Annotated in this window: 40 protein-coding genes (1 of these 40 running past the window's edge); 20 read left to right on the top strand and 20 right to left on the bottom strand. The window is 50.4% G+C overall.

The window, feature by feature from the left end:
• From QZ311_RS04005 to QZ311_RS03985, 5 genes are all read left to right on the top strand, one after another.
• On the top strand, window positions 1-1,212 hold the final stretch of the coding sequence (locus tag QZ311_RS04005; protein ID WP_297064260.1) for a homocysteine S-methyltransferase family protein. 1,764 nt of this gene lie to the left of the window's left edge; 1,212 of the gene's 2,976 nt are visible here — the last part of the coding sequence; its start codon lies beyond the left edge, outside the window; the stop codon is at window positions 1,210-1,212.
• A gap of 75 nt (window positions 1,213-1,287) precedes the next feature.
• Window positions 1,288-2,892, top strand: a complete 1,605-nt coding sequence (locus QZ311_RS04000; protein ID WP_297064258.1) for a sodium/solute symporter — start codon at window positions 1,288-1,290, stop codon at window positions 2,890-2,892.
• Window positions 2,893-3,000: 108 nt separating this feature from the next.
• Window positions 3,001-3,939: a dihydrodipicolinate synthase family protein gene (locus QZ311_RS03995; protein WP_297064255.1), complete on the top strand. Its 939-nt coding sequence runs from the start codon at window positions 3,001-3,003 to the stop codon at window positions 3,937-3,939.
• Window positions 3,940-4,039: 100 nt separating this feature from the next.
• Window positions 4,040-5,527: a sodium:solute symporter gene (locus QZ311_RS03990; protein WP_297064251.1), complete on the top strand. Its 1,488-nt coding sequence runs from the start codon at window positions 4,040-4,042 to the stop codon at window positions 5,525-5,527.
• A 183-nt stretch (window positions 5,528-5,710) separates the two neighbouring features.
• Window positions 5,711-6,997, top strand: a complete 1,287-nt coding sequence (locus QZ311_RS03985) for a hemolysin family protein (RefSeq protein WP_297064249.1) — start codon at window positions 5,711-5,713, stop codon at window positions 6,995-6,997.
• Window positions 6,998-7,110: 113 nt separating this feature from the next.
• On the opposite strand, the gene QZ311_RS03980 is transcribed toward QZ311_RS03985, so the two are convergent.
• The 14 genes from QZ311_RS03980 to QZ311_RS03915 all read right to left on the bottom strand — a co-directional run bounded on the left by QZ311_RS03980 (window position 7,111) and on the right by QZ311_RS03915 (window position 31,461).
• Complete coding sequence (locus QZ311_RS03980) at window positions 7,111-9,300, bottom strand: TlpA disulfide reductase family protein (RefSeq protein ID WP_297064246.1); 2,190 nt, start codon at window positions 9,298-9,300, stop codon at window positions 7,111-7,113.
• A 167-nt stretch (window positions 9,301-9,467) separates the two neighbouring features.
• Window positions 9,468-10,754: a pectinesterase family protein gene (locus QZ311_RS03975; RefSeq protein ID WP_297064243.1), complete on the bottom strand. Its 1,287-nt coding sequence runs from the start codon at window positions 10,752-10,754 to the stop codon at window positions 9,468-9,470.
• 60 nt (window positions 10,755-10,814) lie between these two features.
• Window positions 10,815-12,185 (bottom strand): TlpA disulfide reductase family protein, encoded by a 1,371-nt coding sequence (locus QZ311_RS03970; RefSeq protein WP_297064241.1) that lies wholly within the window; start codon window positions 12,183-12,185, stop codon window positions 10,815-10,817.
• On the bottom strand, window positions 12,182-13,666 hold the full coding sequence (locus tag QZ311_RS03965; RefSeq protein WP_297064238.1) for a RagB/SusD family nutrient uptake outer membrane protein: 1,485 nt from the start codon (window positions 13,664-13,666) through the stop codon (window positions 12,182-12,184). The genes QZ311_RS03970 and QZ311_RS03965 overlap by 4 nt, the downstream gene beginning before the upstream one ends.
• A gap of 34 nt (window positions 13,667-13,700) precedes the next feature.
• Window positions 13,701-16,970 carry a SusC/RagA family TonB-linked outer membrane protein gene (locus QZ311_RS03960; protein ID WP_297064236.1) on the bottom strand — a complete coding sequence of 1,090 codons (3,270 nt, stop codon included), beginning with the start codon at window positions 16,968-16,970 and terminating at the stop codon, window positions 13,701-13,703.
• A gap of 55 nt (window positions 16,971-17,025) precedes the next feature.
• The gene (locus tag QZ311_RS03955; protein WP_297064233.1) at window positions 17,026-19,509 is read right to left on the bottom strand and encodes a C10 family peptidase; all 2,484 of its coding nucleotides are present in this window, start codon (window positions 19,507-19,509) and stop codon (window positions 17,026-17,028) included.
• Between the two features lie 178 nt (window positions 19,510-19,687).
• A complete protein-coding gene (locus QZ311_RS03950; protein WP_297064230.1) occupies window positions 19,688-21,046 on the bottom strand; it encodes a hypothetical protein in 1,359 nt (452 codons plus the stop codon).
• A 136-nt stretch (window positions 21,047-21,182) separates the two neighbouring features.
• Window positions 21,183-21,626 (bottom strand): DUF1573 domain-containing protein, encoded by a 444-nt coding sequence (locus tag QZ311_RS03945; protein WP_297064227.1) that lies wholly within the window; start codon window positions 21,624-21,626, stop codon window positions 21,183-21,185.
• Between the two features lie 32 nt (window positions 21,627-21,658).
• On the bottom strand, window positions 21,659-22,591 hold the full coding sequence (locus QZ311_RS03940; RefSeq protein ID WP_297064224.1) for an RluA family pseudouridine synthase: 933 nt from the start codon (window positions 22,589-22,591) through the stop codon (window positions 21,659-21,661).
• Window positions 22,592-22,633: 42 nt separating this feature from the next.
• A complete protein-coding gene (gene topA, locus QZ311_RS03935; protein WP_297064221.1) occupies window positions 22,634-24,973 on the bottom strand; it encodes a type I DNA topoisomerase in 2,340 nt (779 codons plus the stop codon).
• A gap of 138 nt (window positions 24,974-25,111) precedes the next feature.
• On the bottom strand, window positions 25,112-25,810 hold the full coding sequence (locus tag QZ311_RS03930) for an NAD-dependent deacylase (RefSeq protein ID WP_297064218.1): 699 nt from the start codon (window positions 25,808-25,810) through the stop codon (window positions 25,112-25,114).
• A 166-nt stretch (window positions 25,811-25,976) separates the two neighbouring features.
• Window positions 25,977-26,426, bottom strand: a complete 450-nt coding sequence (locus QZ311_RS03925) for a nucleoside deaminase (protein WP_297064424.1) — start codon at window positions 26,424-26,426, stop codon at window positions 25,977-25,979.
• A gap of 162 nt (window positions 26,427-26,588) precedes the next feature.
• Window positions 26,589-28,208 carry a RagB/SusD family nutrient uptake outer membrane protein gene (locus QZ311_RS03920; protein WP_297064215.1) on the bottom strand — a complete coding sequence of 540 codons (1,620 nt, stop codon included), beginning with the start codon at window positions 28,206-28,208 and terminating at the stop codon, window positions 26,589-26,591.
• A 16-nt stretch (window positions 28,209-28,224) separates the two neighbouring features.
• Complete coding sequence (locus QZ311_RS03915; RefSeq protein WP_297064211.1) at window positions 28,225-31,461, bottom strand: TonB-dependent receptor; 3,237 nt, start codon at window positions 31,459-31,461, stop codon at window positions 28,225-28,227.
• A gap of 877 nt (window positions 31,462-32,338) precedes the next feature.
• Here QZ311_RS03915 and trpB point away from each other — a divergent pair.
• From trpB to QZ311_RS03865, 10 genes are all read left to right on the top strand, one after another.
• On the top strand, window positions 32,339-33,538 hold the full coding sequence (gene trpB, locus QZ311_RS03910) for a tryptophan synthase subunit beta (RefSeq protein WP_297064208.1): 1,200 nt from the start codon (window positions 32,339-32,341) through the stop codon (window positions 33,536-33,538).
• A 2-nt stretch (window positions 33,539-33,540) separates the two neighbouring features.
• Entirely contained in the window at window positions 33,541-34,944 is a 1,404-nt protein-coding gene (locus QZ311_RS03905) for an anthranilate synthase component I family protein (RefSeq protein ID WP_297064205.1), read from the top strand.
• A 24-nt stretch (window positions 34,945-34,968) separates the two neighbouring features.
• Window positions 34,969-35,532: an aminodeoxychorismate/anthranilate synthase component II gene (locus QZ311_RS03900; RefSeq protein ID WP_297064201.1), complete on the top strand. Its 564-nt coding sequence runs from the start codon at window positions 34,969-34,971 to the stop codon at window positions 35,530-35,532.
• A 17-nt stretch (window positions 35,533-35,549) separates the two neighbouring features.
• Window positions 35,550-36,545: an anthranilate phosphoribosyltransferase gene (gene trpD / locus QZ311_RS03895; protein ID WP_297064198.1), complete on the top strand. Its 996-nt coding sequence runs from the start codon at window positions 35,550-35,552 to the stop codon at window positions 36,543-36,545.
• Window positions 36,546-36,559: 14 nt separating this feature from the next.
• Entirely contained in the window at window positions 36,560-37,333 is a 774-nt protein-coding gene (gene trpC / locus QZ311_RS03890) for an indole-3-glycerol phosphate synthase TrpC (RefSeq protein ID WP_297064195.1), read from the top strand.
• A gap of 32 nt (window positions 37,334-37,365) precedes the next feature.
• Window positions 37,366-37,995, top strand: coding sequence for a phosphoribosylanthranilate isomerase (locus tag QZ311_RS03885; RefSeq protein ID WP_297064192.1), 630 nt, complete (start codon window positions 37,366-37,368; stop codon window positions 37,993-37,995).
• Window positions 37,996-37,999: 4 nt separating this feature from the next.
• Window positions 38,000-38,779, top strand: a complete 780-nt coding sequence (trpA, locus tag QZ311_RS03880) for a tryptophan synthase subunit alpha (protein WP_297064188.1) — start codon at window positions 38,000-38,002, stop codon at window positions 38,777-38,779.
• 232 nt (window positions 38,780-39,011) lie between these two features.
• On the top strand, window positions 39,012-42,269 hold the full coding sequence (locus QZ311_RS03875) for a TonB-dependent receptor (protein ID WP_297064186.1): 3,258 nt from the start codon (window positions 39,012-39,014) through the stop codon (window positions 42,267-42,269).
• A gap of 21 nt (window positions 42,270-42,290) precedes the next feature.
• Window positions 42,291-43,907, top strand: a complete 1,617-nt coding sequence (locus QZ311_RS03870; RefSeq protein WP_297064183.1) for a RagB/SusD family nutrient uptake outer membrane protein — start codon at window positions 42,291-42,293, stop codon at window positions 43,905-43,907.
• Between the two features lie 10 nt (window positions 43,908-43,917).
• Entirely contained in the window at window positions 43,918-44,778 is an 861-nt protein-coding gene (locus QZ311_RS03865; protein ID WP_297064179.1) for a hypothetical protein, read from the top strand.
• A gap of 184 nt (window positions 44,779-44,962) precedes the next feature.
• Here QZ311_RS03865 and QZ311_RS03860 read toward each other — a convergent pair whose 3' ends face one another.
• The 4 genes from QZ311_RS03860 to fabD form a co-directional block, all read right to left on the bottom strand.
• The gene (locus QZ311_RS03860) at window positions 44,963-45,841 is read right to left on the bottom strand and encodes an EamA family transporter (RefSeq protein ID WP_297064176.1); all 879 of its coding nucleotides are present in this window, start codon (window positions 45,839-45,841) and stop codon (window positions 44,963-44,965) included.
• A complete protein-coding gene (gene metX / locus QZ311_RS03855; protein WP_297064173.1) occupies window positions 45,841-46,857 on the bottom strand; it encodes a homoserine O-acetyltransferase in 1,017 nt (338 codons plus the stop codon). Before metX ends, QZ311_RS03860 begins: the two co-directional genes overlap by 1 nt.
• 212 nt (window positions 46,858-47,069) lie before the next feature.
• Window positions 47,070-48,032, bottom strand: coding sequence for a phosphatidylglycerol lysyltransferase domain-containing protein (locus QZ311_RS03850; protein ID WP_297064170.1), 963 nt, complete (start codon window positions 48,030-48,032; stop codon window positions 47,070-47,072).
• Window positions 48,033-48,126: 94 nt separating this feature from the next.
• Window positions 48,127-49,005, bottom strand: a complete 879-nt coding sequence (fabD, locus tag QZ311_RS03845; RefSeq protein WP_297064166.1) for an ACP S-malonyltransferase — start codon at window positions 49,003-49,005, stop codon at window positions 48,127-48,129.
• A gap of 226 nt (window positions 49,006-49,231) precedes the next feature.
• Between fabD and QZ311_RS03840 the strand changes: the two genes are divergently transcribed.
• From QZ311_RS03840 to QZ311_RS03820, 5 genes are all read left to right on the top strand, one after another.
• The gene (locus tag QZ311_RS03840) at window positions 49,232-49,477 is read left to right on the top strand and encodes a twin-arginine translocase TatA/TatE family subunit (protein ID WP_297064164.1); all 246 of its coding nucleotides are present in this window, start codon (window positions 49,232-49,234) and stop codon (window positions 49,475-49,477) included.
• An 8-nt stretch (window positions 49,478-49,485) separates the two neighbouring features.
• The gene (gene tatC / locus QZ311_RS03835) at window positions 49,486-50,289 is read left to right on the top strand and encodes a twin-arginine translocase subunit TatC (protein ID WP_297064160.1); all 804 of its coding nucleotides are present in this window, start codon (window positions 49,486-49,488) and stop codon (window positions 50,287-50,289) included.
• Between the two features lie 106 nt (window positions 50,290-50,395).
• On the top strand, window positions 50,396-51,061 hold the full coding sequence (locus QZ311_RS03830; RefSeq protein WP_297064159.1) for a 5'-methylthioadenosine/adenosylhomocysteine nucleosidase: 666 nt from the start codon (window positions 50,396-50,398) through the stop codon (window positions 51,059-51,061).
• A 13-nt stretch (window positions 51,062-51,074) separates the two neighbouring features.
• Complete coding sequence (locus QZ311_RS03825) at window positions 51,075-51,557, top strand: S-ribosylhomocysteine lyase (RefSeq protein WP_297064157.1); 483 nt, start codon at window positions 51,075-51,077, stop codon at window positions 51,555-51,557.
• A 102-nt stretch (window positions 51,558-51,659) separates the two neighbouring features.
• Window positions 51,660-52,334 carry an ATP-binding protein gene (locus QZ311_RS03820; RefSeq protein WP_297064153.1) on the top strand — a complete coding sequence of 225 codons (675 nt, stop codon included), beginning with the start codon at window positions 51,660-51,662 and terminating at the stop codon, window positions 52,332-52,334.
• 206 nt (window positions 52,335-52,540) lie between these two features.
• On the opposite strand, the gene QZ311_RS03815 is transcribed toward QZ311_RS03820, so the two are convergent.
• Together QZ311_RS03815 and QZ311_RS03810 are read right to left on the bottom strand one after the other, a co-directional pair.
• On the bottom strand, window positions 52,541-54,151 hold the full coding sequence (locus QZ311_RS03815) for a RagB/SusD family nutrient uptake outer membrane protein (protein ID WP_297064150.1): 1,611 nt from the start codon (window positions 54,149-54,151) through the stop codon (window positions 52,541-52,543).
• A 17-nt stretch (window positions 54,152-54,168) separates the two neighbouring features.
• Complete coding sequence (locus tag QZ311_RS03810) at window positions 54,169-57,363, bottom strand: TonB-dependent receptor (RefSeq protein ID WP_297064148.1); 3,195 nt, start codon at window positions 57,361-57,363, stop codon at window positions 54,169-54,171.
• Window positions 57,364-57,671: the final 308 nt, after the last annotated feature.

Here is a 57,671-nt window from a genome sequence, read left to right as displayed (position 1 = left end):
AATGCCGATGCGGCTATAAAGGCAGCTGTCAGAGCCATGCGCAAGGCCGGTAAGACATTGCCGCTGATGTTAAGTTTCACTGTCAAGACTCCCGACGGATACAATATGCTTGGTCAGTCGGTCAGCGGGTTCATAGCCGGACTTAAGGATGTCCCCGTCCTCTCGGTCGGTCTGAACTGCGTGAGGGATATCCGTGAGATGATCCCATTGCTTGTGCGTCTCGGCAGCGAATGCGACTACAGGATAAGCGCCTATCCGAATGCCGGACTGCCTGATGACAACGGTAACTACGGATTGTCGCCCGAGATGCTTCAGTCTGCCATGTGGCCTTTGCTCGACGGACATGTGGTCAACATAATAGGAGGTTGCTGCGGAACTACCGACAAGCATATTGCCGCACTCGTGCGCATCACAGAACCGGTCAAGGGGCTGTGGCTTTCACCTCACTGCCCGGGTCTGAAATCGGATGTGGTAGAGGTAAAAATTGACGAAAAACCGCGTTACCGTGAGCCGGTGATTGCGCATGGTGTGAACTGCGACTGCTGTCCACCGGCCAATGTGAGTCCGGAACAGGAGGCTGTCAGCAACGATGGTGTGTTTGAAGCCATACTCGCAGGCAAGGCTGACGATGCTGCCGCGGCCACCAAAGTCATGATTGACAACGGTGTCGCTCCTCAGGATATAATCAACGGTCAGATGATACGTGCGATGGCTGAGGTCGGACAGCGTTTTCAGGACGGCAAAGCTTTCGTGCCACAGCTTCTCATGGCTGGACGCGCCATGAAGTCTGCCCTTGAGCTGCTGAAGCCGATGCTTGCAGGCGGTGCGGCCGCAACGCTTGGAAAGGTGGTCATCGGAACTGTCAAAGGCGACCTGCATGATATCGGCAAGAATCTTGTAGCCTCTATGCTTGAGGGCTGCGGCTTCGAGGTCATCAATATCGGCATCGATGTCCCTGCCGAGACATTTGTCGATGAAGTCCGTAAGAGCGCAGCTGATATATTGTGTATGAGCGCACTTCTCACCACGACAATGACTTATATGAAAGATGTCATCGTAGCTCTTGAAGAAGCCGGTCTGCGTGACAAAGTGAAGGTGATGGTGGGCGGAGCCCCGGTAAGCCAGAGCTTTGCCGACGAGATCGGAGCTGACGGCTACAGTGACAATGCAAATACAGCGGTTGCACTCGCGCGTCGACTTGTCGGCGCGTGAGTGTGACTCACTCTTTATTGTTGACTTGTCTAATTCACGTAACAGCTTTATTTACCTAAATCTAATAAAATTAAAATGAACGATTTATCAATGCGGCCTATGGACTGGGTGGTCCTCATCGCCTATTTTGTGGTGTTGTTGGCCATTGGCCTCTGGGCCAGTTCGAAAACCAAGAAAGGCGCACACAAGTTTCTTGCCGGAAATTCTCTGAAATGGCATCATATCGGATTCTCCATGTGGGGGACGAATGTCGGACCGTCGATGCTAATCGCATCGGCGAGCGCCGGATTCGCAGCCGGCATCGTGTCAGGCAACTATGCGTGGTATGCCTTCGTGTTTATAGCACTTCTTGCCTTTGTGTTTGCTCCGCGCTATCTTGGCGAGAAGATAACCACTCTTCCCGAATTCATGGGGAAACGTTTCGGCGAATCGACCCGCAACATGCTTGCGTGGTACACGATAGTCACAGTGTTGATTTCGTGGCTCGCACTGACTCTTTTTGCCGGTGGCATCATCATCCGTCAGGTATTCGGGATTCCGATGTGGTTCTCGGCCTTCATTCTGCTTGCGATTTCGGCCTTCTTTACGATTATCGGAGGTCTGAGGGCTATAGCCTATACGAATGTCTATCAGATGGTCCTGCTGATTTTTGTCTCTGCGACGCTGACGGTGGTCGGCATCTGGCATCTCGGCGGCGAGTCGGTTGTTGGCGGTATCAACACCCTTGCCGATTCAAGCGTAGTCCCGTCACACTACTGGAATCTCTTCCAGCCCAACGATCATAAGGAATTCCCTTGGCTGCCAATCCTGCTCGGCTATCCGATTTCAGGTCTGTGGTTCTGGTGTACTGACCAGTCAATGGTGCAGCCTGTGCTTGCGGCGCGAGATCTCAATGAAGGTCAGAAGGGAGCTAATTTCACCGGCTGGCTGAAGATTCTCGACGTTGCCATCTATATCATACCCGGCGTTGTCTGCTTCGCATTGTGGAAAAAAGGCTTTTTCGGCGATGCCGTTATCGAGCCTGACCATGCTTATATGACGCTTGTGTCAAACCTGTTCCCTGTCGGAATGGTAGGTCTTGTGATAGCCGTGCTGACAGCCGCTCTCATAAGCACAATCGGTTCGGCGCTGAATGCCCTCAGCACTGTGTTCACGATGGATATATATGTCAAGAATATCAACACCGGCGCTTCGCAGGCTGAGATTGTGCGTACAGGGCATATAGTGACTGTCGTCGGAGCTCTCGTCTCGATTCTTATCACCATAGCCGTTGACAATATCAAAGGCATGGACCTTTTCAATGTGTTCCAGTCAGTGTTGAGTTTCATCGCTCCTCCGATGGCGGCTGTTTTTGTAATGGGTGTGTTCTGGAAACGCTGTACGACACTTGCAGCAAACATTGTCCTGACGTTCGGTACGATTTTCAGCATCGGTTGCGGTGTCCTCTATCTGTGGGTCATCCCTAACGCCACCGAACATGTCCACTTCATGATGCTTTCGTTCATCATATTCGTAGTTCTGATTATAACGATGATTGCTGTCAGCATGATGGACAAGGCCTCTGTCGAGCGTGCGCCGATGACTGTCATAAAAGGCAGGATGTCGCTCAGCGTACAGATGGCATGGCTTGCCCTCGCAATCGTTATGATAGGGCTTTATATGTTCTTCAACGGCCATTAAAACCACAACCTATGATACAATAAGTCTGTCGGTCGCGACAATATTTGACTTATGTTTGTATCGCCCATCGGAATTTATTATTTTTGCATGTCTATAAAACCAATCCAAATGAATACAACCTTTAAATCTCCACTTAGCGGAATCATTCCTCCCCTTGTGACTCCACTTCTCGGTAACGACACTCTTGATGTCGCAAGTCTTGAAAATCTTATCGAACATCTCATTGCAGGTGGTGTCCACGGTCTCTTCATCCTCGGTACTACAGGTGAGGAACAGAGTCTGAGCTACCGTCTCCGCAAAGAGATGATCAAAGAAACCTGCCGCATAAATGCCGGACGTCTTCCGGTGTTGGTGTGTGTGACCGACACTTCTATCGTCGAAAGCGTCAATCTCGCAAAGGTTGCTGCCGACTGTGGCGCGTCGGCTGTCGTGAGCGCTGCGCCCTACTATTTCGCCACAGGCCAGCCTGAGCTTGCAGAATTCTATGAGGATATGCTCCCGCAGCTTCCGCTCCCTCTTTTCCTCTACAATATGCCCAGCCATGTGAAGGTCAACTTCTCACCGGCAACAATCCATCGTATCGCTGAAAACGAAAAGGTGGTCGGCTTCAAGGATAGCTCTGCAAATATCCCGTATTTCCAGTCGGTGATGTACACAATGAAGGACCGTCCCGACTTCGCGCTTCTCATGGGCCCGGAGGAAGTGACCGGCGAATGTGTGCTTCTCGGCGCTAACGGCGGTATCAACGGCGGTGCGAACATGTTCCCCGAACTCTATGTGGCCATGTATAACGCAGCCAAGGCCGGTGACGTGAAAGAAGTGTGGCGACTCCAGCAGATTATCATGCAAATCAGCACATCAATCTACAGTGTCGGCAAGCACGGCTCAAGCTACCTGAAGGGTCTCAAGTGTGCCTGCTCGCTCCTCGGTGTCATCAAGGATGATTTTGTGGCAGCTCCGTTCCACAAGTTCAATGAGCCCGAACGTCGCAAGATTCAGGAAGCGCTCGACCGTCTCCCGATTGAAAACGGCAAGATAATCCTTTGATTTCAATTCTATTATTGGAAAAATAGCTATATAATTACTCATTCCCCTCTCTCTCTTAAAAATATTACTCTAAAGTTACTATTCCCCTATCTCTCATATCATGAATATAATAGACCTTGTCGTATTCCTTGTTTTTACAGTCGGAACTATATTATTCGGTTATCTTTTCGGACGTAAAAAACAGAGTAGCGATGAGTTTACCCGTGGTGGAGGCAAAGTGCCCGGATGGGTTGTCGGCCTCTCGATATTTGCTTCGTTCTGTAGCTCGATTTCATTTTTAGGATACTGTTCGTCAGCGTTTACAGGAAATTGGAATGCCTTTGTGTTCACAATCTCAATTTTGCCTGCCGGCCTGCTGGCCATGCGTTACTTTGTGCCGTTTTATCGCTCTCTCGGAAGTATCAGCGCATATAGTTTCTTTGAAAAACGCTTTGGCCGCTGGGCACGTCTATATGCGTCAGTGTTTTATCTTTTCACACAGGTGTGCCGTTCGGGGGCGATATTGTTTCTGCTTGCCGTCCCGATGAATGTGCTTATGGGATGGAGCATCCCGCTTGTGGTGACTGTGACAGGTATCGGTATCATACTTTATAGTCAGAAGGGTGGTCTGAAGTCAGTGATATGGACTGAAGCCCTTCAGGGCGCTATTCTCATTGCCGGGGCTATCATCTGTCTTGTCATGCTTTTCAGAGGTATGCCCGAAGGACCGGGACAGGCTTTGGAAATCTGCATGGAGAACAATAAGTTTTCTCTCGGCAGCTTTGGCGACAGCCTTGTCGAGAGCACCTTCTGGGTGTGTCTGATCTACGGTATGTTCACCAATCTGAATAACTTCGCCATTGACCAGAGCTACACACAGCGCTATTGTGCCGCTCCCTCGCTTAGCGAGGCAAGGAAGAGCGCATTCTGGGGTTCGTTGCTCACATTGCCCGTCAATCTCATCCTGTTTCTCATCGGTTCGTGTCTGTTTGCCTTCTATCAGGTTCACCCCGGTGCGCTTCCGGAAGGTATCAAGAGTGACTATGTGTTCCCATATTTTATAATCAACGAACTTCCGGTTGGACTTATCGGTCTGCTGATTGCTTCGATTTTCTGTGCCGGAATGAGTACGGTGGCAACAAGTGTCACATCGTCCGGAACAATTGTCCTGACAGATTTCTACTCACACATGTTCCCCAATGCGAGCGACGAGCGTAAGGTCATCGTGCTCCGTCTTGCAAGTGTGGCTGTCGGTGTTCTCGGCATCGGAGTTGCGCTCTGCTTCCTTCTTGTCGACAATGCGCTTGACGCATGGTGGGCACTGAGCAGCGTATGTTCAGGCGGTGTCCTCGGCATGTTCCTTCTGGCATATCTCTGCCCGAAGGCCAAAAAGCAGCATGTAGTGCCCGGTGTGATTGTTGGTGTGGCATCCTTGATTCTTATCGCCTTGCAGACCAAGCTGACCGATTGGATGGGACTTCCGCAGTTTGTACACATTAATCTAAGCATTGTCATCAGCACTTTGCTCATATTTTTCATCGGTTTTATCCTCGTGCAGTTCATGAACAAGGAGAAAGACTCCGCCGCTACTGTCGCACAGGCTGATTAATTTCATCAAAAACGATATATGTACAGCATCCCTGACGGTAATCCGTCAGGGATGCTGTACATATATCGTTTAGATTCGTCGTGAATATCATGGCCGGTTGGAGAGCTTCAGAGCCTCAATGAAAACAAACAAAGGCTAAATATTGTTATCAAATAAACAAATTTATGTTTTTCCTGATACTGCATGGACGATCTTATAATAATTATCGCACTCATTCTTCTAAACGGCATATTCTCAATGTCGGAAGTTGCCTTGATTTCAGCGCGTAAATCAAAACTCACATCGGATGCCCGCAACGGTAACCGCAATGCGGCCACAGCCTTGCAACTTGCTGGCGAACCCGACCGCTTTCTGTCGACAGTCCAGATAGGCATAACCCTGATAGGAATCCTGACCGGTATGTTTTCAGGAGCGACCATCGCGACTCAGGTTGCCGACTGGCTTGCCGGGGCGGGAGTCGCACCGAGGCTTGCGCTGACGCTGTCGAAAATAGTGATAGTTTCAGTAGTGACCTATCTGTCGATTGTCGTGGGTGAGCTTGTCCCCAAACGCATTGGACTCGGACGTGCCGATACGATAGCGAAAATCGTGGCCGGACCGATGAAAATGCTCTCAATTATCACTTATCCCGTCGTGTGGCTGCTTTCGGTTTCTACTGCCGGGATAGTAAAACTTCTTCGTCTGGGCGAGAATTCGTCGAAAGTGACCGAGGAGGAAATCAAGTCGCTTATTCAGGAAGGCACGGAGTCGGGCGAGGTTCGCGAGGTCGAGCAGGACATCATGGAACGTGCGCTCGTGCTCGGCGATTGCAGGATTGAAGCCATAATGACAAGCCGTAAGGATGTGGCATGCCTGACGGTCGGAATGGATGAAGAAAAAATCCGCAAGGTGCTTGCCGACGAGCTTCATTCGACCTATCCGGTGTTTGACGACGACAGGGAGGAAATCTGTGGAGTGGTTTCGCTCAAACAGCTGATTCTCACGCTCGGACAGCCTGATTTCAATATAGCTCGGCAGTTATCGTCGGGACTTTCGATTCCTGAGAGTATGACAGTCTACGATGCGCTCGATACCTTCAAGAGCACACGCGAGCATCTTGCACTCGTCTATGACGAATATGGCTGTTTTCAGGGCGTTGTCACACTTGGCGACATTCTCGACGGCCTTGTGGGTTGCACTCCTGAGGGGATGGACGGTCCGGTCATCATCAAGCGGCAGGACAAGGATGAATGGCTGGTCGACGGACAATGTTCAGTTTATGATTTTCTTTCATTTTTTGACCGCGAAGATCTCTATCAGCCTGCGTCATATACCACTCTTGCGGGGCTTATTATCGAAAATCTCAAACGCGTACCCTCTGAGGGCGACATATTCGACTGGAACTGTTTCCGCTTCGAGGTTGCCGATATGGATAGGGCACGCATAGACAAAATCGCAGTCTCTTTCCTTACTAAAGAGGATGATGCTTAAGCTTCGAGCCGGCCTTATCATGATTAGGCCGTAGAATAATAAATGTATGTAAATAGCCTGAGGCATGTCGGAAAATCTATCCGGACATGCCTCAGGCTATTATTAGAAAAAATCTACATTAATGTTACACCATAATCCGAGAGTGTTTTAGATAGCGAATATAGATTGAAATTATCGTTGAGGATTTTACCGTCTCGGTCAATCAGTATGTAGCGCGGTATTCCGTTGAATTTGAACAAATCGCGCAAGCGGTTATAGTCTGACTGTGGAATACGGTGGCATGTCTCGTCTGCGAGATTTTTCTCTACGTATTTTCTGTAGGCATCCTCAGGTGACTCATCATCGCCTGTTATGAATATCATTTTGAAGTCGGGATGCTGCCGGTTACGTTCGCGTAGGGAGGCACTACGCTCTATGTTTGCTCGGCAAGGGCCACATCCGGTGCTCCAGAAATCGACAAGCAGTATTTTGCCGGAATGAGGAGCGATGAGGTTGCGCATCACTTCTCCGCGTTTGTCATCAGGCAGATAATATTGCTGTGAATTATAGGCTTCGGTATAGAAATTATTGAGTTCGGACTTTAAAAACGGTTCTGTGAACACCCCTCTGGCTACAGTTTCCTCAAGGACTTTTGTCACTTTGTCCTTTGTGTGATTTGTCGGATTGAGGCTACCGTAGCTGCAAAATGTGGCAGCCTGTGTCAACTGCCAGAGCAATGGTGTGGTTTCGGTTGAGGCAAACACCTTCATGGCCTGTGCTTGTCGGTCGGCGTTCAGTATCTTGTCATTTATTTCATAATCCTGACTATTGCCTTTCTGCAATGACTGTTGGATGTATTCGCTGTATTTTTCTTGCATCCCGCAGCGCTCTGCTATTCTGTTTGCGAGCGACAGGCGGTCATAGATTTCATCCATCTCTTTAAGATTGACCTGAAGCGTAGTGCCGATGTTTTTTTCAATCCATGTTTCTGTTTCTTCCTCTTCTTTTGTAAGTTTCGCACCTAAATTTTTTAGGAAACCGATGCCTGTGTCGGGAATGTAGACCGAATATAATGATTCAGCTCCTATCAGCCTTGGAAGTTCGCAGAAAGCCAGTCGGTTATAGAGGTTTCCTGTTGATTCCCCTGCGATAAACCATTTGTCGTTTTCAGTTAAGATTTCTTTGATGGTGTTGAAATAGTCGAGTCCGATAGGTTCTTTCAGCGATGGTGCGGTAGAATCAGTACGGGCATGATCCCTATAATACATTGCATAGTCGAGTAGATCGTAGGCAGACTTTCCTTTCTCATTTGCACTTAGCAGTTTTATGGTGACAGGATTAAGAGCTGACGATTTTATATATGCCTCGATATTGGCTCGATAGGTGGCATCGCGCTCATTCAGCCGTTTTATGAATTCTGAGGGAACAATGTCGTGCGACAACTTAAAAATGTTCAGATATTCAGGTTCAGGGCATCCTACAAGTTCACGGTTGATGTCGCCGAGTTCGCCTCCGAAATGTAGGGCTCTGTTTACGTTTTTGCCCATACGTTTGTCAAGATTGTCTTGCAACAGTAGCTCCCAGTCTATAGCCAGCTCAAGTGTGCGGCCCGGTTCGGCATATAATTGTAGCCATGATTCGCCGAGTTTCGAGATTGAAAAATAGCCGGGAGAGACGATTGGGAGAGATATTGAAAACTCACCGTCAGGCCCGATTTCAATCTGTTTGGGAGTGCTCTCGCCGGAGATCGAGTTAGTATAGTAGACCAATGCATTGTCAAAACCCAGCTGTCGGTTGTAGCCGTTGATGACACCGGTAATAGTGGCATCAGCTTTCTTGAAAAATTCTGACGGTTCGCCCGGATATGTGACATGGTGTTCGGCCTCCCATCTGTCAAAATCAATGCTCTCTGTCTTGGCGGCTTTCTTGCCGTCGAGTCGCAGGCCGAATATTTTCCATGAGCCGTCGTCGAAGTTCACTTCATCAGTCCCTTCAGGCATAGGTGGGAAATTTATGGTGAAGTCAGCCTCTCCGGTGTCAGGCATACGGAATTTCTTGCTGAGTGTGAGTCCGGTAGCGCTGACTGGAGTATAGCGGACGCCTGACTTCGTGTCAATTATGACGGCAGTGCTGTCGACTCTTATCCAGTTGTGGGGACGGAATGTGGCGTGAAAACTGATTTTGGTTGCATCTTCGGTGCGTTCGACACAGGTCGGTCTGATTACGGCCGTAGTGCGGAATGAATAATCAGGATTGACGTGTCTCTCTGCAGCTATCGGAAGTGAAGCCGCTACAGCCAGTAAGGAGAGTATGAAATTTTTCATGTAATAAAGAAGGTGTGATAATTGATTGATGAATTTAGGTTAATGAGCCGGAGTGCAAAGATAGACAATATAAATCAGAATCCGAATACCTTTTTAGTACTCGGATTCTGACATATAGCATCAAGTATGATTGGATTGGTTGATTTTCGTTATGATTTTTTGTTTTCTTACAGCACTCCAAGTTTGCCTTTAGCTCCGTAGCTGTTGACGGCACGGACTTTAAGAGCCGTGGCGATTTCGGGACGGATGAATGAAGTGGCCGTGGTCGTCGCTATGATTTCATCACCGTCGTAGACGATGTAACCGGCAGCCCCGTCGACTGGTTGCCATGAGAACTTGCCGTCAGCGTATGCCAGATTCTTCGGCGCAGGGAGTTTGACCATGATTTCGCGCGGATTCCATCCGTCGCGCGACGAAATCATGTTTTCGTAGTTATATTTTTCCGCTTCCTCTCTCGTGATTGTGGCCGGACATGAGCCACCGCCCTCGCGTTTGCGATATTTATAGTAAGTTTTTCGTTTGCTGAGGTCTATGGGATTGCCGTTGGCATCACGGCTGCCGTATTCGGCAAAGAGTGCCGGGACGGTGGCCATGTCTGACCAGCCTTCCTCGGCGATTGGGATGCGCATGGTGGTGTTGATGTAGACCGTGCGTGGACTTCCTTTCCACGGTCGTCCAAGTTTTTGCTTGCCGTCGGCCGCTTCGGCGTTGCCGTCGACGGTGCAGTTGATGAATGCGTAGCCATATTTAGGATTATCGTGGCTCGGAGCGACGATTACCGAACCGCTGCGCACGTTGTAGAACGTGCAGTTTTCAGCCAGAACATCGCCACCGCCATAGAAGTAGTCGACAGCACCCTCGATGTAGCAATCCTTGATGTAGTGTCGGCCTGAATCGCTCTTCACAGTGCGCCATGTGTCCTGAAAGGAGCGGAAACTACAGTCGTTGAAAGCTCCGCAGTCGGCGTTGCTATATATTGCAAGAGCCTGCGGACCGTTTGACGATTCCGTGCCCCAGTCGTTGATATAGGATATGCCCTCGGTGTAGAAATGTGGTGCGTTGACGAGCACCACTTCACCATCGAAACCATGTACAGGAGAGGCTGGATTATGGACCGAATGATTCCAGTAGGCGGTCTTGCCGGGTTTCTCCGTTCCGTTTGGCGCGCCGCCTACGTTGAGGTTCAGGCGGATGGCGGTGTTGTCCTTATCCTGACCGATGAGGTGGATGAATGGTTTTGATTCAGGGACAACGACATGTTCGCGGTAGTCACCTTTCTTGACGAGTATCAGCCACGGGGCTGTTCGTCCTTCAGGCGCTGCGGAAATGGCCTCATTGATAGTTTTGTAATCGCCACTGCCGTCAGCGGCCACAATGGCATTATAAGGTGATTCTTGTGCCATCATGATGCTGCATACGGCCAAAAAAGCATGTGAAATGATAATTTTTTTCATGGTTAAGTTTTTAAATAAAAATGGGGACATCGCATGCGATGTCCCTGTATTACAGTTAGTTTAGTTTTTAGCGGTGAGGCTTTCGAGCTGCTGGCGCAGTTTGGGGTCAGACGGACGTTTGGCATAGCTCTCGACTATACGGCCTTCGCGGTCGATCAGCATGATGCGCGGAACACCGTGGATATTGAGGGTCTTGAGCAGCGGAGAGTTGAATCCGTCGGGCAGATTGACGCTCAGCACTCCGGGGGCATGAGGCTTTTCGCGCATCATCTTTTCCCATTCGGCATACAGCTCGTCGCCGGTATCTACCGAAAGCGAGATGAATTTCACTCCTTTGCCGTCAAATGCCTTGGCGACTTCGTCGAAGTAGGGCATTTCCGCGCGGCAAGGCGCACAGCCTGTAAACCAGAAGTCGATTATCACATAGTCGCCTCTGAAATCAGCGAAATTGAACTCCTTGCCGTCGACATCCTTGAACATGAAATCGGGCATCGGTGTTCCGGCTGCGACATTGGCGGCGGTACGAGTCTTTTCGGCAAACTCTTTTTCGAGCTCTTTGAGCCGGGCACTTGCAGAGTCGTCGGTGATGAACTGTCTGATTTCAGGCAGCTGGCGGCTGAAATCGTTCAGATAGTTGCGTTTGAGTGTCAAGGCGAGCAGATTGACGAGGAAATGTGACCTCACTTTTTCATTGTCGATGGCCTTGGCATAGATGGTCATGTATGTGTCGTTTGACACCGGCAGCAGTCCGCGGCTTTCTTTGGTCTCGATTGCCTTGTTGACAACGTCAAACCATTTAGGGATGGTCAATATCCTCTCGTCTTTGAATCCGAGTGTGTCGAGGAAGTTATAGAAATCCTCGCTTACCTCAACCTTCTTGCCGTTAGGACGGAACACTTTTGCGAGTGCCACTCCGCCGAGCCTTTGGTTGAGGAAGGTGTAACGGTTATAGAGTTTGTGGGTTGCCGCAAATTCAGGGTTCATCCCGGCTGCATCAATCAGAGAGTCGAGGCGGACTATTTCATTCTCATTATATTTGACCCACTCCGATGAGTATGGTTTGATTGATTTTGGTGTACGGCACACGTAGGGATTGGCTGCAATGAAATTGTTTTCCTTTTCGTTGCTTCCCTTGATTGTGACACCGTCGTTACCGACAGATATTTCGGTTGATGAGCCGGGGGTGACGAATACGGGATAGAATTCACCGTTGCCACCCATCAGACGGTAGTAGGCCGGAGATTCATTGATGGTGATGAGCGTGTCGTTGGCCATTACCTCTGAATAATTCAGTGATGATTCAGGCTGGAAATAAATCTTTTGGCCGCTGCGGTTACTGATGGAGACTGTGGCCGGAGTCGCGGCACAGGCGGCTGAAGCTGAAATTATAGTGGCTATCGAAATAGTGGCCACATGTGAGGCTATTTTCATTTGCTGTTCTGTTTAAGGTCGCTCGTCTGCATGGCTTTGAGAGGGAAGGGGAAAGTGAGCAGACTTGAATTGGGTGATAATGTGTAGGTCTGGCCTTCAAACTCCTTTGTCAGAGTCTCGTTGAATTCCGCACAGAATCGGCGAAGATCGAAAAATCCGTTGCATGTCAGGAAAAGTTCGCGTTTACGCTCCTCACGGACGAATTTCAGTGCCTCTGCGGCATCAGTGGTGGTCAGACGGGTGTAGCGGCTGCTGATGTTGCGGCGAGAGCGGAGCATGTCGAGATAGTTCATCGCCTGTGCGATATCGGCAGGCGAACCCTTGCGGGCGTAGCATTCGGCAAGCATCAGGTAGACTTCCGAGAGGCGCATGCCCGACGGATTCCAGCGGATGCCCATCGAGGCGAACTCGCGGTCGCCTTCGGGTGCGGTTTCGTGCGAGCGGCGGTAGCGCAGGCAGTAGAGCATGCGGAGATCGGCCTGTTGGTCGAAAAGATTGATGACATCGGCCGTGAGATACATCGGGAAAGGATCGTTGTAGGTCGTACCGAACTGATAGAGGAGGTTTTCTGATGCATCATAATCTTTTTGCACGCCATTTTTCCAGATGCTTTCGATTGCATCGTTCAAGCCCATGAATTCGGGACGGTCGATGGCTCTGTCTGTGCCATAGGCCATCAGGAGCTGAGGGGCATAGCGGTTATATTCGTCGTTCATGTCCCACAGTTCATGCTTTCCGGCCGGTGCTTCGGCGAGAGCGTCGAGGCAGGCAGCGATACACTCGTCGATTTCGCGCTTGAACAGATGGACTTTGGCCTTGAACGCGTAGCCGAAGGTCTTGTCGGGACGGAAAGAGTTGAGGGCTATGTGTGGCAGATCGGCGATTGCATCGTCGATGTCCTGCTGAATGAAGCGGTAAGTGTAGCCTACAGACTGCTGGACACCTTTTTCCTCGATGCTTTCAAACATTTTTTCGCGGACAATGATGCCGTTTGTCTGGTCGGCAGTGGCGGGATCAAACGGTGCTGCGAATGTGTTGACAAGGAAGAAATAGTTATAGGCTCTCATGATTTTGGCCTGTGCCAATGCAAGCGCCTTGTCTGAGTCAGGGCCTTTGGCCGTGTGGATGTTGCTTACGATCACATTGTAGTTCGTGATGCGGTTGTAGCAGCTGTTGTAGAGAGAGCTGTTGATTGTGACGGCGGCGCGGTCATAGTTCTCGTCCCATAGGAAACAAGCCGAGCGCAGCGGTGTGGTATAGTTCTTGAGTTCTTCCACCTTATACCATGAAGCCTCGTTGCAGACATTGAGACTGTTGGCATGGTCATAGTTCGGCGACACTTCTTCGAGAAGCCCGAGATAGTCGTCGGTTGATTCGAGTTGTGTACGCCCCTTTGGTTCGACATCAAGATAGCTGTCGCATGACGAGAATAAGGCTGCTGTACACGCAAGAACCGTTGATATATGAAGTCTGATATTCATCGTGTAATGATTATGAGATTTGGATGGAGAGTTGTTAGAAGTTGAAATTTAGACCGAAGATGTAAGTCGGAGTCTGTGCTGCGGTTCTGAGTCCTGTGTTGGCGTCGAATGCCTCCGGGTCAATGTCGTGCTTGTTGGCCGCCCAGTGGCAAAGGTTGTCAATCTGGAATCGCAGCTGCGCGCCTTTGAACGCATGTGTCTTTTTCAGCAGTCGGGTCGGGAAGGTGTAGGCCACACCGATGTTGCGCAGTTTTATGAAAGATGCGCTGGCGGTGTTGACATCTGCATAGCGCCAATGCTCGTTGCGCTCACCGCTGTCGCCGTGAATGCCCATCACAGGGATGTCGGTGTCGGTGTTTTCAGGAGTCCAGCGGTCTACGATGTCTTCGCTGACAGCTCCGTTGAGCAGTTTGTTGGTCGAGTCGTAGAGGGTGGGGACATCGACGCGCAGAGAGTGGCCGGCATAGTAGACCACCTTGGCGAATGCCGAAAGGTCGCGCCAGCGGAAGTCGAGATTGAGTGCGCCGTTCCATTTCGGTGTCAGCTGTCCGACGCACACCACTGCATCGATGTTGCGGACAGGGTTAATCGACACGATTTCGCCTTTCTCGTTGTAGACCGAAGGATTGCCGTCGGCTGTCAGACCTGCATACTTATATGCGTAAAGCGAATTGTAGGTGTCGCCTTTCAGATAGTTTGAAGTCGGAGTGAGCATCATGTCGAGTGCGTCGGTCGGCTTATAGTCGACTTTTTCAATTGTATTCTTGTTGTAAGCGGCCGAGAATGATGTTGTGAACGAGAAGTCGCGGTTCTTTATCCAGTCATAGCTGAGATGGAGTTCGAAACCGGTGTTGCGCATTGCACCGTTGTTTGCGCGGGCCATGCCGTCGAATCCGAGCGATGGGTCGATGCTCTTGTTGACGAGAAGGTCGGAGCTGTATTTGCTGTAGAAGTCAAAGCTTCCCGACAGGCGGTTGATGAGCATGAAGTCGATACCGGCATTGAATGTCGAGGTCTTTTCCCAGCGCAGAGAGCTGTTGGGAGGAGTGAGGATGATGGTAATCGGGCTGTTGGTGTAGGGCGATGTGGCAAACGATGCGAGAAGATAGGGCGACGATGTCTGGTCGACCATACCTGTGATACCGTAAGTGGCACGAATTTTAAGCATGTTGAGCCATGTCATGTCGCGCATGAACTGTTCTTTGTCGACATTCCAGCTGCCGCCTACCGACCATAGCGGACGGTAGCGGTATTTCGGGTCGCTTCCGAAAAGGTCGGCCTGCTCGACACGCACGCTTGCGTTGAGAGAGTAGCGCGAGTCATAGACGTAGCCTGCGTTGAAGTAGGCTGACACATAGCGGTGTTTCACGTCGGCGATGTAGAGATTTTCGGCTTTCGTGCGCGATGCGGCGTAGAGCTGTCCGACGACACCGGTTTTTGAGAGTGTCATCCAGTCCACCTGTCCGTATGTGAGTCGCTGGGCGTCGAAACCGTAGCGTTCGCCGATATGCACATCGTTCTTGTCCTCGCGTGCCTCAGCTCCGAGAAGGGCTGTCACGTCGTGCTTGTCGCCGAATGTGTTGCGGTAGTTGAACTGTCCGCGCACATTGTAATTGTCATAGTTGGTGTCGCGGTAGAGCATATGGCCTCCCTGCGGGATGTTGTAGTCGAAGCCTCCGCGTGAGTTTGTCGATGCGAATTCGTTAATCATCGAGCGCATCATGTAGGAATCTGCCTCGTCATATTCCGATGCGTTTATCTTACGCTTCTCATACTGTGCCTTGAGTTCGAAGTCAAGTCCGCGACAAAGGGTGAAATTGGCCTGAAGGAAATATTTCATGTAGAGGTCATCTGCCTTATACTTGTTGTAGGCTGATTCCTCGATGGCGTTGTAGCCCATGAAGTTGAGACCTTCGGTCGAGTTGACCTCCTCTGCAAGAGCCTGATTGTAGAGATAGCGGTATGAGAGGTTGCCTTCGTTGTCATAGAGAGTGTCGTAGGGCATTGCCGCAGTCTCACCGAGTCCCGAAGCCTGTGTGTAGGAGGTCTTCTTGAGCATCACGTTCGCTCCGAGGGTCAGTTTCATCCAAGGTGCGACCTTGAGGTCGTTGCGGGTGTAGAACGACAGGCGGTCGTCGCTGTCATACTTCGTGTAGAGTCCCATTTTCTGGTAGCGGACGGCTGCATAGAAGTCATATTTTTCGCTTCCGGCGTTGAGGGTCACGTTGTAGTCCTGCGTGAGACTGTTTTTTTGAAGATGTTTGCGATACTCCTTGCGGTAGTCGTTTTTGCGCAGTGCATCGAGTGACGCGTTAAGCTCTGTCTCGCTGATTTCGTTGCGCGAAAGGCGGTAGTAGAGCATGTCGACCTGCGACATATATGCCGCATTCGTCTTGTTGGTTTTCGTGGAGAAGTAGGCCGACGGACTCTTGATATAATCTGGGTCGGTAAGCAGCATCTCGCGTTCGAGGTCGATGACCGACGATGTCGAGGCGTAGTGCTGGTAGTCGAGCGATGGGAGGGGATTCAGATAATAGCCAAGTGAAAAGTTGGCCTCGAGTTTGCGGTCAGCTCCGCGCTTGGTGGTGATGACGATGACGCCGTTTGAGGCGTAGACACCGTAGAGCGATGTTGCAGCCGCGTCTTTCAGCACCGTCACGCTTTCAATCGTGTTGGGATTTATGTCGTCGATTGTCATGCCGGTCGCAGGCTGACCGTCGACAACGAGCAGCGGGGTGCTTGAGATTGAGAACGACGAGTTGCCTCGGATGCTCACCTGATTGTTATAGATGGTCAGACCCGGAGTCACGCCTTCGAGTTTCGAACTGAGGTCGGGTGCTTGGATTTTGCCCAGTTTCTCAGCTCCGACTACTACGGCCGAGCCGGTGTTGCGTTCGCGCGAGATTGTCTGGAAGCCTGACACGATTACTTCTTCGAGCATGTCGGCGTTGGTTTCGAGCACAATGTCGAGTTTTGAGCCGGATGTGGCCTGCACCTCTTTGGTTTTCATGCCTACATAGCTGACCACAAGCGTCACTTTGCCCTGACGGTGGACGTTGATTTCGAAATTGCCGTCAATGTCTGTGCTGGTTCCGTTTTTTGTACCTTTCACAAAGATAGTCGCACCGGGGAGCGGTTCGTTTATCTCATCGGTGACTGTTCCCCTTATGGTTGTGGCGTTTGGCTGCGGAGCAGTGACGCTTGCGGGGATTTCGGAGGCTTTCATCGGGGTTGTCGGCATGACTAAAAACCCGAATGTTGCAAGCACAAGCGATTTGCAGATAATGTTGGTATGATTATACATTTATGAAAAATTACTTAGCTTCGAAATGAAAAAATTACTTGGCTTCTGATTTTTTTTAACGTGTGCGGATGTTTATTTTTCTGACTTCACGGCTTCCGTCGGCTTTGACGATGGTCAGTATGCAGATTCCGCCTGCCATGTCGTCGGTTGCGATTGATGTTTTTGTGCTGTCAATCTCCTTCGAGAGAAGCAGACGGCCTGAAGTGTCGTGGATTAGCACGCGTGAGAGCGGTGACGGTGAGATTATTGATATAGTGCCTGCAGTCACGGTCACTTCTGTGTGGCCGGCGGTGATTTCGTCGAGTGCCGAGAGCGGGGCGGTCACGAGCAGTGGGACAGAGGCGATGAGGATGTCGCGTCCGGGTGCTACGTAGAGGTTTAATATGTAGTTGCCTTTTTGGAGGTCAAGGTTTTCGCCTCTTAGGAGTGCTGTTGTCGAGCCGTTTGCCCCGACTGTTACATTTGCGCTGAAAAGTCCTTGACACACCTTTCCTGCGGCTGATATGATTTCTCCTTGGAGCATTCCTTCCCATTGAGCTGGGCCCATGTTGGTGACGGTAAGACGGAGAGGAGTATCGGCGTTGTCGGTCATGAGATAGCTTCCGTCGGCCGGTGTGACGATAATCTGTCCGATGGTCACACTGACCGGGGCTGCGAGCAGTGTTATGTCGTCGGCGGTCGGTATATGTGTGTAGCTGTAGAAAGGCACTGCCTCATATGTTCCGGCAGTGATTCCGGCTAACGTTGACTTTATGTCTACGTCGATGGTTTCGCCTGCGGGGCAGAGAACGGGTGTGGTATAGAATGCCTTGTAGCTGCCCGGAGCATCTGCAAGAGCCACACCGGCATATCCTTCCAGACGTATGTCGCCGCTGTTGGCGATTTCAAATGACCATGTGGCCGGAGAGCCTGAGAGAAGATGATTCCATTTGAGGTCTGAGGCGAGTGTTACATTTACAGTCGGCATGCTCGGACGAAGGGTGACGTTACGGCCACTGACTGTCATGTAGCATTCAGATGGCCATGTCTCAGTCGAGCAGGAAATTCGATGCCAGCTGTCGCTTTCGCTTCGGCGGTAGTAGAAACCTATGCGGTGAGTGCCGTCGGACACCGATATGTCGGAAAGCGGAAAACGCACGGTCGCATAAGTGCTGTTTTTAATATCGGTAATGGCGGTGGTGGCTATCGGTGTGATGTTTCCGTCTGTTATGATTGCTGCGCAAACTTCACCGGTGAAATCGTTGAGTCCCTTATTCAGCGAGTAGAAAAAAAGCATTGACTCATCAAGTGATGTCTGTAGTTCAGGTGTTTCGCTTGCAAGATGAAATGCTGTCGCGTCGCGGAAATATAGTTTGTCAATATTGAGCAGGTGGTCTGTCTGCGGGATTAGACCTGAAGTTCCATGCGGTGCGATATTGCAGATGATTGTCTGGCCGAGAGAATAGCCGTTTGACGAACCTCCGGTTGATTGTTCGGAAGGGTTGAGAGCCGACAGCGAGTAATAGCCATCGCTAAGGCCGCTCCATCCCCAGTTGAAATGGAAATATCCGTTTCCGTCATAGCCGTCGCAAACGAAACAGTGACCCATCGCAGGATTTTTACCGCCATAAATCACGGGGCGTCCTGCTTCAAGTTCGGAGAGGATAATGGATGTCCATTCACTGTCAGAGACTAATGACCGCTCGTAGAAGTGCATGTTGCTGTCATATCCGAAATAGTCGATGAGTGCTTTGGCTGCATCGACATAGTAGGCGATGCTTGTGTCGGAACTGTATTGCATTTTTGTCCCATGTCCTACTGCATACAGGAGTGATGCCACTGCTTCCGCGCTGCTGCCTGTCGAGCTGACTGTGTATGTGTCCGACATACTGTTCCACTCAAAAGGTGCGATTGTCGAGAAATCGAGTGTGCGTGTTACATTTTGACTTTTATCTTCATATGTAACAGTGCCTGTTGCCTGTGACGGGTAACGATGGTAGTACATTACTTGTGCAGTCGCTGTAGCCACGCATCCGGTGACACACTGCTGGCCGGTCGTGACATCGACAGGACACAGCATGTTGTATGGCAATTTCTGATCCCATCGGCTTTTCAGAAGAGGTGCGATCTGAGTGGTCTGCTTGCGGTGTGTTTCAGGATTGATGGATTTGTAGTTGCAGGACATGTCTTCCGACGGAAGCGATGAAATCTCATAGGCATATTGTTCCACCCAAGCTCTGCATGCTTCAGGCATGGTTGCGGTTTCGATAGAGCCTGTGTCGCTATAGGCAAGGATTTTCCTTGCACGGTCATCGCCGGCTATGATTACAAAACCATCGCCTTCTCCGATGTTGAAAATATGGACGGCAGAGGTTTGCGCCGCGGTCGCACTGCGGCTTATCGCTGAAAGATTTACCGGACTGAGAGTGGCTGACAAACCGCGTTCTGACAGGAATTCGGTGGCGTATTGATATGCTGCGTCATGATTAACTGTGGCTGCTGTCGCACAGACACCGGTTAACCACGAAATAAAAGCAGCAGTCACTATATGTCGTTTCATGGAATTTAACTGAAAAATTACAATGCTTTGATAAACTTGTGTGGACGGCTGAAAATGAGTTTATGGTAGGAGGTTTGGATTAATTGATACCAATTTGCGATTTTGATAGACAGGGGGATATTTGGATAATGCCCCCCTGCGGATAAGGTTGATAAGATTGTCGATGAATCAGGGGTACTTATTTCACAGAAATCTTGGCTGACTCTGAGTTGCCTTTACCATAGACAACCACTACATATACTCCTGATGCCACATCAAGGTTCATTTCAAGATTTTCTGAACCTTCGGCAGCGACAGCCGATGCGACCTTGCGTGCCATCGTGTCGTAGACGGCTACTTCAGCGCCTGATGCGAGAAGCACGCTCTCTACTCTGAGACGGCCGTTTGAGGCATTGACTTTGAGACCGTTGTTGTCGGCTGCGATTTCATCGATACCTGACACGTCGCCTTTGACTACCATGAGGTAGGGGAGATTGTCAGGTCCTTCACCGATTACACCGAATGCGTCGGACTGCACGAGAACTTTCTCGCCGGCGACGAGATCGTTGACTACGATTGTTGCATCTTCGTTGCCGACAGTTGCATCCTTGATGTCGTTCCAGTCACATTCGTAGGCATATTGGTTTTCCGGATCGGTCAATTTTATTTTGCCAATGCTGAGGATTGTACCCTTTGCGCCATGGTTGATGAAAGTGTAAGTGCCGTCTTCGGGTACAGTGAAGTAGCGGTCGACTGTATAATAGGCGTCAGGATAAGTGTTTTTTGCATCAATGGTCAGGCTCTGGCCTCTGAGGAGATTGTTACCGCAGTTGAGGGTAAGCATTGCGTTGTAGCCGATCTGGAATGTTGCAGCAGCATCGGCTGAAGCTGTGAATCCGACCACATTCTTTCCGGCTTTCACATATGGGCCCATCAGACCGCTGCCGGTGTTTGTGGCTCCGTGGCAATCAATATGGATGGCTTCGATTTTTTCAACAGCCAGAACGGGAGCCATCATGTAGTTGGTGGTTATCTGCGTTGCGTATGGAACAGTGAGTTCAAACCACTGTGTTTCGCCGGCAGCGATGGTTCTTGTCTGTCCGAACTCTTCGGAAGATACACTTATCGGATAGTATTTCTCTTTGCCTTCAAATCGTGAGGCCGGCAGTGGGTTAGCGGGGCTCATTCCAAAGAATCCGGCTACCTTAGGTGTGATTTTAACGAGATATTCCTGACCGGGCATGAGGACGTAGGCATCAGAACCTTCGTTCATCTGGAATGCCTGCTGTCCGCCTTCGCAGAGATAGACGAAAATCTGCTGGCCTGCAGGGACAGGATTTGTATAGTCGGAAGGTGCGTCACCCCAAAGAGCCGGGGTGGCCTGAGGACTGGTGATTTTGAACCATGCTTCAGAGGGTGCGTCTTCAAGATTCGGAACGAACCAACCTCCGGCGGCGGGGAAAGGCTTTGCCGTTTCAGGCGTAGTGCCGTATACCTGACCGAAAGCGGGGGCTACGCATACGCATGCAGCGATAGCGGGGAGTAAAATTTTTTTCATGCGATGAGTGTTGAAGTGAATGATTGGAAATTTGTTTGAAAAACTGTTGCAAATATATTGATTATATGCCGAATATACAATAATATCCAATATAATTTGCCGAAATTATAGCAATTTGCTTATTATTTAAGTGAATTTAATTAAAAATCAAAATCACTTTGTTTTTTTCACGTTCAACACTATTTATTTTACCTGTGATGAAGAGGCGGGTCTGTGGCGGATTTGCGTTGGTGCGCACAAGAATGCTGCGCTTGAAATCTGTTTCGTGGATGGTTGACGGATTCAGTCTACCTGTTATCATTGAGCTGTCTCCGGGCGCAATCGGATGGCGTGGATATTCGATTTTGACACAGCTGCACGAGGCATGGACATAGGTCAGCACAAGCGGCGCATTGCCTGTGTTGACAAAACGGAACTCAAATTTTTTATCGCCTTCTGACTTGTCGACAAGGCCGAAGTTGATATTGTTTTTTTCGAATGATATGACAGGATTGAAGTCATCGACGTTCTGAGGCCCGTCGGCATGTAAGGATACAATAAGCCCCAGAAAATACGTGAAGATTACAATGGCTCTTTTCATGTCGTTGCTTCGTGTGGTTGGACTCGGGGCTCTTAGCCCATCGCTACCATTTTGGCAAACGATGCAGGGACAGGAGTGGTGAAGTTCATGTCCTTGCGGGTGATGGGATGGACGAAGCGGAGTGTCTGTGCGTGAAGCGCCATGCGGTGGATCGGAGAGCTTTTTGCTCCGTAGCGGCGGTCGCCGGCGATGGGGTGGCCGAGGTCCTTCATGTGAACGCGAATCTGGTTTTTGCGTCCCGTGTCGAGCGACACTTCCATGAGCGAGTATCCGTTGCGGCTTTTCAGGGTCGTGTAGCGTGTGATGGCGAGTTGCCCTTCTTCGGGATTCTTGGTGGAGTAGACTTCAAAGCGCGAGTTTTCGGCGAGATAGCTTTTGACTGTCCCTTCGGCCGGATTGGGAGTACCCTCGACCACGGCGAGATATTTGCGCGAAATCACCATGTTGTTCCAGTTGTGTTGCAGACGGTTTTTCGCTTCTTCGCTTTTGGCAAAGACCATGAGGCCTGATGTGTCACGGTCAAGGCGGTGGACGATGAAGAGCTTGTTGCGCGGGTCTTTCCATTTCAGATATTCGCGCAGGATGCTGTAGGCTGTGCCGTCCTTGATTTTATCAGTGCCCATTGACAGAAGGCCGTAGCCCTTGTTGACAACAATGATGTCGTCATCCTCGTAGACGAGTTTCAGACGACGGTTGTAAAACACACGGAACTCGCGTGTCAGGTTGGCTTTGACTTCATCGCCCGGTTTGAGCTCTGTGTCAAACTGAGTCACGGGGATTCCGTTGACTGCAATCTGGTTGTGGCTCAGAAGGTTCTTGATGGCCGTGCGTTTACGTTCGGGCATTGCCTCTATGAGAAATTCGAGCAGGCGTGCCTCTTGCCCGACATTATAGCTTTCGATAACATCGGGTTTGAATGAATTGCGCTCTGCGCCCGGTTTTGTCGAGAACGGTTTCTTTGCCATATTATATATATCAGAGTGGGGTGTTTACGTGTTGATTGTTGATTATGATTTCTTTGTCCGGCCTGAGGCGCGTCGGGCAGGGCGTTTCGGAGCGTTGTCCTGCTCTTCGATGAGCTGGCGGACTTGCTCGATGGTGAGGTCAGCGGGATTTTCTACGGATTTGGGTATCTTGTAGTTGCTTTTCTTATAAGCGATGTAGACACCGTAGCGGCCGTTGAGAATCTGCAGTTCGGGATCTTCGTCGAAGATTTTAATCACCTTGTTGCTGTCGGCCTCACGTTTGGCCTTGATGAGTTCTTCGGCCTCTTCAATGGTGATGGAAGTGGGTGAGAGGTCCTTGGGGATGCTCACGAATTTGCCGTCGTGGCGCAGATAAGGACCGAAACGTCCCACTGCTGCGATGACCTGCTTGCCTTCGAACTCGCCGACTTCGCGGGGGAGTTCGAACAGTTTGAGGGCATCCTCGAGCTGTATGTCAAACACGCTCTGGTCTTTGCGCAGTGAGGCAAAGCGCGGTTTGTCTTTTGACTCTGTTGACCCTATCTGCACGATCGGGCCGAAACGGCCGATTTTGACGGATACAGGTTCACCGGTGGTCGGGTCAGTGCCGAGCAGACGTTCGCCGATTTTGTGTTCGGTGCGCAGTTCGTTGGCTTTTTCGACTTCGGGATGAAAGAGTCCGTAGAAACGGGCTATTTCCTGATTCCAGTCACTTTCGCCTTCGGCTATGCGGTCGAATTTCTGTTCCATGTCGGCCGTGAAGTCATAGTCGAGGATGTCGGGGAAATGTTGGGTGAGAAATTCGTTGACTATTATGCCGGTGTCGGTGGATATAAGCTTGCCCTTTTCAGCTCCGACGTTCTCGCTGCGGGTGCTCGACGAGATGTTTCCGTCGGCAAGAGTCATTACCTTGAACGAGCGCTTTTCGCCGGGTTTCTCGCCCTTCACGATATATTCGCGGTGCTGGATTGTAGAGATGGTCGGGGCGTAGGTCGACGGACGGCCGATGCCGAGTTCCTCCATCTTTTTTACAAGCGACGATTCGGTGTAGCGCGGAGGTGCGAGTGTGAAACGTTCGGTCGCGGTGACGTTTCCGGCTGTGAGAATCTCGCCGGTCTTCAGTGCAGGCAGTGTTCCGTCTTCGTCTTCTCCGTTGTCGTCATCGTCGTTTCCTTCGAGATATACTTTGAGGAATCCGTCGAATTTGATGACTTCGCCCGAAGCGGTGAAATGTTCGGGCCGTTCGGAGGGAGTTATGTCGATAGTGGTCTTTTCGAGTTCGGCGTCAGCCATCTGTGAGGCCATAGTGCGGAGGCGGATGAGACGGTAGAGGCGTTTTTCCTGTGCGCTTCCGTCGATTGTCTCCTTGTCGATATAGGTCGGACGGATGGCCTCGTGGGCTTCCTGTGCGCCCTTGGCATTGGTGTGGTAACGGCGCACCTTGAGATATTTTTCACCAAGCTCTTGGGTGATGAGCTGCGAAATCGAATTGATGGCGAGCTGCGAGAGATTGAGCGAGTCGGTACGCATGTAGGTGATGTGGCCGGCCTCGTAGAGCTTCTGGGCTATCATCATGGTCTGCGATACGGTGAATCCGAGCTTGCGTCCGGCCTCCTGCTGGAGCGTGGAGGTGGTGAAGGGGGGCGCAGGCGATTTCTTGAGCGGTTTCACGCTGATGTCGGTCACCGTATAGATCGATTTCTTGCATGCCTCAAGGAATTCGCGGGCGCTTTGCTCGTCGGGCAGACGTTTCGACAGCTCGGCGCGGAGCAGAGTCCCGCCCGGAATGTTGAAAAGAGCCGTCACGCGGTAGTAGGGTTCTGAATTGAATGCCTGTATCTCGTTCTCGCGGTCGACGATGAGGCGCACGGCGACAGACTGTACGCGGCCGGCCGACAGGGCTGGCTTGATTTTCTTCCACAATACCGGCGACAGTTCGAATCCGACAAGACGGTCAAGCACACGGCGCGCCTGCTGGGCATCGACGAGGTGGAGGTCGATGTCGCGTGGCTGCTCGATGGCGTTGAGTATGGCGTTTTTAGTGATTTCGTGGAATACGATGCGCTTGGTGTTCTCCGGTTTGAGTCCGAGCACTTCGTAGAGATGCCATGCGATGGCTTCACCCTCGCGGTCCTCATCGGATGCGAGCCATACGGTCTCGGCTTCCTTGGCAGCCTTCTTAAGTTCGGCTACAAGCGCTTTCTTATCGGTCGGGATTTCGTAGACCGGCTGAAAGTCAGAGTCGACTTTGATGCTTATGTCTTTCTTGCGGAGGTCACGGATATGACCATAGCTCGACATGACCTTGTAGTCCTTGCCGAGGAATTTTTCAATAGTCTTGGCCTTTGCCGGAGACTCTACTATGACGAGGTTTTTCAACATATTCTTATTTAAGTGCGCGTCCGTTGCACTCAAGCTCCGGATGCTGATGATGAGGCCGTGGAGTTAGGAACACGGCCAGATTCAGAGCGCAAAGGTAAACAATTTCTATTAAATATGTGGTAAATCGTTAACAATTTATCACATTCCGCTCGGCCTCAGCAGTTCGACGAGCTCAGCCACACCTACCGTAGCCGGTTTGGCGATGACCGTCACATTACCGGGGACAGAGGCCGGTCGGGGGTCGATATAATAGACCGGGACACCCGGGCGCACGTAGTGAAGGAGGCTTGCGGCGGGATAGACGGCGAGCGATGTGCCTATGACAGCAAATATGTCGGCTTCCTGTGCCCACTCGATGGCGCGCTCGATGTTGGGGACGGCTTCCTGAAAGAAAACTATGTGGGGGCGCACCGGGTCGCCGTATTTGTCGCGTGTGTCGGGAGAGGTCTCCAGATGTTCTTCGTCGAGGGTGTAGACGCGGGTCTCGTCGCGCATCGACCTTACTTTCATGAGTTCGCCGTGGAGGTGGAGGATTTTTGAGCTTCCGGCGCGTTCATGGAGGTTGTCGACGTTCTGGGTGATTACATATACGTCATACCATTTTTCAAGTTCGACGAGTGCGGTGTGGGCGGCGTTGGGTCGACATTTCACGAGTCCTTTTCGGCGCTCGTTGTAAAACTGGTGGACGAGGGCGGGGTTGCGTGCGAATCCGTCGGCGCTGCACACGTCCATCACCGGGTAGTTTTCCCAAAGGCCGTCGGCGTCGCGGAAAGTCGAGATTCCGGATTCGGCGGAGATTCCGGCTCCCGATGATATGACAAGTTTGGGCTTTTTCATCGTAACATGTATAAATTTAGGTAAAATGATTTGAGAGGCTGTTAAAAAAAATTTATTGTTAATTTTGAGTGGTAGTATTTTAACCCAAAAGACTCCATGAGGCTCTCGGTGATTTTAAACAGCCTCTGAGGGTCTCTTTGATAATTATTATATACCCCCTCCTTACTCAACGTTTTGATTTGAAAAATGTGCGCATAAGCTCGCCACATTCTTCACCCAGAACACCTCCGACAACCTCGGCGCGCGGATGGAAAGGTGATTTCGACGTGAACGTGTGGTAACCGCGCTTGTCGTCGGCAGCGCCGTAGACAATCCTGCTGACCTGCGCCCAGCCGATGGCCCCGGCACACATCAGACACGGTTCGACGGTGACATACAAGGTGCAGTCCTGTAGGTATTTTCCTCCCAAGGTCTGTGCGGCAGCGGTGATGGCCTGCATCTCGGCATGTGCCGACACGTCGACAAGCGCTTCGGTCAGATTGTGACCGCGTCCGACCACAGTCCCGCGCGGCGACACGACGACCGCCCCTATGGGCACTTCGTCCCTTTCCATTGCCTCGCGTGCCTCAACAAGCGCCATGCGCATATATTTTTCGTCTTTCTCAGCTTGTGTCATAGGATTCATTCAGATAGTGTCTGCAAATATAATCCTAAAAATCGAATGAACAAAACCAACCTCTCGATACAACATTGTCGCTTCGAGGTGTACATAGAGGAAAAGAGAGGCATTTTTATGCCTCTCTTTTCCTCTATGTACTATTAACTATGATTGGTGTTGTCAGATACCCGTAATTGGAGAGTAGAGATCTGCGAAATCAGGATTGTTCCAGCCTTGGATGGCTTTGTTGTTGTTACCTTCTGAACGGATGATTACCATGTTCATCCATGCAGGACGGCCGGTTGTATTATAGCGGAAATCCTGTCGCCAGTTAGTCCCAGCATATGCGCGGGTTACTGAATAGTTCAGGCGTTTGATGTCAAATAGAGATTGTCCTTCACCCCAAAGCTCAACACGTTTCTGGAAAACAATTTCTTCAATAATGTCCTCCTGCGATGTAGCCTCGCATTTATATTCCGGATCTCGATAATTTGTCATGAAATTTTCGATAGCGGCCTTTCCCGCTGCTGCATTGCCGTGGGCTGTGGCCTCGGCATAGATGAAGTGCATTTCCTCGATTCGCATCAGAGGTACTGCGGTGGCAGAGCCAACCGACGGTTCCATATAATTGCCTTCACCGGGACGGAACTTGACAGATACCAGCGGACGGCCACTTATCAACGGATTGCAGTATGACACCTTATTGGCGAGAGGACTTCCGGCAGGAGCCACCCATGAGAGCTTACGGAAGTCTGTGTCCGATATGCGCGCATACATGCTTGCATCAATCATTGGCCACGCGCCAGCACCGGCATAGCCATATTTTGCTTCGGGGCTCATCATCGAAGTCCAGTTACAGATACCGGTGATGACTGCGTCGTTTTCCTTCTCAAACTTCATGCCCCACATCCATGAGGTGTTGTTGAGCGAGTTGAAGCCAGTCATCGGGTCGGTCCAGGCGGCCTGGGTCAGAGGAGTGCGTCCGCTTGTCGAAATTGCGAGGTCGGCATACTCGGCAGCTTTCTCATAGTTTTCGTCCCACATGTAGAGGCGTGCGAGAAGACCGTAAACACAGCCGAGGTTGGGAAGAGTGCGGTCATTGAAGGTGGAGTACCGGATATTCTGCTCGGCATAGGTGAGGTCAGAGAGTATGAAGTCAAACATCGCCTTGTGAGTGGCACGCGGATTGTTGCGGGCTTCCTCTTCGGTTGTGGCTTCAGTCACGATGGGAACGGTGAGGTTCATCACGTCGTTGCCATCGTTAGTGATGCTTGAAGTTACTTCGTTTGGCAGAAATTCAAACCAGCGGGCAAGGTCAAGATAGAGCATGGCGCGATAAGCCATCGCTACGGAGCGTGCTCCGCGCGCAGTCTGGTTTTCCGACTCGGCATCATAGGCTCCGGCAGCGATGTTGGTCGAAAGAATCTGCTTGTAGTAATAGTTCCAGATCAGCTGGGTATAAGCCAGTGAGCTTGTCACATATGCCTCTCCCCAGAGACTGTAGCGGTCAAGGCCGGTTGCCGGCTTGGGCATGTCACCGGTCATGCAGTCGCGGACATGCATGAACGATGAATAACCGAAATCGATGTGGGATGTCGAACCGGGGTAATATCCGCTGGTGTCGAAATTCGGCATGAATCCGGGCATTGCATAAATGCCTGATTCAGCAGCCTTGATCGAGGAGTCAAGCTGCCCCTGGCTCACAGAACTTGTGGGTTGCACTTCGTCGATGCAGCCCGTGAGCGAAAAGCCGGCTGCCGACAGGGCCACGATGAATGTCGATTTTAATATATTTTTCATTTTTAAGTCTGCAAATTTAGAATGTTACATTTATACCGCCTGAGATTGTGCGTATGGGCGAATAATAGGCAGAAGATGATTCTCCGTTGAATGAGTTTGTCGCATCAAACGTGAGTGACTGACGTGGGTCAAGTCCCTGACGTTTTGCCCAAAGCGCCACATTGTCGCAGCTGAGATAGAAACGTACACGGTCTACCTGAATCTTCTTTGTGACTTTCGCGGGAATCGTATAGCCGAAGTTGATGTTCTGGAGCGAAAGATATGACGCATCGGTGAGGAAGCGGTCTGAGATTCCGCCGTTGTTCTGATCTCCATACTGGAAGCGTGGAATTGATGAGCTCGGATTTTCTTTAGTCCATGCGTTATAAAGATCTTTGTGCATTGCTGAGCCGAGTCCGCTGCCTGTCGGGCTGCTCATAAGGCTTGCGTAGCTTGAATCTATAACCTTGCCACCGAGCTGATATCCGAAGCTGATTGAAAAATCAAATCCGTATGCCTCAAGTGAAGTTCCAAAGCCTCCGTATGCCCACGGAAGGGCCTTCCCGCAGAGATAGTAGCTTGCCTGACCGAAATCGGTTGTGGTTTCGCGGGTGGTCACACCGTTGGCATCAGTGCGGTTGACATACCATAGGGACTGACCTGTTTCCTGATCGACTCCGGCATATTTCTTCATATGGTATGTATAGATTGAAGAACCTTCAGTGAAATAGAAATTGCCACTTGAATAACCTTCCTTACCGTCTACAGTCATGGTTCGGCGCTCTTCAGGCAGACGTGTAATCTCGTTCTTGTACCATGTGAAATTCAGATTTGCGCTCCAGTTGATGTCGCGGTTACGGAAAATCACGCCGTTGAGGTCTATTTCAAAGCCCTTGTTGGCCATGTCGCCGATATTGTCGTAGTATCCGGTGTAACCGAAGCTCGGGGAGAGCGGGAAGAAGAAGAGCATGTCGGAAGTTTTGCGGTAAAATCCTTCGATAGTACCGTTAAGACGTTCGTTAAACAACGAAAAGTCCACACCGGCATTGAAGTTGCCACCCTTTTCCCATGAAATATTCGGGTTGCCCATCGTCGCAGGGAGTGCTACTGGCTTGCCGCCGCTGTTAGCGATGGTATACATGTTCATGTAGCGGAAATTACCTATGTTGTCGTTGCCCTGCTCGCCGTAAGAAGCCTTGAGTTTCAACATGTCGACCCAAGGAGCCTGGAACCATGATTCCTTATTGACAATCCAGGCAGCGGAGAGCGACCAGAAATTACCCCACCGGTTCTTTGGATCGAAACGCGATGATGCGTCACGGCGATATGACACGCTTCCGAAATATTTGCTATCATAGTCATAGTTCACACGTCCGAACCAGCCTTCGCTGTTGTAGTTGTTGATATATGACGATGAAGAGCCGTCGACCACAGCACCGTCGAGCTCAGTATTGTCGGGCATGAGCATGTTGCTGCGCGATGCGCTGAGGTAATAGTACTTGTTCCAGTAATTCTCGTGGCCGAGAAGCACGTTTACGTTGTGTTCGCCAAACTGGCGTGTCCAGTTGAGAAGCTGCTGATAGGTGTAGTCGATACGGCGTGCGTGGACTTTCTGCACTATACCGTTGGAGGTTGCATACTGTCCGAAGTAGGGATTGGTCACGTCAGTGCCTCGCTGCTCGAAGACGTTTACAGTATTGTTGGTGGTGAATTTGAAGTCACGGAGGAAACGGATTTCTGCAAATCCTGTGGCAGTCATTGTATTGCCCTCGTTCTGATCAACGTTAAGAATATTGTCAGAAATAGGATTGGAATTTGCGAAATACGGACGTTCGAGACCTGCGTTCATTCCGTCGCCATAGTCATAAAGCTTCACGCCATACTGATTATACATGGGCTGGCCGTTGCCGTCGCGGACATAGAGAGGATAAATCGGGGCGAGCTGATTTGCAACTGCAAAGATATTTCCGACAGAACCCGAGCTGCCGTCATCGCCAAGAGCCTTCTGGGTATAGTGTGAATAGCTCATGTTAGCACCGACCTTCAACCATGGTTTGGCCTGAATATCTGCCGATAGACGGCCTGTGAAACGCTCGTAGCCTGTGTTGGCGGTGATACCTTCATTGTTGAGATAGTTGGCTGACACGTAGAATGAATGCTTGTCAGTCGCCTGCGAAACGCTGAGATTATATTCCTGACGTAATGCATGTCTGTAAGCGGCATCTACCCAGCTGTCGGGTCTAAGCAGATATTCCATCCCGTCATAGGTAACCTTGTTGCCAAGTTTTGCGTTGGGATTGAGTTTATAACCGTCGACGAGGAGACCTTCGCCGTTGGGAACGTCATAGACATTGTAAACGAGTGAGAATGTGTTGTTTGGATTAGGATCAACGATATTTCCGTTGACAAGACGGAGCGCCGTGGCCGCATCATAGACATTGCCGCCCTGAGCCACAGGGTCCATGATGAAGTTGCCGAGAGCGCGGCCATACATTTCATAATACGCAGCCGGTGACGAAATAACGTCGTAGTCCTTTACCCCACGCGAGTTCTGACCCCATTTGGCATCAAATGTAACTTTAGCAGTTCCTTTACCACGTTTTGTAGTAATTAGAATGACACCGTTAGCACCACGTGCTCCATAAAGAGCAGCTGAAGCAGCATCCTTAAGCACTGTCATTGATTCAACGTCCTGTGAACTAATGTTATCAACGCTTCCTGCATATGGAGTCCCATCGACAACAATAAGCGGAGATGTGCCGGCTGAGATTGAGGATATACCTCTGATGAATACAGTTGGAGATGATCCGGGCTGGCCTGATGCTGTATTTAGCTGAACACCGGAAACCTTGCCTTTAAGTGCATCAATTGGGTTTGTCACTTGTACCGCTTCGATTTGAGATGCGTCAAGCACGGATGCCGAACCGGTGAATGCCGAACGTTTTGCCGTGCCGTATGCAACGGTGATGACTTCGTCGAGCATGTTAGTTCCGTCGAGGACGATGTTCATTTTCTGTCCGGGGGTGATGTTCACTTCCTTGGTGTTCATGCCAACGTATGACACCTGAAGTTTTTTGGTTTTGGCCGGAAGGGTCAGGGTGAAGTTACCGTCGACATCTGTCGCCGCACCAATCTGAGTACCGACTCCCATTACGGTCGCGCCAACCAGTGGCTCGCCGTCGGCGCTTGTCACCGTGCCGTTGACGGTCTGGTTCTGAGCCATGACCGCAAACGTGGTGATGAGGGCCGCAAGTAGTAGAAACAGCTTTTTCATACCTAGTAGTTAAGTAATACGAAATTAATTAAAGTATTGAAAATAATAATGATTGCGTTGTATATTAGATGGATTGCAGTCGGTGTCACTCCGAGTGCGTTCCGTTTTCCTGAGGGTTAATGGCTTCGGTCTGTATCTTTTGATTACCTTGATTGCCTATGCCGGTTTGTAGCCGGATATTTCAGACAGTTTTCTGCATGCAGAAGGCATCTCTATGCCCATCCGGCAACTGGATATGATGAAAAAAAGTATGAATTATTGCATATTTTTTCACAAATCCTAAACTATCAGCGCACAAAAGTAATATTTTTTGACGAGTATGTTAATTAGTTTTATGTAAAAGAATGTTAAAACACGATGTTAATGCCGTCAAAATGGCATTTTGGGGCAATTAGAAGTAACAAAATGAAAGGAAATTGCAGGATTTTGTTTACAAGGTTTCTTTTGAAGTCAATCGTTAACAAAGATAAAACCATAGTTGTTTCCACGCAACCTATATTTCCATCTGCAATCACCCCGACAGGACAGCTAAAATTCCAATCCTTTATATTAATAAGGTGGTAGATGTTTTTTGAAAAAATTTTTAGCCTTTCGTGTGAAATAATTTACAATTTATTTGTTTTAAATATAGATTGATTATAAATTTGCAGCACAAAAGCTAATAAAACTACAAAATGACAAACTTGTTTAACAGCATGAATTATTGGTGGCACATCGGTAGAAGTATCGGTGGCATTAATTCGTGCAGACAAGTATGACAAGAACTGACAAATAACGATTCAGCAATTATACGCGGAGCGGCCATCGGTAGAAATACCCGGTGGCCGCTCCGTTTGTCGTTCATTCCAATAAAAAATCAGATATACATCATAAGAATATGAAAAAGTACAGATCCCTGCTTCCAATCGATGAGGAAGGCTACTATGGACGTTTCGGCGGAGCATACATCCCTGAAATCCTTCACAGCAATGTTAAGAACCTCCGCGAAGCATTTTACCGCTACGTTGACGACGATGATTTCCAAAAGGAATTCGACACTCTGATGCGCGACTACGTCGGACGGCCGTCGCCCCTCTACCGTGCGGACCGCCTGAGCGAAATCCACAAGACCAACATCTATCTCAAGCGCGAAGACCTCAACCACACCGGCGCTCACAAAATCAACAATGCCATCGGGTCGGCACTCCTCGCAAAGCGCATGGGCAAGAAGCGTATCATCGCCGAGACAGGTGCAGGGCAGCACGGCGTGGCCACCGCGACAGTCTGCGCGCTCATGGGGCTCGACTGCGTGGTCTATATGGGTGCGACAGATGTGGCTCGTCAGCAGCCCAACGTCGAACGCATGAAAATGCTCGGCGCAAAGGTGGTGGCCGTGCATTCGGGCAACAAGACTCTGAAAGACGCGACAAACGAAGCGATACGCGACTGGTGTTGCAACCCCGACAGCTTCTATATAATCGGAAGCACCGTCGGGCCTCACCCCTACCCTGAGATGGTGGCACACTTCCAGTCAATCATCAGCAAGGAGATAAGGCAGCAGCTGAAAGAGAAGGTCGGACGTGAGACCCCGGACTATGTGGTGGCATGTGTCGGCGGTGGAAGCAATGCGGCCGGAGCGTTCTACCATTTCATCAATAAGCCCGAAGTAAGGCTCATCGCAGCCGAGGCGGCCGGAAAAGGAGTCGACAGCGGAGAGACAGCCGCGACGATCCATGCCGGAAGCGAAGGTATCATCCACGGCTCACGCACACTCGTGATGCAGACACCCGACGGACAGATTGTCGAGCCTTACTCGATTTCAGCCGGACTCGACTATCCCGGCATCGGCCCGCTCCACGCCTATCTCGCCACTTCGGGTCGCGCCGAAGTGCTCGCGGTCACTGACACCGAAGCTCTCGACGCAGCCATGACACTCACCCGCAACGAAGGTATAATCCCGGCTCTCGAAAGCGCCCACGCACTCGCCGTACTTGACAAAAAACGTTTCCGCCCCGACGACATCGTGGTCATCAACCTTTCGGGCCGTGGCGACAAGGATCTTCACACATATCTGATGAACAACTCAATCAATGAATGAATATGAAAACTATCACACAATATAGACACACAATTCCGGCAGATCTTGAGACTCCGGTCGGAATCTATCTCAAAATCCGCGACCTCTATCCGCAGTCGGCATTGCTCGAAAGCTCCGACTACCACGCACAGCACAACGCCACCTCCTTCATCGGAGTAGACCCAATCGGCCATTTCAAGGTCGAAAACGATATGGTGGTCATGGCCTATCCCGGCGAGACGGAAATATGCAAAAAGATAGCCGACGGCGTGGACGTGGTCGATGAACTGCGTGACTATATCGAAAGTTTCCGCATCGATGATTGCGACGACTCACTGCCCGACGGACTGCTCGGCTACACGGCATATGACGCTGTTAGATATTTCGAAGATGTGGAAATCAGACACCGTGAGGAAAAATTCAAAGGTGTCCCCGATATGTATTATGTCCTCTATCGGTTTCTCATCGAAGTCAACCACTACAAAAATGAGATGACCATCATCGAAAACTGTCCGGCAGGCGAAACGGAGCAGACCGACGAACTGATTTCGGTGTTACACAATAATAATATGGCGCAATATCCCTTCGTCCCGGCCGACGATCTGGAATCGACGATGACCGACGGGGATTTCATCGAGGCCGTGAAAAAATGTGTTGGCCACTCGCTTCGCGGCGACGTGTTCCAGATAGTGCCCTCGCGCCGGTTTTCGCGTGGATTCACAGGCGACGAGTTCAACGTCTACCGCGCCTTGCGCTGCATAAATCCGTCGCCCTACCTGTTTTATTTCGACTTCGGAAGCTTCAAGGTGTTCGGCTCGTCGCCTGAAACCCATCTCCGCATCACCGGCCGCACGGCATATATCGACCCAATAGCCGGAACATTCCGGCGTACAGGCGATGATGACCGCGACCGCGAACTCGCCAAGGCGCTGCTGACCGACGAGAAAGAAAATGCCGAACATATCATGCTCGTCGACCTCGCTCGCAACGACCTCAGCCGGAGCGGAGGGACTGTAGAGATTGACTTCCTGAAAGAGATACAGTACTATTCACACGTAATCCACATGGTATCGCGCGTAAAAGCCGAACTGCCCGAAGGTGTCAACAACTACCGTCTCTTTGCCGACACCTTCCCGGCCGGGACACTCAGCGGTGCGCCAAAAGTCAGAGCAATGCAGATTATCGACGAAGTTGAGCCTCACAGCCGTCTGCTCTACGGCGGATGTATCGGCTATCTCGGATTCAACGGCGACATAAATCAGGCGATAACCATACGCAGCTTCCTCAGCTATGGCAAACGCCTCTACTCACAGGCCGGCGCCGGTATCGTTGCTCGCTCAGTCCCCGAAAACGAACTTCAGGAAACACGCAACAAACTCGGCGCACTCAGCAAGGCCATCACCTATGCAGTCGAATTCGGAAAATAAGACAAATTTTTAAGACAGAGAACTATGCGACTATTGATATTAGACAACTACGACTCCTTTACCTATAATATAGCACATGCAACGAGGGTGCTCGGCGTGACGCCTAAAGTGGTGAGAAACGACAAAATCACACTTGACCAAGTGGCCGCCTACGACAAAATCATAATCTCACCCGGCCCGGGCATCCCTTCGGAAGCCGGAATCCTCCCGGAACTGCTCGAACGCTACGCCACTGAGAAGCCGATACTCGGAGTGTGTCTCGGACATCAGGCCATCGGCGAACGCTTCGGCGCAAAGCTCCGTAATCTTTCAGAAGTGTATCATGGAGTCATGACTCCGGCCAGACTGACCTCCGATGACTATATCTTCGCCGGGATACCATGCGAATTTGAAGTCGGGCGCTATCACTCGTGGGTTGTCGACCGCCGGACTCTCCCGCCTGAGCTTGAAATCACGGCTCTCAGCCCTGATGGCGAAATCATGGCGATGCGCCACAGGGAACTGGATGTGAGAGGCCTGCAGTTTCATCCTGAATCCGTCCTGACACCCTATGGACTTGAAATTATCGACAACTGGTTAAAACATTGAGTCAAAGACATACAGATATGAAAAATCTACTATACAAAATGTTCGAGCACAAGAATCTAAGCCGCGACGAGGCGCGCGATGTGCTGCTCAACATAGCCGACGGACGTTACAATGATGCCCAGCTCGCGGCATTCATGACCGTGTTTCTCATGCGCAGCATCACTCTCGACGAACTTACCGGTTTCCGCGATGCACTGCTCGAACGTCGCCGCCCGGTCGACATGGGCGGAGTGAAGGCCATCGACATCGTAGGCACAGGCGGCGATGGCAAAAACACATTCAATATATCTACAGCAACATGTTTTGTCGTCGCAGGGTCGGGTCGTAAAGTCGTGAAACACGGCAACTATGGCGCAAGTTCAATCTCAGGTGCAAGCAACGTGCTCGAACACCACGGAGTCAGGTTCACTGACGATAGCGACCGACTCCGCCGTTCGCTCGACGGCTGTGGTGTCAGCTATCTCCACGCTCCGTTTTTCAGCCCGGCGCTCAAAAGTGTAGCCCCGGTGAGAAAGGCGCTCGCAGTGCGTAATTTCTTCAACATGCTCGGCCCTCTTGTCAATCCTACCTTACCGAAACATCAGCTTTTGGGTGTCTACAACCTCAAACTGATGCGACTCTACAACTATATAGCCCAAAACGAAAGGATTAACTGCACGATAGTCCATTCGCTTGACGGATATGACGAAATCTCGCTCACATCACCGTTCAAGGTCGTAGGGACTTCCGAGGAACGTGTCTATACACCCGACGATATCAATCTCCCGATGGCGTGTGAGGCTGATCTTTCGGGAGGAAACACTGTCGGCGAAGCGGCAGCGATTTTCGACGCCGTTCTCGCAGGCCAAGCCACTCCGGCACAGGAGAATTGCGTCGTGGCCAATGCAGCGTTCGCCATCCGCACACTCGAACCGCAACTGTCGCTTGAAACAGCACTCGGAGAGGCGCGTGAGAGCATCCGTTCAGGCCGCGCCGCTGAAGCGTTCAGAAAATTCGTAGAACTCAACAGCTAATTTTTCCTGCCGTCATGCCAAACATACTCGACAAAATAATAGCCAACAAGAGGCGTGAAATCGAAGCCACGTGTCGGCTTCTCGGTGAAGAGGTCGCAATTACAACCGACCGCTCTACGGTGTCAATGAAACAGGCACTTATCGCAAGTCCGACCGGTATCATTGCCGAATTCAAGCGCCGTTCGCCATCGAAAGGTGAAATCCATCCGCTCGCGCTTGTCAACGAAGTCGTCCCCGCCTATGAGAATGCCGGAGCAAGCGCATGTTCGGTTCTGACCGACACGGTGTATTTCGGAGGTGCGTTGACCGATCTGGCCAACGCCCGCTCGGTCAGCAGTCTACCGCTCTTGCGAAAGGATTTCATCGTATCACGCCGACAGATAGCCGAAGCCCGGGCTTATGGGGCTGATGCGATATTGCTTATCGCTGCCGCACTTGAAGCAAATGAAATCGAAGACTTCACCGAATATGCGCATTCACTTGAGCTTGAAGTGCTTTTCGAAATCCATAATATTGCAGAGCTCGACAAGTATTATCCCGGAGTTGATATGGTAGGGGTCAATAACCGTGACCTGACAACATTCGCCACAGATCCGATGCTGGCCGAAAAAGTAGCAGGGGCGCTCCCCACCGATGTGGTCAAAATTGCGGAAAGCGGACTGACATCAATTGATGAAGTGGAACAATTGCGTGGTGCTGGGTTCAGCGGATTCCTCATCGGCGAAACATTCATGCGTCACGAACGTCCCGGCGATGCTCTCAGAAGATTTCTGGATGCGACTCTCTGACATAAATTCCCACCTATATAATATAAAGTGATATGGCTCTCTCAATCAAAATATGCGGTATGACCCATCCGGGGAATATAAGTGAAATCGCCGGGTTAGCTCCCGATTACCTCGGGCTTATATTCCACAGTCCGTCGCCACGCAACGCATGCGCGCTAAGACCTGAAGCCATCGAATCGGCGAGAGCCGGGATTAAACTGACCGGAGTCTTTGTCGACAGGCAGGAAACAGAAGTGCTGCAACTCGCCGAGTCATTCCGCCTGTCGGCCGTGCAGCTTCACGGATGTGAAAGTCCTGAATATTGCCGAAAACTTAAGGGTCGTGGATTTGAAGTGTGGAAAGCCGTCGGGATAGAGGATGAAAACGACTTTCTCCGTATGGAGAGATATGCCGGTTGTATCGACCGCTTTGTTTTTGACAGGAAAAGTCCGTCGCATGGTGGGACAGGAGTGAAATTCGATTGGCAGCTGCTCCGCCACTACCAGCTTCCCATAGGCTTCATGCTCGGAGGCGGCATAGGGCCTGACGATGCCGAAGCAATAGCGTGCATATCTCATCCACAGCTCGTCGGCCTTGACCTTAACAGCCGCTTTGAATCGTCGCCCGGCACTAAAGACTACCATCTTTTAGACAAATTCTTAACCAGAATCAGAAAATCATAAGATTATGAACAGAATAGACCGTCTTTTCAACGAAAAGCAATCCGACATACTTTCCATTTACTTCACCTGTGGCTATCCGCAACTCGACTCCACCGCCGATATCATCAAGGCTCTTGCCTCACGCGGCGTCGATATGATTGAAATCGGAGTTCCGTTCTCCGATCCGATGGCCGACGGCCCTGTCATACAGGACAGTTCGACAGTGGCTCTGCGCAACGGCATGAACCTTCGCCTGCTGCTCGACCAAGTCGAAGAAGCACGCAAAGAAGTGACCGAAACACCTATGGTGCTGATGGGCTACCTCAATCCCATGATGCAATACGGCATAGAACCTCTGTTCAGGCGCTGCAAGGAAATAGGGATTGATGCCATAATCATCCCCGACCTGCCGTTTCACGAATACATGCGCGACATCCGTGACCTTTGTCTGAAATATGAGCTTCCGATGATTATGCTCATCACACCTGAAACATCCGACGAACGCATACGTCTGATTGACGAGAACTGCGACGGTTTCATATATATGGTATCGTCAGCAGCCACCACAGGCACACGCGACTCATTCGGAGATGCGCAAATCGACTATTTCCGCCATGTCAATTCGCTTGACCTGAGACATAAGCGTCTGATTGGGTTCGGAATATCAAATCACTCGACTCTCAGCGAAGCCTTCACTTACTCATCCGGGGCAATCATCGGATCACTTTTCATAAAATGTCTCGCATCGACCTCAAGCCCGACTGAAGCCGTCGACAAACTCCTACTTGCAATCGGCAAATCATAGACTCAATTGTCACCGAAACGTCCGTCAAAAAACTCCGTGAGCATTTGGCTCACGGAGTTTTTTATCCATTAAATACCCGTGATTTACACCTGAAATCCACCTCCCATCCACGACTTCAGGTCATACTCCATCTCCTCAGCGCTATCATAATTAACACTTATATCATTAACGCACAGCAAATTCCGGCAACCGACGCCACCTTTATCACATTGATGTTACCTAACTACTAGGTATGAAAAAGCTGTTTCTACTACTTGCGGCCCTCATTACCACGTTTGCGGTAATGGCTCAGAACCAGACTGTTAACGGCACGGTGACAAGCGCCGACGGCGAGCCACTGGTTGGCGCGACCGTAATGGGAGTCGGTACTCAGATTGGTGCGGCGACAGATGTCGACGGTAACTTCACCCTGACCCTTCCGGCCAAAACCAAAAAACTTCAGGTGTCATACGTTGGCATGAACACCAAGGAAGTGAACATCACTCCCGGACAGAAAATGAACATCGTCCTCGACGGAACCAACATGCTCGACGAAGTCATCACCGTTGCATACGGCACGGCAAAGAAATCGGCATTTACAGGATCTGCCACAGTTATTGACGCAGCCGAAATCGAGCAGTCGCAGGTGACAAACGCCCTTAACGCTCTTCAGGGAAAGGCAGCCGGTACTCAGATATTCAATCAGTCAGGTCAGCCCGGAAGCGGACCGTCATCAATTGTCATCCGTGGTATCTCTTCGCTTAATGCAGGAAACGACCCTCTGATTGTGCTTGACGGTGTTCCATTCGGCGGATCAATCACAAATATCAATACTGCTGATATCGAGTCGATGACTATTCTCAAGGATGCCGCTTCAAACGCCCTCTACGGTGCGCGTGGTGCAAACGGTGTCATTCTTATCACTACAAAGAAAGCCAAATCAGGCTCTAATGCAATCGTGACCCTTGATGCAAAGTGGGGTCAGAACTCACGTGCGGTGCAGGACTACAACACTATTCAGGACCCGCGCCTCTATTTCGAGACCTACTACGGCTCTCTCTACAACTACTTCACCAACGAGCGCGGCATGAGCCCCACTCAGGCTTGGCAGACAGCTAACGCAAACCTGATCAACAGCTCTGACTATGGTCTTGGCTATCAGCCGTTCTCTTATCCTACAAATGAATACTTCATTGGTCGTAACGGAAAGGTGAATCCTCTTGCAACACCCGGCAATGTGGTTTCATATAACGGACAGGACTATTTCATTACTCCCGACAACTGGCTTGATGAAACCTACACAAAGAGTCTCCGTCAGGAATACAATGTGTCTGTCTCAAATTCCACTCAGTCGACAAATTTCTATGCTTCAATCGGCTACCTCAAGAATGAAGGTATCATCGCCAATACAGACTACGAACGTTTTACCGGTCGTCTCAACGCTGATTCTCAGCTCAAATCATGGTTGAAAGTCGGTGCTAACATGGCGTATTCACACACCAACAATAATGCGATGGGGTCAGACGGTTCTGCAACTGCCGTAAACAACCCTCTCGCCATCGCCACTTCAATCGCTCCGATCTATCCGATGTATATCCGCGACGGTAAAGGGAATATCATGACCAACTCTGACGGCATGATTCTCTATGACTACGGTCAGGGACAGAATGCAGGTCTCAGCCGTCCGAACGGTGCATCGTTCGGCAGCAACGGTGTGTCGGATGTCCTCTACAATACCAATAATACAGAAGGAAACTCAGTAAATGCCACAGGATATGCAGAAGTGCGCTTCCTTAAGGACTTCAAATTCACAACAAACAACACTGTATATGTGAACGAATATCGTGGCACAGCTGTCAGCAACCCCTTGACCGTCAACAACCTCAACGACGGTGGCCGTGTAATCAAGCAGCACCAGCGCTACATGACATATACCTATCAGCAACTTCTCAACTGGAATCGTAAGTTTGGTCTTCACGATGTAGGTGTGCTCCTCGGTCATGAAAATTCATGGATTAAAACAACTCTTCTCGGTGCAACCCGTACAAATATGTTCTCACCGGGCAATCACGAACTTAACGGTGCTGTGATTGACAACTCGATGGAATCATACACTACTTCATACGACAACGAAGGCTTCTTCTTCCGCGCTCAGTATGACTACGACAGCAAATATTTCGCATCAGCCTCATATCGTCGCGACGCATCCTCTCGCTTCCATCCGGACCATCGCTGGGGTAACTTCTGGTCGCTCGGCGGTGCATGGATCATCTCAAAAGAAGGATGGTTTGAATCAGCTCCTTGGGTTGACCTCCTGAAAATCAAGGCTTCGTATGGTGAACAGGGTAACGACAACATCGGTAACTACCGCTATACCAACAACTATACAGTTGTAAACGTCAATGGTCAGCCTTCGCTCTCGGCAAGCTCCGTTAAGGGCAATCCCAACATCACTTGGGAAAAGAACGGCAACTTCAACGCAGGTGTCGAATTTGCATTCTTCAACAACCGTCTCTCAGGTAGCTTCGAGACATTCTACCGCAAGACATCCGATATGCTCTATCAGAAACCGCTCGCTGCATCGTCAGGCTTCTCTAACCAGTGGGAAAACTTTGGTGACATGTCGAACACAGGTATCGAACTTGACCTTCACGGAACAGTCATTTCAACACGCGATTTCACTTGGGACCTCAATTTCAACCTTACATGGTATAAGAACAAGGTGACCCGTCTTCCCGAAACAAACAAGGGCAACTATGTCGAAGGTCACTACGGAACTGCATCACGCGGATTCTTCATTGCCGAAGGCCTCCCGATGTACACATACTACCTTGCTCAGTTCGCAGGTGTGGATCAGGAAACAGGTATGCCACTATTCTGGAAGAATGTATATAAGACCGATGACAACGGTGCGGTCATGAAAGACGCTGCCGGACATCCGATTATCGATTCACGTAAAAAAGTCAACTATAATGACGAACCGGACCAGTATCTCTGTGGCTCGGCAATCCCCAAAGCCTACGGCGGTTTCGGCACAGCCTTCACCTTCAAAGGATTCGACCTTTCGGTTGACTTCACCTATCAGATCGGTGGCAAAGTTATCGACGGCAACTATGACAGCTATATGTCAGCTCCTCAGTCGGGAACACGCGGTGCGACATTCCACGCTGATGTCCTCAACGCATGGACTCCCGAAAATCCCTCGGCAACAATCCCCCGCTTCCAGTTCGGCGACAACTTCCAGATTTCATCTGACCAGTATCTCACCGACGCATCTTATCTGAGCCTTCAGAATGTCAACTTCGGCTACACTATTCCCAAGAATGTCTGCAACAAGATTTTCCTCCAGAAAGTACGCGTTTACTTCAGCGGTGAAAACCTCTGGTTGTGGTCGAAGCGTCAGGGTCTTGACCCCCGTCAGTTCGCTCTCGGCGGTTTAAGTGTCGGCGGTGGTAACACTTACTATTCAGCCATCCGTACACTCTCAGGCGGTATAACAGTAACCTTCTAAATAAATTCTCGACTATTTACAATGAAAAATATATTGAAATCGCTTGCGGTCTTAGCCGTGGCAACACCTCTGTTGACGGGATGTATCGAAGAAACATTCCCAACCAATGGTGTGACTTCAGATCAGGTAGCCGGTTCGTCCAAGTCTCTTGAATCAATAGTGAAAGGTATGCCGGCATATATGAAACAGTGGCATATCTGGACCACAAATGTGTTTGACTTCGGTTATCCCTCGATAATAATCGCACAGAATGTCATGACCAATGACATGATCCAGCCATACACCGGCTATCAGCACTTTATGTACTGGCAGGAGGTAACAATTAATATCGACCCGACCTATCTTCTCTCACAGATTAACTGGTACTATCTGAACTTTCAGGTAAAGGCGGCCAACGAAGTCATCGGTATGCTCCCCGACCCGCAGAGCCCCGAACAGATTAAATATCTCGCCGAGGCACTCGCATATCGCAGCGCTACTTATATCGACATGGCCCGTATCTATGAGTTCCTTCCCAATGAGACTGTCAGTGGTGTCAACAGCGACGGTAACGACGTGACCGGACTGACCGTTCCCTATGTCACCCCCGACATGACAAGCGATCAGCTCAGCAACAACCCCCGTCTGCCACATGCCGCAATGTCGGAAAAACTTCTTGCCGACCTCACCCGTGCTGAAGAGCTCTTCAAGTCCACCACTTCTGCCCGCGAATCGAAGGTGTTCCCCGACCTCGCTGTAGTCTACGGTCTTATGGCTCGCGTGTATATGTGGGATGAGAACTATCCTAAGGCAGCCGAATATGCCCGCAAGGCTATCTCGACCGGCACAGGTTATGCACCTCTGACACAAAACGAGTGGTTTGACAAGACAAATGGTTTCAACAGCTCGAATTTCAATTCTTGGATGTGGGCCATTCAGTATGAGAGCAATGACGATGCCGTGACCACAGGTCAGTCATCGAACTGGGGCAGCTTCATGATTGCCGAATCCAACCTTGGTTACAGCGGTCAGTATGGCACAAACATGATGATTGATGCCTCGCTCTACGCTTCAATCGACAATGCCGACTGGCGTAAGCTCTCATGGAAAGCACCTGCGGGTAGCGCACTCTCAGGTCTCGAACCCTATATCTCTGCAAGCAAGGGCGCGTCACTCAAGGATTATGCAGGTATCAAGTTCCGTCCCGGCAGCGGTGTGGTCGACCAGCGTGCGACAACATTTGCTGTAGCTATCCCCCTCATGCGTATCGAGGAAATGTATCTCATCGAGGCTGAGGCTACCGCCCACACCAATGCTTCGCAGGGCAAGGAGCTTCTTGAAAACTTCATGAAGACTTACCGCTATTCAACATACTCTTGTCTCGCATCTGACACCGAGGGCGTTGTCGACGAATGCTTCAAGCAGAAACGCATCGAGTTCTGGGGTGAAAACGTGATTTTCTACGATTTCAAGCGTCTCAACAAGAGTGTGACACGTGGCTACGACGGTTCTAACTGGCCTGCTGCCGCTCAATACAACACCAACGGCCGTCCCGGCTGGATGAACTGGCCTTTCGTTGACTATGAAGGCAACTTCAACAAGGGAGTTGAAGGTTTCTGCAATCCTGCTGTCGGAGATAAATTTAAACCCGCTAATTAACAAGTAGACAATGAAACTATATAAATTATTTTCAGCAATCGGACTGATTGCAGCCATGTCGTTTACGGCATGTACTGATGAGGTCGACTACACACCCGCTCCTGAGGTCAGCACTCCCGGAGTATATTTCTCATCAGAGGAAGAGGTAAACTTCACCATTGACGCACAGGCCGGCGCACAGGTAATCACACTCTACCGCCTGTCAGGCGAAGGCGAGCTCACAGTTCCCATTGCCGCTGCCGGTGACACCGACAAGTTTACCGTTCCCGCAAGCGTGACATTCGCGAGCGGCGCCACTTCGGCCCCCGTCTCAATCACCCCGCTTGTCGACGCGATGGAAAACTTCGCCACCTACAGCCTGAACCTCACCATCGACGATGAATTCACATCGCCCTATATCCTCAACGCATGGGAAGGCACTTTCACATTTGCTGAGGGTGAGGAATGGATCACTATCGGAAACTGCCAGTATACCGATGACATGTGTGGCCCGCTTTTCAGCAATCCCTGTTTCACTTGGGCTGTTGAAATTCAGGAACACTACAACACTGCCGGACTCTACCGACTCGTGAACCCCTACGGATGTGCGACATCTCCGTTCAGAAGCTATTGCACTCTCAGCGAAAACTACGTTGTAGTCAATGCAACCAATCCTTCAAAGGTATTCTTCGGCGATAATCCAAATGCACGTACCACTACAGGTGTGGACATGGGCTATGGAGTCATGACCTTCGGTCTTCAGGCATTCGGTGCTCTCGCCGACGGCAAGATTACATGGCCGGTCAAGGGACTTGTAATTTATGATAACGACGGCGGCTATTATGCCAACCAGAGCGGAGCTTTCTGTATCGACCTTACAGGTCTCAAATAATTCGCTTTTAATCCCCCAAAAACAAACGGATGTGCCATGATGATTGGCACATCCGTTTGTTTTTCAGTCCATTCGCGTAAGATTCTACTGCGATAAATTTAGAATCGTCATATCCTCAAATAAAATGCGGGCCGGTCATTGCCGATCGGTCCGCATTCGCTATTTGTATGGATTCCATTATGTGTCAGCTTTTTCCTTTGGTCAGGACGAGGGTCATGACAGCGCAGATGATGAGGAAGATTCCGATTATTGCACGGACGGTGAGGACTTCGCCAAACAGAAGGACTCCGAACATGATACCTGTGATTGGTTCGAGAGCGCCGAGTATGGCCACGGGTACTGAGCCGATACACTGAATGGAGATGGCCACCGTCATGAGCGAAATAATGGTTGGGACTACTGAAATGCCTATGATGCAACCCCACGGAAGCCATCCTGAAGGAACAGGCTGCACGGCCGTGAAGAAATCAGTGCGCGCAGCAAAGACTATCATTCCGAAAAGCAGCGAATAGAATGTCAGAGTCGATCCTGAAAGGCGCCGTATGCGGCTCTTGTTGATAAGCACCATATAGAGACCATAGGAAAGAGCCGAGAATACGACGAGTGTCACACCTGTTGCTGTCACGTGTGCCCCTTCACCCGGGTTGCAGAGAAACACGACACCCGCGAGGCAGATGGCTATCGATATGATGGTCCACAGCGATATCTTTTCGCGGTAAAAGAACCATAAAATCAGAGCGATGAACACCGGCTCTACAAAAAGCAGCGTCGATGCAAGCCCGACGTCCATATAGTTGTAAGCCTCGAACAACAGAACGGACGACATGGCAAAAAATATGCCGAGGATGACCATGAGTGGCAAATCACGCCGTTCGAGCCGGAAACTATCGCCACGCATCCACATTATGACTCCGAGTATCATTGTCGCGAAAATATATCGGTAGAACAACACCGATGAGACATCCATCCCCATCTCATAGAGCGGGACGGCAAAGAGAGGGTTCGTGCCGTAGCTTACAGCTGCCACCGCACCGAGAATATATCCTTTGGTATTTTTTGTCATTACTGTTTCATTCTCATGAATGGGAGTAAAAGATTGTTGAGCTGGTTGTATTCAACGAGAAAACCGTCATGGCCGAAAGGCGAATGGATTTCGCCATAGACCGCTCCGGGGATTTTCGAGCAGAGTTCCTGCATCTCGCGCGGAGGGAAGACGATGTCGGTTTCAAGGCCGATGACGAGTGTGCGCGCTTTGATGCGCTTGAGGGCTTCGTCAAGACCGCCGCGTCCACGCCCCACATCGTGGGTGTCGAAAGCATTGAGGATGGAATAGTAGGAATAGGCATCGAATCTCCGGCAGAGCTTCTCGCCCTGATATTGCTGATAGCTCGACGCGCGGTGTACTTCGGGGAGTTCCTCCTTGTCGCGCTGGGTCAGATTGTAGCCATAGTAGCCACGGTAGCTCAACAGACCGATCGCACGCGCGGCAGCAAGACCTTTCCGGCCTGCGTCGGCCGACGGCTCGCCGAATGTATGGTCGGCCTCGATACACATGCGCATCGTTTCGTCGATAGCGATGGTCCACGGTGTGGCCACGGCATCTGTGGCCATCAATACCAGCCTATCGAAACGATCCGGTTGCATGACGGCCCATTCGATGGCCTGAAATCCGCCGACCGAACATCCCACCAGAGTGTCGATATGTCCGATTCCGAGTGCGTCGGCAAGGACGCGGTGGGCGTTAACGATGTCACGGATTGTATATTTCGGGAAATCCTTGTAATATGGCTTTCCCGTTGCGGGATTGGTGTGCAGTGGGGCTGTCGTCCCGTAAGGCGACCCGAGGATATTGGCACAGACCACAAAGTTATGTGCCGGATCAAGGAATTTACCCTCTTCGACCGTATGAGGCCACCAGTCCTGAACATCGCTGTTGGCGGTGAGTGCATGACAGACCCAGACGACATTGCTCTTGTCGTCGTTGAGAGTCCCATAAGTGTGATATGCGATACGAAGTTCATCAAGCTGACCTCCGAGTTCGAGCGCGAAAGGCTCGCTGTGGTGATAATAATTGACCATTTTTTCCAATTGACGCTATTAATGGCCACAAAGTTACGCATTTCGGAGGGGAATGCCGGAAAACACGGACTACAAAAATTCAGAAATCACAAAAATAACCTATTCTGCATTTATCCGCCGTATAAAATGCCGGATGACGGACAGAAAAGTCCGCATAAACGTAGAATCTGTTATTTTTGTGATTTCTGAATTTCCGTAGCTGTTATGTTTTTTCAGAAAGTGACGTTGTATTTGTCAAGAAGTTCAACGGGATGATACGATTCCTTGGCGTGACGCAGTCCCGGGTCGCCGACATCTTCCTCGCGGTTGATGTAGATTACTTCCGGATGCCGTTCGGTCATCATTGCAGCAAACAGCTTGTTGACCGTCTCGCCTGCGCCGACAATCTCGTGATTCATTTTCTCAATGTGAGTATAGAGCGTGTCGCCCTTCACCTCGCCGAGTGTGAAAGCCACGATTCCGTTGCCGGGAGTCGAAAGCACCGCCCCCTCGAATCCGTAGGCATCGAGATTGTCGAGCACATGCATCACCTGCGCACGTTCGATGTCGGCCAAAGCAGGTTTTGACAACGGCAGATGTGTGGCGTTGAAAAAATCCCTGACAGCCGGAAGCAGCTCCGGAGTCAGTGGCTCGAAGGTATATCCGGGGTTCTCTGCCTCGAAACGGTTGACGTGGTTGCGCTTCTTGTTGAGTTTTTTGCCGCCAAGAGTGGCAAGGGCTTGCGCGTCATACAGATAGTCGCTCCATCCGTCGAGCTTATCCACTGTCTTTGCGCCAAGAGCCTGAAGAGGTGCGACATAGGCTTCGGGGACAGCCGAAAATATGAGGTCGCAGCCTTCGCGGCGGCAATGTTCGAGCAAAATATTGACCGACTCCTCAATACCCATCTTGCCGACGGGGATTGAAAAAGCCGGTCGTGTAACGTCGTCTTCGGTCACACCCTTGATAAAGAGAGTGTCGTTGAAGATACAGTATTTGTAATCAAAATAGTCAGTCCACATGAACATACCGCCGACAGTGAAATCACACGTGCGGCAACATGCCTGTGAGAAAAACGGACGGAGCTTATCGACATCCGAAAGCGTAAGCGGCCTGAATCTGAGTTGACCCTCTCTGCGCGGACGCGCTGTGATGACAGCGGTGGTATAGCCTGCATTCTGGCGTGGCGTTATCATAATATAAATAGTTTGTGCGTTTTTTCATTATGATAAACGTTTCGCGCTTATGTGAGGTTCACACGCAGTCGTGCCTTCTCCGTCGCGATAATTCTTACTGACGGCCAGAAGTGGCTACTTCGCGGTTGATCTTGTTGACAAGACCCTGAAGCACCTTGCCCGGGCCAAGTTCGATGAACTCGTCAGCACCGTCGGCAATCATGTTCTGCACGCTCTGAGTCCAGCGGACGGGTGCGGTGAGCTGAGCCACGAGGTTTGCCTTGATTTCAGCGGGATCGGTGTGAGGCTTTGCGTCGACATTCTGATAAACGGGGACAACGGGAGTGTGTACCTCGGTCTTTTCGATGGCTTCGGCAAGTTCGGCGCGGGCAGGTTCCATGCAGGGTGAGTGGAACGCACCGCCAACCTTGAGGCGCATAGCGCGCTTTGCGCCGGCTTCCTTGAGCTTGACACATGCAGCGTCGATGGCTTCTTCTTCACCTGAGATCACGAGCTGACCGGGGCAGTTGTAGTTGGCGCAGACAACAACACCGGGAATCTCAGCGCAGATTTCTTCAACCTTTTCGTCGGGAAGAGCGATTACGGCAGCCATTGTCGAAGGCTTGAGTTCACAAGCTTTCTGCATGGCCTGTGCGCGGGCCGACACAAGACGGAGACCATCCTCGAAGCTGAGCGCTCCGGCAGCGACAAGTGCAGAGAATTCACCGAGCGAATGGCCTGCTACCATCGAGGGGTTGAATTCCTCGCCCATTGTCTTGGCAAGGATTACAGAGTGGAGGAAAATTGCAGGCTGTGTCACCTTGGTCTGACGAAGATCCTCGTCTGTACCTTCAAACATAAGGTCAGTGATGCGGAAACCGAGAATTTCATTTGCTTTCTCAAACATTTCCTTTGCCACTTCATTGTTGTCGTAGAGGTCTTTGCCCATTCCGACGAACTGGGCTCCCTGACCGGGAAATACAAATGCTTTCATAAATGAATGGTATATAATCTAATCTATATAATCTGATTGGAGGTGCAAAGTTACGGTTTTCCAATAAGATTTTAAGGTTCAAAAACCATTTTTAACATCAGCGCCTGCAATGCGGCGGAGTGTTTACTCGTTTCATCAATAAAAATTTACGTAACTTTGCAGATGTGCAGGCAGTCTGCGTCGGTGGATTGTCAATCTTAAACCATCTTTTATCCTTATAACCACAATGATACCTTGCTTCCTTAATTTCGGCACAGGCGAAATGATTATAATTTTTTTCGCCATAATCCTGCTCTTCGGTGCGAAACGCATCCCTGAACTTGCACGCAGCATGGGCAAGGGAATAAGCATGTTCAAACAGGGCATGAACGAGGCTGTCGACCAGATAAAGGAAAATCCCGATGCCCGACAACAGTCGGCCGACTCTGCCACGGGCAATACACAAACCAAAAACGAAGCTGACAGGAAGTGAATTCCGAGATGGGATTCTGGGATCACGCTGAAGCTCTGCGCGGAGTCCTGCTCCGTGTGGCGGGGCTTCTTGTCGTGTTGACATGCGTGCTTTTCGCCGCAATGCCCTATATCTTTGATTCAGTGATTCTCGCCCCGTGCAAGTCTGATTTCATTCTCTACCGATGGCTCGCCGAGCTGCCCGGTTCGACACTGCTGCCCGACTCGGCTACTGACACCCACGACATCGAACTCATAAACATCAGACTTGCATCGCAGTTCTTCATCCACATGTCCACATCGTTCTGGCTTGCCGTGGTGCTGGGATTCCCTTTCTGTGTCTATCTCCTCTGGGGTTTCATCGCTCCGGGGCTTTACGAGGAGGAGAAGCGCGGGATGCGGACTGCATTCATCTTCGGCAACATGATGTTTTTTCTCGGTGTTGCCACGGGCTATTTCATAGTCTTTCCGCTGACATTGCGCTTCCTTGCCGACTATCAGCTGAGCGCCCTGATACCGAATCAGATTTCGCTTGACTCGTATATGGACAATTTTCTCATGCTCATCCTCGTCATGGGTATAGTGTTCGAACTGCCGCTGGTGACATGGCTGATCGGCAAGACCGGCTTCCTCTCACGTGCATTTTTCAGCCGTTACCGCCGTCATGCTATTGTCGCCCTTCTTATCGCCGCCGCAGCCATCACTCCGAGTGGCGACCCGTTCACGCTTATGGTTGTCTTCCTCCCATTATACTTACTATGGGAACTTTCAGCCTTTACCGTGCCACACGCTTCGCAGCCTGAGGCTGTATGCAACGTGGAACAACCGCAATAACCTCCCGATAATATCCTCTTCGGAAAAAACATCATTGAAAAAACATAAATAAAAAACGAACCGTGCATAATACATACTATGGATTATGCATTATAAAAAAACGAACATGAAAATAGGCATAATCGTGGCCATGCAGAAGGAACTGGCCCTGATACTTCCTCTTCTCTCTGACCAATCGACCGTAACTCGCGGAACAGTGACCTATCACTGCGGAAAAATCGGTGAAAACGAAGTGGCCGTGATGCAATGTGGCATCGGCAAGGTCAACGCGGCCATAGGCGCAGTGAGCCTTATTGACGCTTTCGGTCCGGAACTCGTCATCAACACCGGCGTTGCTGCCGGAGCAGGCGACGAAGTGGCTGTGATGGATATTGTCATCGCCGACCGTCTCGTGCACCACGATTTCTGGTGCATCGGCGAGGAGTGGGGCCATGTCCCCGGTTGTCCGCTGTATTTTCCGGCACGTCTGCCACAGCTCGGAGGAAACGAGGGCGTGAAACGCGGATTGATTGCCTCGGGCGAGCTTTTCATATCTTCAAAGGATGAAATCGACACTATCCGCGGACATTTCCCCGACGTGATGGCCGTCGATATGGAGTCGGCCGCTATCGCTCAGGTCTGCGACCAGCGTGGCGTTCCGTTCATGTGTCTGCGCGTCATCAGCGACACCCCGTGGTGTTCCCACGACAATTCACGCCAGTATGAAGACTTCTGGACCGAAGCTCCCCGCAAATCGTTTGAGATTGTCAAAGAAATTATTTTTAATGTGTAATCTCCTGACTACGATGAATAAGATTCCGAGTTTCACAATTGACCACAACCGTCTGCTGAGAGGCATCTATGTCTCACGGCGCGACACCACTCCTTCTGGCGACGTCATAACCACATTTGACGTGCGCATGACAGAGCCAAACCGCCAGCCCGCACTCACTCCCGAATCGCTCCATGCGCTCGAACACCTTGCGGCCACTTATCTGCGCAACAATCCCCACTGGAAAGACCGCATAGTCTACTGGGGGCCGATGGGATGCTGCACCGGCAACTATCTCATCGTTCAGGGTGAGCTTGAAAGCGCCGATGTTGTAGACCTCCTGCGTGACACGATGGACTTTGTGGCCAACTTTGAAGGTGAAGTTCCCGGCGCAAGTCCCCGAGACTGCGGCAACTGGTCGTTCATGGATCTCGAACAGGCCCGAAAGGATGCCCGACGCTATCTCCACGAAGTCCTTGCCGACATCAAGCCGGAAAATCTCGTCTATCCGCAATAAAACAATGCAGTGACACGGCAACTTATCGCCGTCCGTCGTCACTGTTTTTCTCATGTCATGCGTGCCTAAGGCCACGCCCCGTTCCACCCCATATCCATTGATATGAAAGATCTCAAAGGTATAAGAGGTAAATACTACATCGCATCGCTCATCGAAGAAGGTGAGCATGAACATCAGGATTTTAAATTCGCCATTTCCGACGCGCGAAAGATTGCACGCAGCATCTCGGCTTTTGCCAACAACGACGGAGGCCGTCTGCTTGTAGGTGTCAAAGACAATGGTGTTATTGCCGGAGTCCGCAACGAGGAAGATATATATGTCATCGAGCAGGCAGCCGAGATGTATTGCCGGCCGGCTCAGGGAATCCGGGTGACCGCTTTCCGTACCGAAGGCGACAAGACAGTGTTCCGCATCGAGATTGACCGCTCTCCGGAGCGCCCGGTGGTAGTGCTTGAAGCCGACGGTTCGCGCCGTGCCTACTACCGCGTCAAGGACGAAAACATCCTTGCGCCCGAACTGATGGTGCGCGCATGGATGGCTTCGGCTACTTCGGAAGGATGCGTCATTTCATTCTCCACGGCTGAAAAATCGCTTGTCGATATGCTCGACAAAGGCCCTGTGGCTGTTGAAGATTTCATGCTCTCGGCCCATGTTTCGCGGGCTGCAGCCGAAGACACCGTCATCCGTCTACATTCGATGGGGCTGATTGACTTCCATTACAATGGCAAGACATTCCTGCTGACCCACCGGAATGAACCGGAATCAGAGGAAAAGTAGAGTTTACGTCAAAATAACAAACCGAACAAGAGGCATCCGGACAGTCCGGATGCCTCTTGTCGATTATGGAAGAATGTCATATCCAACAGTTTCAATTATTATCCTTGGAGACAGGATATATTGAAAATAAGCGGAGACGGCTTAACTGCCGTCTCCGCTGTTATCTAAATGAATGTCTCATTGACATTCATTATTTTAGAGACAAATTAATAGTTGTCGGGGATATCAGGATTGTTCCAGCCGGCGACAGCACGGTTGTTGTTGCCTTCAGTCTGAACGATTACCATGTTCATCCATGCAGGACGGCCGACGGTATTCTTGCGAGAATCCTCATAGAAGTTTGTACCCTCGTAGTCACGGACCACAGAGTAGTTGAGACGCTTGATGTCAAAGAGTGTATGACCCTCGCCCCAAAGCTCTACTCGCTTCTGGAATACGATTTCCTCTACGACTTCGTCAAGAGCTGACACAGAGCATGTGTAGTTGGGATCGCGGTAAGTCTGCATGAATTTCTCAAGTTCTTCCTTGCCTTTTGCAGGATTTATGTGGGCGAGTGCTTCAATGTAGATGAACCACATTTCCTCGACACGCATTACAGGTACTGCAGTTGCTGAACCCTCATTCGGGTCAGTTCCATTTCCTGCACCCGGGCGGAACTTGATAGATCCATAGGGGAAATAGTTGACATAGTAACCACGGTCTCCCTCATTGACCAAGGGGAAGTCATACACGAGACTGGTCACGCCGGGAGTAATCCAAGAAAGCTTACGGAAGTCTGTGTCAGAAATACGGGCATACATCTTGGCATCGACAATCGGACATGCACCGACACCTGCATAACCATATTCTGCTTCGGGGCTCATCATAGAAGTCCAGTTACAGATACCTGTCGCAACAGCATCGTTTTCCTTCTCGAATTTCAGACCCCACATCCAAGATGTATTGTCCATCGAGTTGAAACCGGACTTAGGATTGATCCAAGCATCCTTCGTAAGAGGAGTGCAGCCACTTGCGTTGATAGCCTTTTCAGCATACTCGGCAGCATTGGCATAATCCTCTACCCATGTGTAAAGGCGGGCAAGAACACCGTAGACGCAACCGAGATCAGGAAGCAGACGAGTGCCATAGCTTGCGTTGCTGATATATTTCTCGGCATACTGAAGGTCTGCAAGAAGGAAGTCGAACATTTCCTGACGTGTTGCACGCGGATTGTTGCGGGCCTCTTCCTCGGTAGTGTTTTCAGTTACGATAGGCACTGTTAAGTTAGTGACATCATTACCGTCGATAGTTATAGCCGAAGTGTTGTTGTTGGGAAGGAACTCATACCAGCGGGCCATGTCGAGATAAGTCATCGCACGGAATGTGAGTGCTGTCGCACGTGCACCCTTGCTGTAGTCATCCTCTACATCGGCATGATAGATGCCGAGAGCCTTGTTGCAAGCAAGCACTTGCTGTGTATAGTAGTTCCAGATACGCTGAACCGAAGCATAGTTCTGGCCAAGATATACAATCTGGGTATAGTTGCTCCACTGGTTGTAGTTGAGACCGATGCCGAGAACAGACATGTCGCCTGTCATGCAGTCACGGATGTGCATCATGGACGAGTATCCGAAATCACCGTGCCACTCTGCACCTGTTGTGTTCCAGTTAACCATGAAACCTGACATGGCATACATCATAGCCTCGCCTGCCTTTACTGAAGACTCAAGCTGATCCTGTGTAACATTGCTTGTAGGATAAACCTCTTCGATACATGAGGAGAATGTGAGGCCTGAAGCTACAGCAAGAAGGAGTGTTGATTTAAATATAGCTTTCATTTCTTGTTGTCTGCTGATTAGAATGAAATATTAATACCACCGGAGATAGTACGGATAGGCGCATAGTATGCGTTGGTCACAGCACCGGTGATTGACTGACGGGGATCGAGACCCTTACGCTTTGACCAGATAGCTACATTGTCGCACGAGAGATAGAAACGGATTTTCTCTACGTCAATCTTCTTGGTTGCCTTGCTGGGAAGGGTGTAACCGAAGTTGATGTTCTGAAGTGCGAGATAAGATGCGCTGGTGAGGAAGCGGTCGGAAGTCGATGACACATACTGGTCATTGTAGACCATCTGGGGAATGCTTGAATTCTTGTTTTCGGGAGTCCATGCGTTCAAGAGGTCCTTGTGCATCGCACGGCCGCGCGATGATCCGTAGGGGCTTGACATAAGGCCTGCATAAGTTCCGTCATACACCTGACCGCCGAGCTGATAAGTGAAATCAATGGCAAAGTCAAATCCGTAAGTGTTGAACGATGTGCCGAAACCACCGTAAGCATCGGGCAGAGCTGTTCCGCAAAGATAGAAATCGGCGTTGCCATAGGTCTTGGTTGTAACGATGTTGCCGGTCAGCTTGTTTTCGGCGTCACGTTCGTTCATGTACCACATTGATTCACCGGTTTCCTTGTCAATTCCGGCAAATCTCTTGATACGGAATGTATAGAGCGATTCACCTTCACCGTAGAAATAGCTGCCTGAGCTATAGCCGTCAACACCGTCGACAGTCATAGTCTTGCGCTCTTCGGGCAGACGGGTAATCTTGTTCTTGTAGAAAGTGAAGTTGAGGTTGGCAGACCAAGTGAAGTTACGTGTACGGATGATGTCGCCGCGGAGGTCAAGTTCGAAACCGGTGTTGGTCATGTCACCGATATTGTCATAATAAGAGGTGTAGCCGTAGCTCGGGGGGAGCGGGAACGAGAAGAGCATGTCGGATGTCTTGCGGTAGAATCCTTCGACTGTACCTGAGAGACGTTCGTTGAAGAAGCTGAAGTCAACACCATAGTTGAGGTTACCACCCTTTTCCCAAGTGATATTCTTGTTTCCGAGAGTGTTGGGCTGAGCAGCAGCCTGACCGCCTGAGTTCACGATGGTATAGGTGTTCACATAACGGAAGTTACCGATGTTGTCGTTACCCTGTTCGCCATAAGAAACCTTAAGCTTCAACATGTCGACCCAAGGAGCCTGGAAGAATGCTTCCTTGTTGATAATCCATGCTGCCGATGCCGACCAGAATGTACCCCAGCGGTGTTCGGGATCAAAGCGAGAAGATGCGTCACGACGGAGCGACACGCTACCGAAGTATTTGCTGTCGTAATCGTAGTTCACACGTCCGAACCAGCCTTCGTTGTTATATTCAGTCTGATAAGAAGAGTTACCGTTTTCAATCACAGCGCCATCGAGCTCCTCGTTGGAGGGGAGAAGCATGTTGGAGCGTGAAGCATACATGTAAGAGTATTTGTTCCAATAGTTTTCGTGACCGAGAAGCACATTGATGTTGTGTTCACCGAACTGACGTGCCCAGTTGAGCAACTGCTGGTAAGTGTAGTCGATACGACGGGTAGAATATTTGCTTACAATACCGTTTGAAGATGCGTACTGACCGAAGAACGGGTTTGTCACGTTGGTTCGACGCTGTTCGTAAAGATTGACAGTGTTGTTTGTGGTGAACTTGAAGTCACGGAGGAAACGGATTTCAGCATAACCGGTAGCGGTCATTGCATTACCGTCATATTTGCTTACATCGAGGATGTTCTGTGACAGCGGGTTGGCCTGAGAGAACACAGGACGTGAGGGAAGTCCGAGTCCCATTCCGTCACCGTAGTCATACATTGTGTTACCGTTGACATCTTTAAGGATATTACCTTGTGCGTCACGTACATAGAGAGGATAGATAGGAGCGAGCACATTGTTCACAGCGAAGATATTGCCTGAAGAAGCAGAGCTACCGTCATCACCGTTGAACTTTGATTCATAGTGGGTGTAGCTCATGTTTGCTCCGACTTTGAGCCAGCTCTTGGCCTGAAGGTCAGCAGCCAGACGGCCGGTGAAACGCTCGTAGTCAGAGTTGACAGTGATACCTTCGTTGTTAAGGTAGCTTGCCGATGCGTAGAAAGAACCCTTGTCAGAGCCCTGCGAAACGCTAAGGTTATATTCCTGACGGAGAGCGTTCTTATAAGCAGCGTCGCTCCAGCTGTCAGGAGTGAGAAGATATTGCTCTCCGCTTTCAGCTGTGAAGATATTGCCGAGAGTCGCATTGGGATTAAGCTTGAAACCGTCAACAAGCATATTCTCACCTTCGGGAAGAGTGTAGACATTATATCCGAGCATTGAGATAAGATTGCTGTTGGCATATGCGAGAGCTTTTGCCTCGTCATAACCGCCCACGTTCATTGCATAGTTGCCTACTGCGCGACCGAATGTCTCGTAGTAGAGTGCGGGAGAACTGATTACGTCATAATCGCTGACAGCGCGTGAGTTCTGACCCCACTTGGCATCGAAGGTCACGCGGGCGTCGCCCTGCTTGCCACGCTTGGTTGTGATAAGGATGACACCGTTTGCACCACGTGCACCGTAAAGAGCGTTTGATGCAGCGTCCTTGAGGACTGTCATTGATTCGATATCCTGAGTAGAGATGTTGTCAAGACCTCCGTCATAAGGAGTTCCGTCAAGCACGATGAGCGGAGATGTTCCTGCATTGATTGAAGAGATACCGCGGATAAGCACAGCGGGCGAAGAGTTGCCGGGTGCGCCTGAAGCAGAGTTGATCTGCACACCTGAAACCTTACCTTTAAGCGCGTCTACCGGGTTGGTCACCTGCACGGCTTCAATCTCAGAAGCGTCAAGCACAGAAGCCGAACCGGTGAATGCCGAGCGTTTTGCCGTACCGTATGCGACGGTGATGACTTCGTCGAGCATGTTGGTTCCGTCGAGGACGATGTTCATTTTCTGTCCGGGAGTGATGTGCACTTCCTTGGTGTTCATGCCAACGTATGACACCTGAAGTTTTTTGGTTTTGGCCGGAAGGGTCAGGGTGAAGTTACCGTCGACATCTGTCGCCGCACCAATCTGAGTACCGACTCCCATTACGGTCGCGCCAACCAGTGGCTCGCCGTCGGCGCTTGTCACCGTGCCGTTAACAGTCTGGTTCTGAGCCATTACCGCAAACGTGGTGATGAGGGCCGCAAGTAGTAGAAACAGCTTTTTCATACCTAGTAGTTAAGTAACACTCATGATGTCTTATCGGTATGCGATATTGTAATATTCTTATAATTAGCTGTTTATGCGGCTTGTAAATGTATCTTCGAGACGGCTTGGATGACATTTCTCGGGGATAAGACGTATAAAATCTGTGTAAATGCTGGGGATGTGGAGAGAAAAAAGGATTGGCCGGTGTAACTTTATGTGTAGTCTCTACGTCTTAGAATTATATCCGGGAGTGTTAAGAGGGTGTTTAATAACAATAGTTAAAATCTGAGTGGTGTATCTTTTAGGTAAATTGTAGTAAGCGAGGAAGG

It is taken from the genome of uncultured Duncaniella sp., assembly GCF_910578445.1.
GTDB lineage: Bacteria > Bacteroidota > Bacteroidia > Bacteroidales > Muribaculaceae > Duncaniella.
The sequence above is the reverse complement of the archived record's forward strand: the minus strand, read 5'-3'. Positions and strand labels throughout refer to the sequence as shown.

Bases quoted from the DNA above. Each gene is read 5' to 3' on its own strand.
- QZ311_RS03825 (WP_297064157.1), top strand. From the start codon at position 51,075: ATGAATAAGATTCCGAGTTTCACAATTGACCACAACCGTCTGCTGAGA.
- QZ311_RS03850 (WP_297064170.1), bottom strand. From the start codon at position 48,032: ATGATAACGCCACGCCAGAATGCAGGCTATACCACCGCTGTCATCACA.
- QZ311_RS03930 (WP_297064218.1), bottom strand. From the start codon at position 25,810: ATGAAAAAGCCCAAACTTGTCATATCATCGGGAGCCGGAATCTCCGCC.
- QZ311_RS03990 (WP_297064251.1), top strand. From the start codon at position 4,040: ATGAATATAATAGACCTTGTCGTATTCCTTGTTTTTACAGTCGGAACT.
- QZ311_RS03815 (WP_297064150.1), bottom strand. From the start codon at position 54,151: ATGAAAGCTATATTTAAATCAACACTCCTTCTTGCTGTAGCTTCAGGC.
- QZ311_RS03975 (WP_297064243.1), bottom strand. From the start codon at position 10,754: ATGAAAAAAATTATCATTTCACATGCTTTTTTGGCCGTATGCAGCATC.
- trpA (WP_297064188.1), top strand. From the start codon at position 38,000: ATGAACAGAATAGACCGTCTTTTCAACGAAAAGCAATCCGACATACTT.
- QZ311_RS03885 (WP_297064192.1), top strand. From the start codon at position 37,366: ATGGCTCTCTCAATCAAAATATGCGGTATGACCCATCCGGGGAATATA.
- QZ311_RS03995 (WP_297064255.1), top strand. From the start codon at position 3,001: ATGAATACAACCTTTAAATCTCCACTTAGCGGAATCATTCCTCCCCTT.
- QZ311_RS03830 (WP_297064159.1), top strand. From the start codon at position 50,396: ATGAAAATAGGCATAATCGTGGCCATGCAGAAGGAACTGGCCCTGATA.
- trpC (WP_297064195.1), top strand. From the start codon at position 36,560: ATGCCAAACATACTCGACAAAATAATAGCCAACAAGAGGCGTGAAATC.
- QZ311_RS03950 (WP_297064230.1), bottom strand. From the start codon at position 21,046: ATGAAAAAAATTTTACTCCCCGCTATCGCTGCATGCGTATGCGTAGCC.
- QZ311_RS03925 (WP_297064424.1), bottom strand. From the start codon at position 26,426: ATGACACAAGCTGAGAAAGACGAAAAATATATGCGCATGGCGCTTGTT.
- QZ311_RS04000 (WP_297064258.1), top strand. From the start codon at position 1,288: ATGAACGATTTATCAATGCGGCCTATGGACTGGGTGGTCCTCATCGCC.
- QZ311_RS03810 (WP_297064148.1), bottom strand. From the start codon at position 57,363: ATGAAAAAGCTGTTTCTACTACTTGCGGCCCTCATCACCACGTTTGCG.
- QZ311_RS03960 (WP_297064236.1), bottom strand. From the start codon at position 16,970: ATGTATAATCATACCAACATTATCTGCAAATCGCTTGTGCTTGCAACA.
- QZ311_RS03875 (WP_297064186.1), top strand. From the start codon at position 39,012: ATGAAAAAGCTGTTTCTACTACTTGCGGCCCTCATTACCACGTTTGCG.
- metX (WP_297064173.1), bottom strand. From the start codon at position 46,857: ATGGTCAATTATTATCACCACAGCGAGCCTTTCGCGCTCGAACTCGGA.
- QZ311_RS03945 (WP_297064227.1), bottom strand. From the start codon at position 21,626: ATGAAAAGAGCCATTGTAATCTTCACGTATTTTCTGGGGCTTATTGTA.
- QZ311_RS03985 (WP_297064249.1), top strand. From the start codon at position 5,711: ATGGACGATCTTATAATAATTATCGCACTCATTCTTCTAAACGGCATA.
- trpB (WP_297064208.1), top strand. From the start codon at position 32,339: ATGAAAAAGTACAGATCCCTGCTTCCAATCGATGAGGAAGGCTACTAT.
- QZ311_RS03955 (WP_297064233.1), bottom strand. From the start codon at position 19,509: ATGAAACGACATATAGTGACTGCTGCTTTTATTTCGTGGTTAACCGGT.
- QZ311_RS03865 (WP_297064179.1), top strand. From the start codon at position 43,918: ATGAAACTATATAAATTATTTTCAGCAATCGGACTGATTGCAGCCATG.
- trpD (WP_297064198.1), top strand. From the start codon at position 35,550: ATGAAAAATCTACTATACAAAATGTTCGAGCACAAGAATCTAAGCCGC.
- topA (WP_297064221.1), bottom strand. From the start codon at position 24,973: ATGTTGAAAAACCTCGTCATAGTAGAGTCTCCGGCAAAGGCCAAGACT.
- QZ311_RS03820 (WP_297064153.1), top strand. From the start codon at position 51,660: ATGAAAGATCTCAAAGGTATAAGAGGTAAATACTACATCGCATCGCTC.
- QZ311_RS03970 (WP_297064241.1), bottom strand. From the start codon at position 12,185: ATGAAAATAGCCTCACATGTGGCCACTATTTCGATAGCCACTATAATT.
- tatC (WP_297064160.1), top strand. From the start codon at position 49,486: ATGGGATTCTGGGATCACGCTGAAGCTCTGCGCGGAGTCCTGCTCCGT.
- QZ311_RS03840 (WP_297064164.1), top strand. From the start codon at position 49,232: ATGATACCTTGCTTCCTTAATTTCGGCACAGGCGAAATGATTATAATT.
- fabD (WP_297064166.1), bottom strand. From the start codon at position 49,005: ATGAAAGCATTTGTATTTCCCGGTCAGGGAGCCCAGTTCGTCGGAATG.
- QZ311_RS03915 (WP_297064211.1), bottom strand. From the start codon at position 31,461: ATGAAAAAGCTGTTTCTACTACTTGCGGCCCTCATCACCACGTTTGCG.
- QZ311_RS03980 (WP_297064246.1), bottom strand. From the start codon at position 9,300: ATGAAAAATTTCATACTCTCCTTACTGGCTGTAGCGGCTTCACTTCCG.
- QZ311_RS03870 (WP_297064183.1), top strand. From the start codon at position 42,291: ATGAAAAATATATTGAAATCGCTTGCGGTCTTAGCCGTGGCAACACCT.
- QZ311_RS03920 (WP_297064215.1), bottom strand. From the start codon at position 28,208: ATGAAAAATATATTAAAATCGACATTCATCGTGGCCCTGTCGGCAGCC.
- QZ311_RS03860 (WP_297064176.1), bottom strand. From the start codon at position 45,841: ATGACAAAAAATACCAAAGGATATATTCTCGGTGCGGTGGCAGCTGTA.
- QZ311_RS03940 (WP_297064224.1), bottom strand. From the start codon at position 22,591: ATGGCAAAGAAACCGTTCTCGACAAAACCGGGCGCAGAGCGCAATTCA.
- QZ311_RS03900 (WP_297064201.1), top strand. From the start codon at position 34,969: ATGCGACTATTGATATTAGACAACTACGACTCCTTTACCTATAATATA.
- QZ311_RS03965 (WP_297064238.1), bottom strand. From the start codon at position 13,666: ATGAATATCAGACTTCATATATCAACGGTTCTTGCGTGTACAGCAGCC.
- QZ311_RS03905 (WP_297064205.1), top strand. From the start codon at position 33,541: ATGAAAACTATCACACAATATAGACACACAATTCCGGCAGATCTTGAG.